The sequence below is a fragment of the Candidatus Uhrbacteria bacterium CG10_big_fil_rev_8_21_14_0_10_50_16 genome, from assembly GCA_002774875.1.
Classification (GTDB): domain Bacteria; phylum Patescibacteriota; class Patescibacteriia; order UBA9934; family UBA11717; genus UBA11717.
In genome coordinates this window covers 1-41,820 of record PCYM01000004.1, presented here as the reverse complement: position 1 = coordinate 41,820, position 41,820 = coordinate 1, and the positions used below count along the sequence as shown (strand labels likewise).

Genomic DNA, 41,820 nt, shown 5'->3' with positions numbered 1-41,820 from the left:
TAGAAATGAAGCGTAGCGCCATTTCTGCCGAACTGGTTATTATCTGAACTAACTGTGAATAAGTGTATCGAATGCGTTGGATATGCGCAATTGACAAATAAAAACGAGTACGCAACAATAGACATAGCTCTACGAGCCGCTATACCCCCTTTTAAGCTACATAAAAACAGCCCCTCAACCTCCCACCTGTGTGGGTTTTTATTTTAATAAACTTCTATGAACACTCAAACAAGCATTCAAAACGCTCTCAATCAAGCACATGACCTCCTATACCTCAAACAATACAGCTCGGCCACTCGTCGATCCTATCTGGGTTGCTTGCGCCGTTTTCTACAACAATATCCCGACACTCAAAGCCCAAATACAGAACACATAAAACAATTCCTTCTTGCGCTTCACAAAAACGCTCGTGCCGCACAAACGTGCAATTCCTATCTACATGCTATTAAATTCTACTATCAAGATGTTTTGCACATAGCTTGTCCTATTCATCTTCCTTATGCCAAGCGGCCTACACGACTACCTGTAACAATTTCACACGACAATATAGAAAAAATGCTAGCATCCCTCCAAAATAATAAGCACAAAGTAATGATCGCTTTGGCTTACGGAGCCGGTCTACGCGTATCAGAACTTACCAACCTTCGAGCAGGAAGTGTTGACTTCTCACGTGGTGTTCTCCTTGTTTTCCAAGGAAAAGGCCGCAAAGATCGCATAACCCTCCTACCAAAATCATTAATCCCGGCCCTTGCATCATTTACAGCCGGAAAAGCAGAAGATGATTACTTATTCGAGAGTCAGCGCGGCGGACGCCTTTCATCGCGCACACTACAAATTGTATTTGAACATGCCTGTCAACAAGTCAATATTACTCCATCGGCCACGTTTCACTCACTACGTCATAGTTTTGCTACACATCTTTTGGAAAATGGAACGGATATACGCCATATTCAACATCTTCTCGGACACACCAATATACGTACAACCCAACGGTACACCCACGTTGCTACAACATTTCTCCAAAGCATTGCAAGCCCACTCTAAGTTATCCCCAGGTTACCGCTTGCGTTCGGTTTTTGTTTGGGTATACTACGAACATAACACGAACGCCTATGGGAACTCCCCTCACCAAAAAACAATCAGAAGTCTTTAGCTTCATCAAGAAGTTCGTTGCCGAGGAAGGCTACGCACCTTCTTATAGAGAGATTGCCGAGTATTTTGAACTCTCTTCACCCGCAACGGCGTTTCAGCATGTGCAAGCGCTTGTGGAAAAAGGTTGTTTGGAAAGTGGTGCAGGCGGCCTAGCACGATCCATCGAAGTCGTAGAACCAGAACGCGAGATCAGCGATCGTGTGGCCATTCTCCCGTTTGCAGGTCTTATTACCGCAGGAGAGCCGATCGAGGCCGTAGAGACCAACGATACCATCGCTGTTCCCGCAGACTTCGTCGTAGATAAAATGAACTCCTACGTACTGCGTGTCAAAGGAGAATCCATGATTGACGATGGCATTTTGGACGGAGACTACGTCGTGATTGAACGCAATAATTATCCCAAAAATGGGGATGTCGTCGTTGCATTGCTCGATAACACACATGCGACGCTTAAACGGTTTTATAAAGAAGAGAAGCGTATCCGTTTGCAACCCGCCAACAAGACTATGAGCCCCATCTACGTACGTGACGTTATCATTCAGGGCGTCGTACGCGCGGTTATTAGAAGATTCCAAACGCTCTAGCCCCCACAATTTTGCTCTTCACTTCGGTGCGGAGCGGTCCTCCACCTTGCAAAAGGAATCCATGTGAGTACCGCCCTGTATCGAAACATGGACGATACAGAAGAAAAGAACTGCTACAAACACGTTCGTAGATGGCTAACCTCGTGGACGGGGGTCGCACGAGGCTGCGAGATACGAACGGAGTGGGTTATCAAACGGATAGCTCGCTACAATCAGGAAGATGAGAATCGAATACCTCATTTATTCCGTGTAGCAGTCTTTTATTCTCCCTAAATTTAATTCACCCTATCTAACCCACACAAGAAATCCAGTAATAACGTTCAAAAACAGCACAGAAAGATCTGTGTGCTTAGCGAATGAATCTAGGCTTTTAGCCGTCGTCCTCGAGAACACTCATGTTTTAACATACGAACCTATGCGTATTCTCAAAACGACTGTGTTTGAAGATTAGTAAACTCGGCGAAGAAGTCACTATGTTCACGTGTGCTCTCTACTTAATACCTATATTCCCTATGTCCAAATCTCTTGCGGTTCGTACCTGGAATGCAACCTATCAAACACGCAAACTCCGATCATTTCTTACACGTAAGCCACAGCGTCTTCACCGTCGCACCTACAAAATGATCATTGTTCGCGCTTAGTATGTCCGTTGAATGGATCAACGATCCCGTCGAGGTTCGTGTGGACTTCTGCGAAAAGCGCATCATTCCTCGAACACTCTATTGGAATCATAAGCTCTACCATATACGTGCGGTTAACATGATCCATTCCACACGAGAGGGAAGCCGCAAACTCTATTTTTTTTCCGTCTCAGACCTTACAAACTATTTCAAGTTACAACTTGATACAGAGAATCTTGAGTGGAAGTTAGTTGAAATGTATTCAGAATAATCCTCTGCGTATGTCGATCATTATGCACGTGGACTTTAATTCTTACTTCGCGAGTGTAGAACAGCAGGCGAACCCATTTTTGCGCGACAAAGCAATTGGAGTAGGTGGCAAACCAGGCACCAGAAGCGTTGTAACAACCGCGTCAACCCAAGCAAAACAGCGCGGAGTCAAGACGGCCATGAGCTCTTGGGAGGCGACAAACATTTGCCCTGAGCTGCAAATGATCAACGGTGACCCTCGCAAATATAGCGAGATAACTGATCGCTTTATGACTATTTTAAGCCGTTATTCGCCTAAAATCATGCAAACATCCGTGGACGAAGCGTTTGTAGATCTTACGGAACAAACAGATGATTGGATGGGAGCTATTGGAATTGCGCTCAATATTAAGCAAGATCTTGCTAAAGAGGTCGGCACGTTCGTTACGGTTTCTATCGGTCTAGCCAACAATACACTCATGGCAAAAATTGCCGGCGAATCAAAAAAACCAAATGGATTAACCATCGTGCAGCCGGACCAATATCTACAGTTTTTGTCAGAAAGATCTCTAGATGACATTCCTGGAATCGGTCGACATATTTTACGACACCTAGAAGAGCTGGGGATCTCTACCACGGCGCAACTACAACTCACACCACTTCCCCTCTTAATTAAAGAGTTCAAACAATACGGACTTTTTCTTTTTCAGGCATCTCGAGGAATTGGATCAACTGTATTAGACACGGACGATCACTTACCTAAATCCATTAGTCACTCCTATACCCTCCCCCAAGATCTCTCTCATCCATTCTTGGTGCGAGGAACGTTTTTACAACTCTGTGAGTGCGTAGCGTACAAACTTCGTTTCCAGCACCTTGTAGCACGATCTTTTTCCGTTATCTATAGGTCAGATGCACGTGTCTTCTCCTCTAAGCAGGCTTGTTTTGACAAACCTACACAGGACGGCATAGCTCTTTTTAGTTCTGGGTGGCCATATCTTGTACAATATCTTCAGCAAAATCGTTTACGACTTGTTGGAATCCGTGTCACGAACCTTGTCCCTGAGCATCAACAACTCTCCACAAACAAAAAAGAGCAGAAGTATGCGCTTCTCCTCCCTGCTCTAGACAAACTTACGGAAAAATTCGGACAACATGCCTGGACACGCGCCGCCGCTCTTAGCCCACATCTTCACGAGCGCACCTCCGGCTGGCATTTTGATCACAAAGCATAACCGAAACATACGGCATCCGTACTCACTCCTTACTTTGCGCCATCTATGGGACAGGGATCAAATTTTCCTTGCAATACAGCGCGTCAAACCAATTGCTGAATCCTTAAACGGTGACACTCCCTCAACATCGAGTAATTCTATAACAAACAAGCCCCTTAAAAGCCGCCGAATTTGGTCGAGAGAAAAATAACTTTTTTCTATATCTCGCTCTTGATCCAAATAAAGACCCTCCTCGATCTGTTTCATTGTATTCGTGGCCGGATCGTGTCTATTATTCATAGTAAAACAGAACTTTCCTTTTGATGCTAGTACACGGTGTATCTCATTAAAGATTCCCCGCGTCTCTTTCTCAGAGAAATAATGCAGCCCGAGGTTTGAAAATACTATCTCAAACACTTCATCTTCAAACGGCAGTACATTTCGCACGTCTACAACGAGATGTGCAATTGTTTCCTCTGCGGCCAGCATAGCTCGTTCGCGTGACAAATCGATTGCCACTTGAGATATATCTGTCGTAACGACAGTAAATCCATGTTGAGCAAAAAAAATGCTATCTTCCCCCTGACCTGCGCCAAGATTTAATAGCCGTCCCTGTGAATCGATAAAACCTAAGCATTGCTCCACAAAGAGATTAAGGGGCAAGGGTTCACTAACCTGACCGAAGGCCGTGTGTTTCTTTGACCAATAGTCCGCCGTATCCATAATTACTCAAACACTCCCTCCATTACATGATCAGCTGGCGCAATATTACCGTCATCCGGCTCTAAGGTAATCACAACTTTTTTATAATCCAAGCGGTCCTCAGGACTCTCAAATAATAAATACCATTTTAAATCATCCGCATGCTGAATAAACTTCCCCGTAGACACAAAATTAAATGGCTTAGAACGAATAAGCCATCCTTCGTAATAATAACCAACCGGTAGGTCTGGTAATGTCGCAACAATCACATGCTGAAATGCACCATCGGCAAATTGAGAAGAAGCTGCAGCTGTACCGTGGAAGCTTCCAATGGCTGCAAGATTAATCTCCACAGCGTTTGCCGCAACCGAGATATCCGTTGTGTCCTGTGCAATATTTGCTTCATTAATAACAGTTTCGTCTAAAACAATCGCATCGTCGACCGGAATGGACAGAACGTGCCCAGAAAGGATATCCGACACCGTTGTGTCGCTGCCCGTAGATCCTCCAACATCAAGCTTTGGGTTGTTGACCTCATCCGCATTTGTCAACACCTCCTCTTTATTAAAGCCGCGGCCAACAAAAAATGCAACCAGAAGGAGCGCACTAAATCCAAAAATACGTGGCCAAACAGATCCACGCCGAACTCCACGAACACGAGATGTCCGCTTCGCCGTTGATCGATTCCATTCTCTCGTGACTCGTCCTCGTCTCATACAGCTATTTTACCGCACTTGCCACCGCTTCCGCCACCTTTTCCGCGACGCCCGGATCTAATGGGCTTGGAACAATGTGTTCCGCTGTGGGATTTTGGATCATATCTGCCAATGCATGCGCGGCAGCAACCTTCATCTCCGTCGTAAATAGACGGGCTCTTACCGAGAGAGCACCTTTAAACATTCCCGGAAACACAAGCGCATTATTAATCTGATTCGCAAAATCACTGCGTCCCGTTGCAACGACCGCAGCTCCGCCAGCCCTTGCTTCCTCTGGCAGAATCTCTGGATCCGGATTAGCCATCGCAAATACAATTGCATCCTTTGCCATGGTTGCCACCATCTCTCGCGTAAGGACGTTAGGCGCCGATACACCAATAAAGACATCTTGCCCTCTAATCGCCTCGGCCAACGTGCCGGCGACATGGTCCGTATTATAGTCAACGACTTCCTGTTTGTACGTGTTGAGATTATCGCGTCCCTCCACGACTACTCCGCGGCTATCAACGACCGCAATACTTGCAACACCAACGCCGTGTAATAAATGTGCTGCCGCCAATCCCGCAGCCCCAGCTCCGTTAATCAACACGTGTAAATCCTTTATTTCTTTTCCAACAACACGCGCGGCGTTTATGAGCCCGGCCAAAATTACGGTCGCCGTTCCGTGTTGATCATCATGCATCACCGGTAAATCCAGCGCCTCAATCAAGCGTCGCTCTACCTCAAAACACGCGGGCGCCGCAATATCTTCCAAATTTATTCCCCCAAAAACAGGCGCAATGCGTATGACCGTCTCCACGATTTCATCGACGTTTTGCGTTGCCAAACAAATCGGAAACGCATCCACGTTGGCCAACTGCTTAAATAATGCCGCCTTGCCTTCCATAACCGGCAAAGCTGCTTCAGGCCCGATGTTTCCCAAACCAAGAACAGCAGATCCGTCCGTAATCACCGCGACCGTTCGACCCTTAATTGTTAAATCCCAAACAGATTCTGGATTTCTCGCAATCTCACGACATGGTTTTGCCACACCAGGTGTGTATGCGGCGGCGAGCATCTCTGGTGAATCAATCAAAAACGGAACACCTGTGGAAATTTTCCCATGGTATTTTGCATGCAATTCCATCGATGCCTTGTTGTAGTCCATATTAATACATTCCTAAATAACCTGAAGACGTTTTGGGACGAGATTCAACCTCGTCAAGCACAATCATGGGCTCCTGAGGGTTAAAATCACCTTGGTCGTACTGATCGTATCGCGATGGAGCCCTTCCTGCAACCGACCGGCTCATTGGGCCTGGCGATAACTCAGTTACTAATCCTGGCGATAATTCTTGTAAAAACATAGAAGGAAGGAAACTTTGATACGCGTCACCAATTCCCGTGGTCGCATAGGTGAGAAAGAGATGTTTACGCGCACGCGTGACGGCCACATAAAAGAGTCGACGTTCCTCCTGAATATCCGCCTCATTGTCCAGCGATTTTCTACTCGGAAATGATCCATCGGATAACGAGATAACAAAAACTGTATCCCATTCAAGCCCCTTTGCTTGATGAATGGTTGTGAGGATAATGCGAGGTTCATTAAACGACCGGTTACGATCCATAGAAGATCCAAACTCATCGCTCAATGTCACATCTTCTAAGAACACCGAGCGATCTGTGTATTGTTCCGCAAACATAGCAAGCTGTTCCAAGTCCGTAATGCGATCAGCCGAGTTTGTATACTGATGCTCCAAATACTCCACGTAGGGCGTCGACAACACCGCGCGTATTTGACTCGAGATAGATGTTGCCTCCAGAACTGTTTTGAGCATTTCGCGCGCCTGCTTCCATCCCTCGCCAGCTTTTTTTGGCAAAAAACCAAAAATCTCATCCCCCATCCATTCCTCGGGCTTACGTTCTTGTACAACGGAAATAATTTTTTGCGCCGTTACAGGTCCCACTCCTACCTGCATCGCTAAAATACGGAACCAAGAAGCCGCATCTCTTGGGTTTTCGATAATCCGTTGGAACGCGATTGCATCCTTAATGTGTGCACGCTCAAAAAATCGCATCCCTCCTCTGTAGTCGTAGGGAATGCGACGTTTCATGAGTTCAAATTCCAATGACTGCGACTGATACGCGGCACGAAACAACACAGCAATCTCTGCCGCCTCTCCATCATGATGTAACTTCGCTGTAATATGGTCCGCAATAAAGCTCGCTTCTTGTCTTGGGGATCTGTGCGGTGCCGTACTCGGTTTTTCACCAGATGTGTGAAATGGCTTCAGCTCTTTCTCGAATTGATCCGTATTATAGGCAATCGAATCATTGGCCAGCGCCAAAATCTCTGGTGTGGATCGATAGTTCGTTTCCAATCGAAATGTCTGTGAACTCTCAAACATAGACGGAAACTTGAGAATGTTTTGAATATCTGCCGCACGGAATGAATAAATACTTTGTGCGTCATCCCCCACCACCAAAATATTCCTATGGACCTTGGATAAGCGTGCCACAATATTTGCCTGCAAGACGTTTGTGTCTTGATACTCATCCACCAAAATATAACGAAATTGTGAGGCGAGTTGATCCTCAATTTCTGGCCACTCTACGAGCAAGCGATGCATATTCAGCAAAAGGTCATCAAAATCCATGGCGTTTGATGAAAACTTTTTTTGCTCATACAACTCTCCAATGCGCTCAATATCAAACATATGCTCGGAAAACTGCGGATAACGCTTCTCGATCACGCTTGGGATTGAAAGTGAGGCATTACGTGTATAACTCAAAACACTTTGCAGGTTTGGCGGCGAAGGAAAACGTCGACCTTTTGTGCTGACTTTCGCCTCTTTTACACACATTTTTATTAAACTCTTGCTGTCATCCTGATCCAAAATTGTATAGTTAGAAGCGTACCCAAGTTGCCCACTATGGCGACGTAACAGGCGGTTGGCAATCGAATGGAACGTTCCCGACCAAAGACTCCCAGGGTGCCGCGCAAGCAGACTTTCGAGCCGCGTCGTCATCTCCTTTGCCGCCTTATTGGTGAATGTTACGAGTAAAATCTCACTCGGCTTTACCCCATGCTCCAATAACCACGCTACGCGATAAATAATCGTGCGTGTTTTACCAGACCCGGCACCAGCAAGCACAAGTGTAGGTCCGTCCCCTTCTTGGACGACTCGTAGCTGTTCCTCGTTTAATTCCGATGCGTAATCAATAGACATGGGGAGATTATAGCAGATTGATGTTGAATACAGACCCCATCTTCCCGAATCATTGACATAGCCCTCTTTTTCCACTAATCTCACGGCGGAAGGAGGTGGCAATGAACAAACCACCCGGTAGAGGTTCCAAGGCAAGCGGTTCGCAAATCGAGCGGCGCAAGGTCCCCGTACGCAAAGGTGGCTGGGTGACCGGTCCCATGGTGCGCATCGGGTCCTGCCAGGCGTTCGTGCTTGCGGATCCCTGCGTGGAAGAAGGCAACAGCACATCGTTCCAAGAAGGGATGCACAAGGGCGGCACCGTGTTGGTGTCCAACAGGCGATTGGGCGGCTACATGATCTTTCCCGATCTCGACCGGGCGATCAGTGGTCTCTCGAGTGCCCGTGCGTTCTACGAGGGAGTTCCGTTCTGTGACGGCGAGTGTGCACGTCTCCGTACGTTCGAACAGTACGGGAAAGCCCTGAAGAACGGACTCCGCACGGGAGCACAGGCGGCGCACATCGTGGCGTTGTTGGACGACATGCTAGATCAAGTAGAAGGATCGGTGGACGACCGCAAGGCCCTCGCCGAAAACCTCCTCAACGTGCTGAGCCGCATGATCGAACGGGGTGCCGGAGATTCCGCGCAGGCACAACACTACCTGGAGGCAGCACGTCTGCAGGTGCACAACCGCGCACTCATCGTGGACAAGGGGATCCTCCCGGGGCTCTACGAGCGCACACTCCAGATGAGTCGCTACCGAACCTGGTGCGATCTAGTGGTCTTCTCGCTCCTCGAGCAAATCCGCGTACTCATGGCACACCCTCTTCTGACCACCTCCCCCAACGGGGAACGTCCGTCGAACTGGAGCGTGTACATGGAGCTACGACGATCAGTGCAGCACCTGCGCGAATGGCTGGAGGGTCTCGTTCTCCCGCGTCCCTACTTCAAGCACATCCGTCGTGTTGCAGCGGAGCTCAAGATGGTGGGTGCGCATCTGCAGAATCTGGCGTTTGAGTCCGCGCGTGATGCGCTCTCGGCCTCGTCCTCTGGACTGCAACTCCTCCGGCTTCGTCGGAACATGGAGTCCATGCGCGACATCCTGCGCGCAGAGGTGAATCAACCCACCATGCGTCAGATCCTGACTCGTCTGATCACAGAAGTCGTCGCCATCCCAGGACCCACGAGAGAACTCCTGAACGTCAACTCGTGCGTCCTCGCCCTACTAGAAGGACAAGAGCATGGGCTCGGGACTACTTCTCGATCCGCAACGCTGAGGGACGCCCTGCGCGACTTGCAGTCCTACCTCTGAACAACAAGACCCCCGCGCCATCACTGGTGCGGGGGAACATTTTTATAAATACCGGACACGATTTCTTAAATGCTCGTCATGTGTGCGTGCATAGACCACCTCCCCCTCAGGCGTCGTCAAGAAATACAAATAGTCGTTTGGCGTGGGGCTAAGCACCGCATCAATCGCCTCCTCACTCGGGTTGCTAATGGGTCCCACCGGCAAACCAGGATTTAAATACGTGTTGTAAGGTGATGGCGTGTCGCGATCTACGAACGTAACACCAGGATCACTCTTACCCGTTGCATAATTAACCGTGGAATCCATTTGTAATGGCATTCCCAGCGCCAATCGACGTTCGATCAAATCCGCTACCAGTCGCATATCCTCTGGCCGTCGCACTTCTCGTTCTAAAATTGAAGCAATCGTCACGATCTCAAAAAGGGATCGTGTATTTTTTTGTATGGAGCCTGCCTTTGCGTCCACAATGCGCTCCTGGAACGTGTCGAGTGCCTTTCGCAAGACGTCCTCTGCGTTGGCATTGGCAAACACGCGATAGGTTTCCGGGAATACATATCCTTCCAAATCCAATCCACGCGGGATTTGATTCAAAAATGGATAATCCGCTCGTATTGTAGCGTCTTTCGCTAACTGCATTACTTCATCTTCTTGCGCAATCCCTCGCTCCACTAACATGGCATCCAAATCCCTTAACGTCCACCCTTCCAAAATGGTCACCTTACGCTCGGCCACATGTGCGTCTACGAGAATCTCATATAGTTCTCGAATATTTGTTCCGGGATAAATTTCAAAATTCCCCGCTTGTAACGACTGTGCTTTCCCTGCAAGTCGACCATAAACTTTGAACCAAAACGGTGTATTGAGCAGTCCCTCGCTTACAAGTTGATCGATAATCGTGTTCACAGATGAGCCAGGAGTCACATCAATGATCACTGCCGTTGCGTTCTCATCCGGCGTACCAAAATAGATCGACCCCACACCTTGAATCGTTATTACCCCCAACCATAACATCCCAAGCACAACAATGAGTGCAACGACCCGTCCAAAGTTAGATTTTTTCCTATAGTCGTCCCTCATACCCTTCCGTTTTCATACGATTCAATAGATCTTTAATTTGCGGCACGGCGTCCCGGTGACATACAAGGATACTATCCTCCGTATTCACGATCATAATTCCATCCAATCCAACAGTCGTGACGAGTTGACCGTCCACCTGATTATACACAAAACAGTCGCGTGAATCCTGCGTGAGCACCGCACCCTCCGTAACGTTCATCTCCTCGCGCTCCGCCAGCGCTTCCTTCATGGCATACAACGTTCCCGGATCGCTCCACCCCATGTCGACCGACAGTACAATCGCCTGCGTCGGGTCCACATGTTCGGCAATCGCATTGTCAAAATGAATCGCCGGCAACAACGGATACATGGTTGCGATTTTCTCCTCATCCCCTACCATCTCTTGGAGTGCCTCAATCATTTCTAGTTGCTGCTCCTTGTAGATATTGAGAATGGCATCCATGTCATACACAAAATATCCAGGATTCCACAGCCACTCCCCCGAGGTGAGCATGGTCTGACATACCTCTAGCTCGGGACGATACTTCCATCCCAAAAAGGCGCGTGCACCCGGCGTTTGCTCTGGCCCCACATGAATCCATCCCAGGTTGTGATTGGCAAACCTCGGTCGCTCCCCGATAAAAACCAGCCGTTCTGGTGATTCTTGCACGAGTGCATCTGCCGTTTTGAGTGCTTCTCTAAACACCTCCGGGCGATCAATGAGGTGATCCGCCCAGAGCATTCCAATAATACCGCTCACGCCCTGCTTTTTTAATCGAACTAGGGCTAATCCAATCGCCGCCGTTAAATCTCGCTTTGCCGGCTCAGAGAAAATGTGTGACAAGTCTAATTCTGGGACCTGTTGTTGCACAAGCTCCACATATGCCGCATTTGTAGAAATATAAATGTGATCAAACCCAAACGTTCGCACGCGATCAATCGCCAGCTGTAATGTTGATTTTCCTTCAAAAAATGGCGCAAATTGCTTAGGCGTGGCGGTACGACTCAATGGCCACAGACGCGTTCCGGCCCCTCCCGCAAAAATAATGATATTCATGTAACATTTTGTGTTCACATACAGAGTATACACGATTTTAATAATGAGGGGGCGCCGTTAGACGCCCTCATACGTAAGCACCAGGTACTGTGTTCGCGACCCAGAGATCGCTCCATGCGCCGTCAGTTCCTGCACTGCATCTCCTGTGACCCAGCACACATAGGTTTTGGAGCGCGTATTCATAGGCGGACTCACAAGAGTATGTTGGTGATCTGCTCGCAAATCAGTGACTTCCGCCTCTGTCTGTACAAGCGTCACCTTCCACGGTCCGGCAGCATTCCATCCGCAAAGGAGGATATCGATCGCCGATTGTAGCCACTCGGTTTGTCCGGCAAGCTCTGCACGCATCCGCTGTTCCATCGTCGTACACGACAAGAACCGTACGTCCAACTCCGTAACCAGACCCTGAGCATGCCCGGCACTCAGAAGGAGCTCTGCCACGAGGTTCCCCGCACGGCTGGGAACGTTGTTGTATAGCGTGTCAAAAAGCCTATGTCGCAGGTTGAGCACATCCTGCATTGGCTCGATCCGCTTCACCGTAAACCCACTGTCGCACACCGCCACGAGATTCATGAGCACATCCACACCAAACCGCAGATTTCGCGGTCGTACGAGCCCCATGATCCTTCCGTCCAACTGCACGTAGGCCAACGTGTCCACGAGTGACAAGATACGTCCCAGCGTCCCTTGCTCGCGAATCACTGAGGCAACATCTTCCGGACGAACATCCAGTTGACGCAACGCAGATCTAATTTCCACGTCCGTGCACACCGTCTGGCACGCACGTTCCTCGTGATCCGCAAGTCGCAGCTCACGCATCAACCACCGATCTCCCGTGTGGGAAAATACCGGGTGGTCCACGTCGTGAAGCAACGCTGCGCACACGAGCGTCTTGAGATCCCTATCACACAAGGACAACCAGAGACCAGCAGGGAGTACGTGCGCAGCCACCTGCTGCACATGCGTCAGGCGTGTATGAGGGAACGGTCGCGCCAATAGGCTCGCACCCGAATCCTCTACGCGATACCGACGCTCTCCAAACTGCCGCCGCCCACTAAGACGCTGCATCCGCGGCGTGTCAATAAGCGCTTCAAACGCCTGACCGTTGGAATCAAAAAACTGCGACACACGCGCAGTCAGATCCGCACCAGCGATCTTGAACTCACATGCTAAGCGCATCGCCCATTCCTGAAACGATACCTCTTCCCATTGCGGGTCGTAGTCCATCATTCCACCTCCAAGGCGACATGCCTGTGTAGAGCTTACGTGAGAGCTACAAGAAGATCAAGAAATACGCTCCAAACACACTCAAACATCCAATAATTGATCCAGTAATGACATCACTTGGATAATGAACCCCTGCCATCACGCGACCAATCATCACGCCACCAATCAGCAGCGGCGCCATCCATAACCACCATCCTCCCAACAAAAATAAGATCGATCCAAAAATAGCCGCCATCATGGCATGATCCGACGGAAACGATCCACCCAACAACCATGTATGAATTAGTGCCTTGTACCCGTGCGTTGTATAGGGACGCTTGCGTGTATAGAATTTCCCTAACAAACTATTGACGATCCATCCAAACGCAAGCGCCAACGCAAGAAGAGCCACGCGACGCACGTCTAAAAATGTAAGTAGGACGACGAGAGCACCCATGATTATAATTAACCAACGAGCTAAAAAGATCGTAACAGCTCTCCTGCTCGAAGATTGCTTAGCACCAAAAAACAACGCGCGACTCAACCGGTGATCCAACTCTTGAATCATACAATCAGCGATTCCCCGGTCATACTTTGCGGTTTTGGAATGCCTAAAATATGGAGCATCGTTGGTGCCACATCGGCAATCATTCCCACGGGCGACACAAGGCTCAAATCATTATTTGGTACATCCCCAACCACAGACGGCTGACCTGCATACGCGTTCCCAATAATAATCAATGGAATTGGATTTGTACTGTGTTCCTTGTCCATTTGCGCCGTTGTGAGGTTGGACATCTCCTCGGCGTTTCCATGGTCTGCCGTAATTACCACGACACCATTTTTTGCTAATACCGCTTCTACAACTCTCCCCACAGCCACATCCACCGATTCAACCGCTAGCTTTGTCGCCTCAAAATTTCCCGTATGTCCCACCATATCCACGTTCGCAAAGTTGGCAATAATCACATCAAACGTCCCCGCTTTTATCTCTTTTACGATCCGATCCGTTACCCCCACTACACTCATTGCCGGCGTCTCGTCGTAGGAGGCTACGCGCGGAGACGGAATGACAACACGCTCTTCACCTGGAAACGGATTCTCACGCGTTCCGTTAAAGAAAAACGTGACGTGAGCGTATTTTTCTGTTTCTGCAATATGAAGCTGTTTCAATCCCGTGTTGGACAAAATTTCCGAGAGTCCCTTTGCAATCACTTCTGGCGGATAAGCAACCTCCACAGGCAATCCTTTTTCATATTCCATCATTGTTGTCACAAGAACGCCATTATTATAATCCCGTGAGAATCCATCAAACGTCGGTAAGACAAATGCGCGCGTGAGTTGACGCGCCCTGTCTGGTCGATAATTGTAAAAAAAGATTACATCGCCTTCCTGCACGGTTGCAACAGGTTTCCCTTTATTAACAATGACCGTTGGAACGAACTCTTCATCATAAACCTCACGTGCGTAACTTTCTTTGATCGCCAATAGCGGGTCTGTCGCCTCAACACCCACGCCTTCCGCCATGGCACGATACCCCTTCTCCGTACGGTCCCATTTATTATCACGATCCATGGAATAGAAACGCCCGCTAACACTCGCAATCTCCCCAACGCCAATCTCTTGTATTTTTTCCTGCAACAACTCAACCGCATGATAACCGGCGTTGTAAAGAGTGTCGCGCCCATCTAATATAACGTGCACGGCAACCTTCGTGAGTCCTAATTTTTTTGCTAGTTCCAAAATCGCATAACAATGTCGACTATGCGCGTGTACACCTCCCTCCGACAACAACCCAACCACATGAAGTGTTCCTCCGGACAATTTTACCGTTTCGATCATCTTGAGCAATGTCGGATTTGTAAAAAAATCACCCGTCTCAATGGCAAGATCGATCCGCGGAAGCGACTGATAGTACACGCGTCCTGCACCCATCGTAAGGTGACCGACCTCGGAGTTTCCCATCGAACCCCATTGCAATCCAACCGCCTCACCAGAAGCCCGGATTGGCATCGCCGGATAGGTCGCCACGAGACTATCCATAACAGGTGTATGTGCTTGAGAAATCGCGTTTCCTTGATCGTCTGGCGCAATTCCAAACCCATCCAGAATCAACAGGACGACCGGTTTTGGACGCGTTGTAGCTTCTTCTGGCATGTTTTATTTCTTGTGCAAGAGTTCCTCTTCAATCTCCATGAGTCGGTTGTATTTTACCAATCGCTCGGATCGAGAAGGCGCACCCGTTTTCACAAAATCCGCGTTCACCGCAACTGCCAAATCCGCAAGTGTAGTGTCCGTTGTCTCACCAGATCGATGAGAAATAATCACTTTGTATTTATTGGCTTGCGCGAGCTGAATCGTTTGAATGGTTTCCGATAACGTGCCAATTTGATTAAACTTAATAAGAATCGCGTTGGCGACCTGGCGATCAATTCCCGTCTGCAGCCTATCGGCATTTGTTACAAACAAGTCATCGCCAATCAGATAGACTTTTTTGCCAAGACGACGCGTCAATTCTTCCCATGCTTCCCATTTATCCTCTTGTAATCCATCCTCGATAGAGACAAACGGATATTTATCTACCCATTCCTCAATGAGATCAATCATCTGCTCATCCGTCATTTTCCGTTTATCGGTACGCATCACGTATCGATCTTTTTTCTCATTGTAAAACTCGTTTGCCGCCACATCCAATCCAAGGCGAATCTGTTTACCTGGAACATAGCCCGCCTTTTTAATGGCCTTCATGATGTAAATAAGCGCATCCTCAGTCTTGCCAAGGTTTGGCGCATAGCCACCTTCATTTCCCACATCCGTGTCCAATCCGGCTGCATGCAAAATATCTCCTAGTGCATGAAAAATTTCCGATCCTGCACGCACACGTTCTCGAAACGACCGAATCCCCGTTGGCGCTACGATAAATTCCTGAATATCCAAATTCGTATCTGCGTGCGACCCGCCGTTCAAGATATTCATAAGCGGCACGGGCATCTTCCATTTTTCCTCTAATATATCGAACGTCCAACGCAAGTACGCATACAAAGGCATATGCTTCGTTTTTGCCGCCGCATGTGCCACGGCCAACGACACGCCCAAAATGGCATTGGCCCCCAACCGTTTTTTGTTTACGGTTCCATCCAATTGAATCATGAGATCATCAATTCCTCGTTGATCCGTAACGCGCATCCCGCGTAGCTTAGGAGCAATACGCATGTTTACATTACGACACGCTTTCTTAACCCCTTTTCCTCCGTAACGTTTTGGATCTCCATCACGTAATTCCCAAGCTTCATGAGAACCGGTCGACGCACCCGATGGCACACTCGCGGTTCCAAGCACCCCGTTACGCGTCAAAACGGAAACCGCCACCGTGGGGTTCCCTCGTGAATCAAGAATTTCGTGAGCGTGAATTTGATCAATTTTGTCTGACATAGGTTTCCTCCTTAAGTACTTCAAGCGCAGGCAATGTTTGCCCTCCCACATATTCTAACATAGCTCCGCCGCCTGTTGAGACATGATCGATAAAATCCGTAAGCCGTAACTCCTCCAGTAACCCAACGGTGTTCCCTCCACCAACCACGCCATATACAGCGCCGCGTGCAAATTCTGCGACAAGGTGCGCAATCGCATCGGATCCAACGCGTGACGCTGGCTCCTCAATAATACCCACAGGACCGTTCCATAAAATCATCTTGGCTTTTTCTAATTCCGTACGCATGCGCAAAACAGATTCGGATCCTAGATCCACAATCACATCTGTAGGTTCGATCGCCTCCAATAAAATCCCCGCATACGTTCCGTCCGGCTTTTTTACGACAACGTCCACCGGCAACCGTAAAGACGTGTGCTGCAACAGTAACTCCGCCAATGCAACGTCTTCCGGTACATATAACGACGCACCGACATTCAATCCTTGTGCCACAAAAAACGTCGTCGCAATTGATCCACCTACAAATACAACGTCCGCCTCTTTCAGCAATGCGGTGAGCGCATGCAGCTTTGATGCTATTTTCTTTCCACCAACAATCGCCACGTACGGATGCGTTTTTACAGATCGAACAGGCTCTAATGCCTCCAATTCACGTACGATCGTTGGCCCCGCAAAGCTCTCCAAAAACTGCGTAATACCTGTCATACTCGCATGATCTCTGTGACAATTCCCAAATGCATCATCCATATACACGTCCCCAAGTGCGGCGAGTTGCTTTGCAAAGGTAGGATCATTTTTCTGCTCACCTGGATGAAACCGGAGATTCTCTAAAATTAAGACATCCCCTTTGGCCATCACCTGTGTTGCAGCCACAAGATCTTTTTGATCTCCCATAGCCACAAATCGCGCAGATTCTTTTGGTAGCTTCACCATGAGCGCCTGCGCAATCGGCAAAATGCTCATCTCCAGATCCACACCCTCTGGTCGCCCACGATGTCCCATGACAATCACGCGAGCACCTGCCGCTTGAAGTTGCTGAATCGTCGCAAGAGCCGAATCAAATCGAACAAGCCCTGGTGGCACAACTCCTTGCTCTACAGGCAAATCCAAATCAACACGCAACAAAACACGTTTTCCAGACAGAGACGCAAAATTAACTGTACGTACAGACATTATCCAATAAGGTAGGCGAGCCAAGGCGTTTTCTTAAACCATTTTTGCCTCATGACCCATGCATCGACTCCCCAAACAGCTCCAACAGAATGTGCCGCCATCACAAAAAACGCAACGAAATACATCACGTGTTCGTCGATCAGACCATGCGCGGTATTTGCCTCAAACTGGGCAAAGTAATAGAGCACCATCAACAGAGCTGCAAAAAACAGCGCGATTCGTGTTCCAAACCCAATGATCAATGCAACCCCAATGAGCAACATCCCCCAGGAATTTAATGCGTCCACCACGGGGCTACCCGCCATGGATTGAAAGAATCCTGCAAATGGACCGCTAGCCGCATTCAAATAACCAGTCGCCGACCAATCCGTGAGAATTTTTCCAAGGCCTGAAGCAAAAAACAATAAACCAGAAACAACACGAAGCACGAAGAAACTGATACGTTGTACGTTTGGTAAACGCATATCGCTATAAATGAAGAGTAAGTATATCAATCGTTGGAGGATTAAACAGCCGCGCCCGCGGTCCTGTCTCTCCAACACCCGGCGTAATCCAGAGCTGGCCTCCGTCATACGAGTACAGACCACAATCCCAGCCACGGCCCAGCACCGTCGGTAACGGCGGCACAGGTCCCAACCATGGTAAACGAATCTGTCCACAATGTGTATGACCCGAGATCACCAAATCTGCCTGATCCGACGTTGGGTCCAAAATGTAATCGGGGTTGTGTGCCAACATGATCGTCGGTTGATCCGGTTGAGCTTCTCCAAGTGCTTTGATCGGATCCGGCGTAAACCACACATCATCAATCCCCACAAAATTCACCACAGCACCACTCTCAAACACAAACGGTTCCGAAGCGTTACGCAACATGTGAATCCCGTATGATCCCATCGCCGCTGCAACCTGATTTGCGTCGGCAAACTCCTGGTCGTGGTTCCCCAACACCGCATACACGGGCTTGTTGATTTGACTGTAGGGCGCCAGCATCTCCACCTGCTCCGTCGCATTAAACACATAGTCACCAATAATCAAAACGACTTCTGCGTCAATCGCATTGATCTGATCCACTACTTTCTGTGCCCATGCCTCGTGTTTGTATGGGCCGGCATGCGGATCGGCAAATACGATCACGCGAACATCTCGATCCGCGTTTCCTTTTGCAATATCAATATACTGTTCGTGCGTACGCAAAATGTGTGGCTCAATGAACGATCCGTAAAAGACCGTCAGCCAAGACATGAGCAACAACACAACAACCGAAATACGCCACCAATGCCAACCCCGAAACCGAGCACGCGCCGTAAGTTCTGCAACAAGCACACCCGTCCCAACAAGAAACCCAAAGATGATCAGGTCAAAGACCTCCCAACCAATACCACCCATGAGCGGGACCGATTCCATGTTAACGTGTCTTACCGTATAAGACCGCCATCTCCGCAAGACGTGTTGAGTATCCCCATTCGTTGTCGTACCACGCCACAACCTTCACCATGTCTCCATCTACCACCATCGTCAAATCTGAGTTCACAATTGACGACGCGGGGTTTCCAATAATATCAGAGCTTACCAGCGGCTCGTCGGTGACTTCCAAAACACCCTTCCAACGTGGAAGTTTTGACGCACGTTTTAATGCCGCATTCACTTGTGCCGCCGTGACGTTTTTCTTCAAAATAACCGTAAAATCCGTTACTGATCCATCAATCACTGGTACACGGAACGCCATGCCATCAAATCGATCTTTAAGCTCTGGGATTGCCTCTGTGACCGCAATCGCCGCGCCTGTGGATGTTGGCACAATGTTAGCCGCCGCCGCGCGCGCACGTCGAGGATCCTTGGAGGGTCCGTCCTGCAAAACTTGCGTTGATGTGTACGCGTGAATTGTAGACATCATCGCTTTCTCCACACCAAATGCTTCTTCTAAAATCGCCATCACCGGTGCGGTGCAATTAGTGGTACAAGATGCATTGTCAATCACGGTTGCCGTCTCTCCTTTTAACCCCTCGTGATTAACACCTTTTACATACGTTGGGACATCTCCGCCCTTTGATGGTGCGCTAATAATCACGCCTTTGGCGCCTGCTTTTACATGTGCGCCTGCCGATTCTTGTGTGGTAAAAAATCCCGTACATTCCAATACAACATCCACCTTCATCTTCTTCCAAGGGAGTTTTGAGGGATCACGTTCACTCAACACGGGTATTTTTTTTCCGTTAATAGCGATCCAATTCTCACCATGCGTTACACGTTTTTGGTAGCGTCCGTGCACGGTATCGTTTTGTAAAAGCGCCGCAAGAATCGCGGGGCTCGTGAGATCGTTAATCGCCACAACCGTAAACCCAGGTTTTCCCAGGCCCACCTTAAGTGTGTTGCGACCGATGCGACCGAATCCATTAATAGCAATGTTTGGCATAAAAAATGTTTGCGAATGTGTGTAGTATAACAAAATGGGACGATTGGCGACATAGATAGCAGTTGATAGTTACTACTAATACTTATCCACAGTCCGCATATCACTTTTGTCGTACCTACGACATTTTTGATACAAAATTTCTTACTCTCATCTTTTATGTTCGGGTACATAATGCTTCTAACCGCCCCAAGAACTGCACGTTACGCATATCAGATTTGTCGCAGGTATGGCACTCTTGATACACAGTCTTAAATCATCGACGTAATACGTAGAAACAATGACCCATCCATTGAAAAACAAAACTCCCAGCCGTTTGACTGGGAGCTATATCAACTTGGTCAAATATTCAATTATTCCTCTTCTGGTTCTGGCGTAAACGGTGCGGCCTCGCACGCATTCATTCCTCCCTCGATGTTAAACCGAGCAAATCGGCTCACGCGAATGTTCTCACCAATCTTGGCGATTGCATCCGTAATCACCTGCTGAATCGTCTTCTCCTCGTCCATTACAAACTCTTGATTCAACAGCACCTGCTCTCCCAACCATTTTGCAATCTTTCCTTCCACAATCTTCGCCACCACTTCTGCCGGCTTTCCATCGGCTTCCTTGGCAAAATCCGCTTTCGCTTTTTCCATCACCTCAACGGGCACAGACTCGACATCCAAATACTGAGGATCAGACGCCGCAATATGCATCGCCAATTGACGTGCCAATTCGGCGAATTGTTCGTTTAATGCCACAAAGTCCGTCTCACACTGTAGTTCCAACATCACACCCAACTTTCCGTTTCCGTGGATGTAGCTGTAAATGAGTCCCTCGCTCGTAGAACGACCTGCACGTTTTGCTGCCTTGGCCGCACCTTTTTCTTTAAGGATCTCGATCGCTTTATCGGTATCTCCGTTTGCTTCCTCAAGTGCTTTCTTTACAACCATCATCCCTGCACCCGTACGCTCGCGTAACTCTGCAACGGTTTTTGCATCAATTGCCATACATGCGTTTTCTTTAATGAATTTTATTTTGCAACACGACTGCCTTATTTGATCGCCGCCTTTGCAATAACAGGAGCGGCCTTTTGAGGAACTATACGGTTCTTCTTTCCCTCCAACACGGCAGCAGCAATAAGGTCTGTCATCATCTCGATCGACTTAATTGCATCGTCATTTGCAGGGATCACGTGCTGCACAACCAATGGATTCACGTTCGTGTCACAAATAGCAACCACAGGGATACCCTTTCGGTTTGCTTCTTTAATCGCCGTCATCTCTGATCGCACGTCAAACACGGCAATGGCGTCTGGTTCCTTGTCGAGCGTCTTAAGCCCTCCAATGCGGATCTCCAAATCTGCAATCTCTCGCTCAAACGTCAATTGCTCACGCTTGCTGTACTTCTTCTGCATCTCACCCGTCTCAAACATCCGCTTGAGCATATGGTAACGCTTGATCAACTTTGAAATTTCAACAAAGTTTGTGAGTGTTCCTCCCAACCATCGCTCCGTAACGTAGGGCATCCCGCAACGGTCTGCCGCTTCTCGCACATACCCTTTTGTCTGCGCCTTGGTACCAAGAAACAAAATATTTCCGTTATTGGCAACCAATTGCTCTACGTATCCTGTAACCTTCTCAAGCTGCTCAAGCGTTTTCTCCAAATCAATGATATGGACGCCCTGACGCTTACCAAAAATAAACTCACCCATTTTAGGGTGCCATCGGGAGGCGAGGTGGCCAAAGTGCGCACCTGCCTGTAATAACTCCTCCATTGTAGGAAGTTTTGTGGACATAGGTTGATCCTTGTTCGTTGGGTTGTGCCAGATCTGGGACCCAGGTTTCTGGGCAGGACCACATCTGTTACGCACAAGCCTGTGTGATTAAGCTAGCGCAAGTATAGGAAATGGGGAGGTTTTTGTCAATAGAGATGCATCTTTTGGCGATAATTACGACACGACCGTCGTATTTCTGAGTTGCGACTTGACGCAAATGCGCTCTCCTGCTACTATCCCGTCACACTTAATGAACCGTATACAAGCGGTTTTACCTTATGAAATCCGACATCCACCCAAACTACACAGTCGCCGCGACGGTCAAATGTACCTCGTGCGAGAATACGTTCGAGACAGGATCCACCAAGAGTGAGATTACAACGGAATTGTGCAACAAGTGCCATCCGTTCTATACAGGAACCATGCGTATCCTCGACTCTGCTCACCGTGTGGAACGATTCGAAACACGAACCGCGCAGCAATCAGGCGACCCTCTTCGAAAGAAGAGTGAGAAAACTGCCGCACGACGTGCAAAACGTGCAGATAAGCAAAAGGAAGAAACCAAAATTTCCTAAAGACCAAATCCGGCCTGAACCCCAACCTCTGGTTATGGGTACGGGTCGGATCTTTGGTTCTTTGATAGAATCACGTTATGGCTATTCATGATTACAAAAAAGAAAAGCAGGAATTAGAAGATCAGCTCTCTGATCCCAAGCTTTTGTCTGACAAAAAAAATTACGCAGATGTCTCACGCGCTTACAAGCGTGTTTGCACTATTGTTGAACTCGCAGAAACAATCAACTTCACGCGAGCGAACATAGAAGAAGCTCGCGAACTTCAAGAGGACACAGATCCAGAGATGCAGACCATGGCCCAGGGAATCCTGGAGAGTCTTGAGCCGTCCCTTATTGCGCTCGAGGAACGACTCGAATTATTACTTATTCCACCAGACCCGATCGATAAAAACGATGCGATTTTGGAATTCCGTGCCGGAACCGGAGGAGACGAAGCAGCATTGTTTGCCGGTGAGTTGATGCGTATGTACATGCGCTACGCAGAAATGCAGGGATGGAAAACGTCTGTGATTACCGTGAGCGAGACAGAACTCGGAGGACTCAAAGAAGCCATCATCGAAATGACCGGCGAAGACGTCTACGGAAACCTTAAATGGGAATCTGGCGTACATCGTGTACAACGTGTTCCAGAAACAGAAAAGGCCGGGCGTATTCATACATCCACGGCGAGTGTTGTGGTTATGCCAAAAATTGAGGAAGAAGAGTTTGACATGGACATGACGGAACTCGACATCCAAGCAACCACCTCACAGGGAGCAGGAGGCCAGAGCGTCAATACCACCTACTCGGCCATTAGAATCATCCATCGACCAACAGGTATTATTGTGACCTGTCAGGACGAACGTTCTCAAACGCAAAACAAAATCAAAGCCCTCGCCGTCATGCGCGCGCGCTTGTTCCAGTTGCGTGAAGAAGAAAAGCGTAAGGAGCTAGACGAGACACGAAGGTCACAAATCGGTACCGGTGATCGATCCGAAAAAATCCGCACCTACAACTTTCCACAAGATCGCGTCACGGATCATCGCATCAAGGAAAGTTGGAATAATCTTCCCGTGATTATGGAAGGCTATATTGAACCAATTATTGTCGCTCTTAAAAAAGCGGCACGAGATGAACAGGCTGCCTAAACCCCCGGCCTGTCTTTTTTATGAATCGTTTACAGCTCATTCAGGCCATTGCCGATTGTCTGCAGGATCGTCCCTACGCACTCCAAGATGCACGACAACTTGTGTCACATGCCTGCTCCTGCTCAATCGAGGAACTCCTAGCGCACCCAGAAACCTCTGTGTCGGGCCGTGTCGTACGGCAAGCTATGCGTCTGGGTCGCAAACGTGCAAAAGATGTTCCGATGGCCTACTTACTTGGATACCGATATTTTTTTGGCCGTCGATTGATCGTCGACAAACACGTCCTCATTCCGCGACCTGAGACCGAGCACCTTGTAGAAGAAGCGGTGCGTCTTGTGAGCAAAAACTTGTCCCATCACACCCTCTTTTTAGATATTGGGACAGGGTCCGGCGCCGTTGCCATTACCCTCGCCGCAGAAACACAACAACACGTGATTGCCACAGATATCTCTCATTCTTCGCTCAGTGTGGCACGCAAGAACGCTCGATCTCTGCACGTGGATCACCTCATTGAATTTAAACAGGGATCTTTGTTGCAGCCAGTGAAATCAGCGTACTTCCACGGGTTTGACCAGGTGATCCTCTTGGCAAACCTTCCTTACCTGACGTTTGAGCTCTTAGAAGATTCGCCCAAGGAGGTGGTTGAATACGAGCCGATTCTAGCACTCGTGTCGGATGAAAACGACGGTCTCGATTTGTACCGCGAGATGCTCATGGAATGGACTGCAAAACGCACGGCTTTTCCACAAAACACACAGATTCTTTTGGAGATTGATCCGCGACAAGCGTTGGTAGTAGAGACGATGGTACAAGAGATTCTTCCTCACGCCACGATCTCCATTCTCCCCGATCTCGCCAACCTCCCGCGCGTGGTTTGCCTCTCAAACTTCTAAAAAGGTTTTGACCCGCAACAGATGTGCCGCGGGTCACGTTTTTTTCTCTTCCTACCGAGTCAACAAAGCTTGTAGTGCCAGGGATGCCTCGGCGGTCATGTCGATCAGAAACCCCACTTGTTCCCGCCTGAGCCGTGCAAACCCTGCGGCGATTCGAAGGTCTTCCAGCGGCTCTGGCAAGAATGCGCGCAGGCGAGCCGCACTACACGGCCGAGCTTCAACACGTCCTGACAGCCAAACTAACTGAGCAAGAACGTTCCCTGTTCGAATTCTAGACGAACCAAAACCCCGAGCCGGACTGGCCCGGGGGCAAAATTTTTCTCTAAGAACTGTGGTTCTAAAGCTCCTCAACCGTGTGTCCAATCGGCAGTACCTCCACCCATGTGACGCCAGGATTCCACGTAATCTCCTCTCCGTCCTTACGGTAAAATCGCAGCATCGCGTCGCGTGAGGTCTTCTCCCACGTCGCCTCAATCAACACACCATCTTGCACCACCGTCGCATCACCTTCACCAATCGTGCGAATCCGTTTACGGCCTTTTTCATCGATCGTCTCCACGTCCGTAAACATCACCGCAACGTTGTTGGCGATCAATGGTGACCCATCGCGCATCTTGCTCACCAATCCCGTTTGCCTTCGCAGGTAATCATTACTCTCGGGCTGATACTCCCAATAGACATCGTACTGCGAGTGACTAAAATCCACATGCACCGTTTGCGCCGCTACACGTTCTTCAACGGCGAGATTGTCTTTAAATAATCGATCCCCATAAACTACCACATCCGTAACAATTTTATCCCAGGCGGCGGTCAATCGCACAGATTCCGTAAACACATTATGTGGTGCACCGGTTCGTTGCGATCGCCAAAATGTGGACCCCCAGAAAAACTCATCCAAATCATGTACACCTTGCGCATGAATCAAATCCAACGCCTCAGGACTTCCACCCACGTGTGCGTACAATGCATCCCATCCAAGTGCCCATTCCACGTAGTACGGTCGTGCGCTTCGCACAGGGCCAACTTCCTTGATCTCCACATCGGCGCCAAATAGGACCATCCATCGTGTAATGTTCCCTTCAACGGGTGCCTCAAACACCATAAACGCCCTATTCACTCCCGATTGTGGACGCACATCCACCGGATTTTCCACCATCACCGCAATGACGGCTGGTCGTACATCCTCGCTCGTCGGCTCACCCGTTAATGCATTGCGAGGACCTTGGTAGCCCGCCTCCATCGGCGGCACCTCTGGTTCTGGGATCATGGGCGCCTGCGGCTTTCTGAGCGCAATCCCCAATCCAACCATCGCCAAAACGGCAATACTCAGCAAAAGGAAAAACGGAGCCTGTTTCTGAGCTCCGTCCGTTCCTGTGGTCATACGAGAGAACCAGGTCTCTCGTATATCGTGTTTTTTCTGTAATCGTTTTGACATTTTTATGCCTCCTTCTTCTCTTCTGTCGCTTCTGCCTCCGCTGGAGCCTCTACAGGTGCGCTTGCAACCTCTGCGTCTGCAGCAACATCTTCCGCTTTCTCTGCAGCAATCTGTGCACTAGATTTTGGTGGTTTTACAATCACGACGGACGCGCTTGCCTCATCCATCAACTCTACACCTTCTGGGAGGACAATATCTCGCAAATGAATAGATTTTTCAAACGTGTCCAAAAAGCTCAAATCAATTTCGATTCGTGACACGAGCTTTTCTGGTAATGCCTGAACCGCAACCTTGTTTCGGCTCGTGATTAATGTTCCTCCATACATCTTTACGGCAGGTGCTTCCCCAAGGAATGCCAACTCAATGATCGTCTTTACGGGCTGTGTAAGATCTACCTGGCGCAAATCAATATGTAAAATAGCATCTGTCACGGCGTGATATTGCACCTCTCCGATCAATGCCTGCACAACCGTTCCATCGATGTCTACATCGATCAACGTACTTGGCGTGACATTGCGATACATCTTAATAAACTCGCTGTGATTCACTGTAAGAGACTGTGCTCCTGTGCGCTCACCACCATAAATTACAACAGGAATACGCGCTTCTGCACGTACATCAGCTGGGGCGGTTGTTGCCTCACGCGCGGTCGCGTGTAATGTCATTCGGTCCATAGTTGAAGGTTATCGATACCAAGAAATAGCTTTTTGACCCAGGACGGAACCCGTGCTCCAAATCCCATGTCATCTTTCTGTGGCCGCAGTGTGCCAGAATGCCACGTTTCTGTCAAGAACAACGCGGGCGCAACACCGTATCCATAAAATGAGCCGATGTGAGGCTCTTGTGGGCCAAAAGAACGTCTTCCGTGGTTAAACTGGGCCGCTGCAAAAAGCGTTTTGTATCGCTCAGGCTCAAATCCGTCACCAAGCCCACACAGCTCACCCCGCCTGTTTGCCGCTCAAGATAAGCTAATAACGTGTGTCCACAGGTCTGACAGGTCACATGGACAAGCCCTGTTTTTGCGTCCGACTTCAAAATATGCACGTCAGTTACACCGTCCTTTTTACATCCTGGGCATACTGAAACAAGTCGGAGTCCTTCCACAAGAAAATGAGGGGTCGATGTGTTCATAGAAGCAGTATAACACGGTCTTGGCAAACTACTTTAACTCGTCAGATTACGATTGATCGGTGTACGAATGACAACGCTTGCAATCAAACCAAGAATGATTAGACTCGCCATAAGTGACGTTCCTCCATAACTCACAAATGGAAGTGGAAGACCTGTAACCGGCATGAGCCCCAAGTTCATCGCCACATTCACCAGCATCTGCAAAAACAACAACGCTCCAAGCCCCACGATCAAAAAAGCAGAGAATTCATCGCGTGTGTTTCTGATCAAGATCCAAAGTCGCCAAAAAAGCACAGCAAAGGCCGACAAGATGAGAACAATCCCCACAAACCCGAGTTCTTCTGCAATTGCAGCAAAAATAAAATCTGTCTGTGCCTCGGGCAAAAACTTGAGTTGACTCTGCGACCCCAGACCAAGTCCCCGACCAAACATGCGCCCAGCCCCAATCGCAATCTTTGCTTGCGTCACATTGTACCCCTGGCCCAACGGATCTAAATCTGGATTTAAAAACGTTAAGATACGATTCTTTTGAAACTCTTGAAAGACAACAAGCCAGGCAGCGATACCCGCCAATAATCCCCCGCCCGCCAATACAGCGATAATTTTTTTATTCAGGCCCGCAAACAACACCATAATCCCCCATACACCAATCATTAACGCCGCGGATCCAAAGTCGGGCTGTAACATCACGAGCCCGACATAGATTGTAACGGGAATTCCTGTTGCAATTAACTCGCGCCAACCCATGTACCGGCGAGAGCGTCGCGCAAAAATTGCCGCAACCGCAATAACTAAAATAATCTTTGCAAATTCCACCGGCTGTACATCCACGATTCCCAAATCGAACCAACCTGTTGTTCCACGACGTGTGACACCAAACAACACCACGCTCAACAGAAGTCCTGTGCCAATCGCAAATAACGTCCCCGCATAGCTTCGCAGTTGCTTGTAGTTCCAAAGCATCAACATCACACCCACCATAAGTCCAATACCTAACGCAATCAGCTGTTTTGTCACGTTAGTAAAATCCGGAGGCGCGGACGCAAGGCCGATTCCATATAGTGCGGAAAATCCAAGCACAAGCAGCACAAAAACTGCAACGGCAAGGACCCAATCAAATTGTGCAAGAAGACGCGTGTACTTATTCATAGAACGATCCTATCACGCTCCGCAGACGTCGTCTAAAGCTGCACAGATCCAAAAAAAGAGCCTCTCGGACTCTTTTGGTTATCGCTTCAATGTATCGCGTCTATCGGTAGCTGGCGTCGTATCGCTGGACAAATAAACCGAATCATCAAACAAATTTACGATTGGATAGACTTCGATCGTTTGTGCCACCGGTGAACCTCCGAACCAATCCAGCTGAAAAGGACGTTCTTCGCGTGGAAGCAGATTGGACATAACGGTTCTATTCACACCTATTACCGAACCACCGCGCTTCAACAAAACAAAAACATCGATTGAATAATACCCAAACCCTGTCTTATTGGTAATATCGGCAAGCGTACGACTCACAACCTGATCCCCAATCTGTAACCCCGTATCTTGTTGAAGATTATCGAACGCAATATTTAAACGTGCCTGTTTCCACGCAATTGGATCCGGTACTGCATGAGCATCGATACGCCACCATTCCACTTGATCAATTAATACACGCGGATTACGCGGCCTTGGTTGATCCACATTAAACGCCACAAGTGGCATAGTTGTTTCTTGTAAGAGAATCGCCGTACGTTCTTCTGTCTCTCGATCGTCATATACGATCCGATACCGAACCTGTGCCACATGATCCGCATTTGGATTCGTGATCATGGCCAGTACGTCAAATTTTCCTTGTGTAGGCAAAATCTGTACGTTTCCCAAATCCAATGCCTGAGGTACCTGTGTCTGCACGACCGCGTGCAAATTTTCTGCACCTGCAAAAAATGATTCTACAAGCCGCCCCTCCTCTACATAGTTAATGAGAAAATAATCGGCAAACGCCCAAAGTCCAATTAATCCCAATAAACCTTCAACGGCAAACAGAAAGACAACCCCTGCTGTGCGCAGCTGTGTTTTATGCTCAATCCACCAAACGTCCCGTTTATAGCGCTTATCAAATTCTTTTCCGACGGTTGTAAGCGTAGGACCCTCGTTTGGATCGATGGCGCCTTGCGGCTGCACAGGCTCTTTTGAGCCTCCTCCTAGTGGCCAGATTCCCATAGTGACTCCAGTATAACACGGACGCATCCACTTTGCTCTGTGGGCAAAACAGTGCTAAGATAGCCGCATCAAAGACACTATTCTCTATGCCCGCCGCGAAAAAACCAGAAACAAAGAAACCCGTTGCCGCAAAAGCTGCGACAAAAAAGCCCGCAGCCAAGGGTGACTACGGTGCTGCACAAATTCAGGTTCTTGAAGGATTGGATCCTGTTCGCAAGCGTCCTGGAATGTACATTGGTTCCACAGGAGAGACAGGATTGCATCATTTGGTTTGGGAGATTGTGGACAACTCCATCGACGAGGCCATGGCCGGTCACGCCGACACCATTACCGTCAGGTTGCAGCCAGACGGATGGGTAAGTGAAGAAGACAATGGTCGCGGAATCCCTGTCGACAAGCATCCGCAATACAACGTGTCCGCGCTTGAGCTCGTGCTCACCAAGCTCCACGCGGGAGGAAAATTTGGTGGTGAAGCATCTGGCTACAAGGTATCGGGAGGATTGCACGGTGTAGGAGTTTCCGTGGTCAACGCCCTCTCTTCTGAGTTGGAGGCGATCGTTCGACGTGATGGCCAGGTTTGGGAGCAACACTATGCCGTTGGAAAACCAATCGACAAGATTAAGGCTGTCGGAAAAACAAAAGAGACCGGCACGCAGATTCGGTTCAAGGCAGACGCAAGTATTTTTGAAACAACCGTCTACAAGTTTGGAACCATCCTAGACCGCATGCGACAACATGCATATCTTACGCGCGGCGTAAAACTTATTGCCATCGACGAACGTGACCCAGAAAACGTACGTGAATATGCCTTCTATTTTGAAGGAGGTGTTGCAAGCTATGTCCGTCATCTCAACTACGGGAAAAAGGCAAAGCACGAGACCGTGATGCACGCGCGCAAACAAATCGACGACATAGAAGTAGAGGTTGCATTGCAATACACAGAAGAGTATTACGAGAACGTCCACTGTTTTACCAACAACATTCTCAACCCAGAAGGCGGAACACATCTCGCCGGGTTCCGTGCAGCGCTCACACGTGTCCTTAACAGCTATGGGCGCGACAAGGGCATCCTCAAAGAGAAGGACAACAACCTCTCGGGAGACGATGTCCGAGAAGGTCTTACCGCCATATTGTCGCTACGCATTCCAGAACCACAATTTGAAGGTCAAACAAAGGCCAAGTTAGGAAATCCGGAGGCACGTGGCGCCACAGAGTCCATGTTCGCCGAGGCGCTGGCCACGTTTTTGGAAGAGCATCCTCGCGATGCGATGTCGATTTTGGAGAAGTCCGTCCTTGCCGCCCGTGCACGCATGGCCGCACGCGCCGCTCGAGACACCGTGTTACGTAAAGGTGCGTTGGAGGGTCTCACACTCCCAGGAAAGCTCTCGGATTGCTCTAGCAAAAACTCGGCACAATCAGAACTCTACATTGTGGAGGGAGATTCGGCTGGCGGCTCTGCAAAGCAAGGACGCGACCGCGAGTTTCAGGCGATTCTTCCACTACGAGGCAAGATTCTCAACGTAGAACGCGCACGGTTAGACAAAATGCTCGTCAACAATGAACTCAAATCACTTGTTATTGCCTTGGGCACTGGCATTGGTGACGACTTTGATATTGCACGATTGCGCTACGGTCGTATCGTGATCATGACGGATGCCGACGTGGACGGTGCGCACATTCGTACGCTGCTCCTCACGCTCTTCTTCCGCTACTTCCCTGAAATCATTCACCAGGGACACCTATTTATTGCACAGCCTCCCCTATACCGCATTGCCGTTGGGAAGGCGGTTGAATACGCCTTCGACGAGGATGAGCGAGATTTGATTATCGCAAAACTGACCGCACCCGTGGCCGGAGCTGCACCCAAAAAGGTCAAGGTGGTGATTGATGAAGAAACCGGTGAGGAAGTGGTAGAAAGCGGTGGACGTAAAGTCAACATCCAACGCTACAAGGGACTTGGAGAAATGAACGCGGATCAGCTTTGGGAGACAACCATGAACCCAACAAACCGTATTATGAAACGTGTCGTCATTGAAGACGCAACACGCGCGGACGAGATCTTCGATACGCTGATGGGTAGTGACGTCGGACCACGCAAACGCTTTATCTCAAGTAATGCCAAGACCGTGGAAAACTTAGACATCTAGTCAAAAGAAAAACAGGGAGTTACCTCTCTGTTTTTTTGTTGAAAAAAAGTGTTCGGCCGCACGGGAGGTTCCCGCCGACCGAATCGTTGTACACCTAGAACCCGAGCAAAACAATTGTCTTGAACTGAACCGCGGTGGAGAGTTTGCCAAACTGTAAGGACCACTCCTCACCCTCCATACGATGCCAGATCAATTCCAGTTTATCTCCACCCTCCCCCACAGTGCACTTGAAGCCACAGTACCCGCTTCTGTATTTCAAAAGCGTCATGCGACTCAGCGTCACTTCTCGCCTGTTGCACAAGGCGCGCAACAGAGCAAACGCACCCCTGTACGGATCCTTGTCTCCTCGCAGCTCCGCTTCTTCAAACTGCCGCAGGTGCCTTGCCATCGCCTCACATAGCCCTGTGAGACTCTCGTCCTGTACCGGTCTTAACGCCGGAAAGGAATCGCACGTCTGCACGCGATGTCTACCGTTTCCACTTCCGCCTCGACGTCTTCCACAACCCATGCACCCTCCTGTGTTTGGGACCCAATTCTAGATTGCCCTATCTTGCGACCTGCGTCAACTGCGAGTTGACAAAAACGTCCCCATGACCTAGTATTGCTGCATATCCCCCTTGCGGGGGTTTTAAGATACAAAAATGGCCTATTGGCCAATGGCATCTCTATGACCCAAACCAAGAACCTCGTTGCTCGCCTCCGCGACTACGTGCGCGACTCTATTGAAGAGTCCAAAAAAATTACCTGGCCAACACGTAAGGAAACCATGCGTTACAGTGCCCTCGTGATTGGTATCACCTTATTAGTTGCTGCGTTCTTTGGCGTTCTTGATTATATCTTCACGCTTTTGTTGCAAGTTCTTATCTAAGGAGGAAACACGTACTGTATGGCAAAACAAACCGGAAATCTTGGGCGACGCTGGTATGCAATTCACACCTACTCGGGATATGAGGAAAATGTGGTGCAGAACCTCAAACAGCGCATCGACTCCATGGACATGGGAGATAAAATTTTCAATATCCTCATTCCAAAAGAAAAGAAAATTAAGATCAAGAACGGAAAGCGCAAAGTTGTTGAAGAAAAGATCTTTCCAGGCTACGTCCTAATTGAAATGTTTGTGAACGATGATTCATGGTATGTAGTTCGCAACACGCCGAGCGTTACTGGATTTATTGGATCCGGAGTCACCCCAACACCACTGTCCGAAGAAGAGATCACATCTCTACAGAAGCGTATGGGAATCAACGAACCTGAATTTACGATCGATGTGCGTGTAAACGACCTCGTAAAAATCATCGATGGACCGTTTAAAAACTTTGAAGGAAAGGTGAGTGAGATTGATGAGCAACGCGGAAAGATCAAGGTGTTGGTCAATATGTTTGGCCGCGAAACACCCGTGGAGCTGGACTTCTTACAAGTGACCCCCGTTTAAGAATCGCCCTTAGGGGCGGTTTTTTATTGGTCGTCATTGCGCGGAGTTCTACGACAAAGCAACCTTAATTGATTTTGCAGAATTTTGCTGAATAAATAAGATTGCTTCGTGAAACTCGCAATGACGGATGGTTGCTCACGATCTGATCTGACTTGATCTATCCAGCCCTTCGCCCCCGAGAACACGTGTGTTTTGAAAGCTGAAGCCTATGCGAAAGATTCTCAAAACGCATGTGTTTGAAGATGAGTGTACTCGGCGAAGGAATCCAGCCCTTCGCCCCCGAGAACACGTGTGTTTTAAAGTATGAGCCTGCGAGTACTCTTAAAACGCATGTGTTTGAAGATAAGGATCCTCGGCGAAGGAATCTAGGTCTTCGTCCCCAAGAACACGTGTGTTTTTAAAGCTGAAGCCTATGCGAAAGATTCTCAAAACGCATGTGTTTGAAGATAAGGATCCTCGGCGAAGGAATCAAGGTCTTCGCCCCCGAGAACACGTGTGTTTTGAAAGCTGAAGCCTATGCGAAAGATTCTCAAAACGCATGTGTTTGAAGATGAGTGTACTCGGCGAAGGAATCCAGCCCTTCGCCCCCGAGAACACGTGTGTTTTAAAGTATGAGCCTGCGAGTACTCTTAAAACGCATGTGTTTGAAGATAAGGATCCTCGGCGAAGGAATCTAGGTCTTCGTCCCCAAGAACACGTGTGTTTTTAAAGCTGAAGCCTATGCGAAAGATTCTCAAAACGCATGTGTTTGAAGATAAGGATCCTCGGCGAAGGAATCAAGGTCTTCGCCCCCGAGAACACATGTGTTTTGAAAGCTGAAGCCTATGCGAAAGATTCTCAAAACGCATGTGTTTGAAGATAAGGGTGCTTGGCGAAGGATTCTGGCAATGTAGGAGCGAGGTACGTTGCTTCTAAATAATCCGTGTTGGGCGTCGACCCAATCTTTAGCAGACGCAGGCAAAAAACCAGTACGGCGACGACTCCTTGCGGATTATTTAAAGCCATGTACCGAGCGACCCCTTGACGAAAAACGCCCCAATTGCTATATTCTGCCCACTAATTAACGCCGAGTTGCTCAGGTTCAATAAATCCTGGGAATCTCGATAAGCACTAACGCGTATGGCAGAAAAAAAGGCCGTAAAGCAGATCAAGTTGCAAATCCCTGCGGGACAAGCAACACCTGCGCCTCCTGTGGGACCAGCTCTTGGTCAGCACGGATTGAACATTCAGGATTTTTGTACACAGTTTAACAACGAGAGTAAGGATCGCATGGGCGACATTGTTCCGGTGATTATCAGTGTTTACGAAGATCGCACATTCAGTTTTGTAATGAAGACGCCTCCAACGTCCTCACTTGTTCTCAAAACCCTCAAGCTCAAGAAAGGTTCTAGCAACCCTCTTTTGCAAAAGGTTGGAAAGCTCTCCCGTGCACAGCTCGAGGAGATTGCCACCATCAAAATGCCTGACCTCAACACCAACAACCTCGACGAGGCGGTGAAGATCGTTGCAGGAACCGCACGTCAGATGGGAATCGAGAGTGAACTCTAATAATTCAGTGGGAGGTCTCTGACCGCCCGAACCACAGAACTATGCCAACTGTTTCAAAACGCATGAAAGAAGCAACCAGTGCTATAAATGCATCAACCACGTACCCCATGGAGGAAGCGGTAACGCTTGCCCTCGCTGCCTCAAAAGTTAAATTTGACGCGTCCGTCGAGGTACACTTCCGCCTTGGAATCGATCCAAAGAAAGGTGACCAACAGGTCCGATCCACCATCACCCTTCCCCACGGTTCCGGAAAGTCTAAGCGCGTTGCGGTATTTGTAAGCGCAGACAAAGTGGAAGAAGCACGCGCAGCCGGTGCAGACGTCGTGATGGATGATCAAGACATTGAGAAGATCTCTCAATCAAAAGTCATCGACTTTGACGTAGCCATTGCAACCCCAGACATGATGCCAAAGCTCGCCAAGATCGCACAGATTTTGGGACCAAAGGGCCTCATGCCAAACCCTAAGACCGACACCGTTGGAACCAACGTGGGAAAGATGGTCGAGGATCAAAAGGGTGGAAAAATCGCCTTCAAGAACGACAACACGTCCAACGTGCATGTGATTATTGGAAAGGTCAGTTTTGGACCCGAGAAGGTCAAAGAGAACCTTGTGGCCATTATCGACTCGGTAAAAAAGGCCAAGCCTGCCTCGTCTAAGGGTATCTACATCAAGAGTGCCACGATTACAACGAGCATGGGACCGGGAGTACGATTCTCCGTGGAAGCGTAATTGCGTATTCATTCCGCCACCCCGTTTGGGGTGGTTTTGGTTTGTACACGTAGAGGATCTTTTGTATCTATGCTAAAATCCATCCAACAAATATTATGATTTTATCTGACCGAGACATTCAAAAAGCCATGGAGGCAGGCGATATCTCCGTTGAGCCTTACCATGAAAAAATGATGCAACCTGCATCCATCGATTTGCGTTTAGACAAGCATTTTCTGATCTTCGACACCAACGCCAACTTTGTGATCGATCCTAAAAAACCGATCGACCCCATGATGAAGGAAATTGTGATCGATGAAGACACCCCATTTGTATTGCACCCAGGTGAGTTCGCGCTCGCCATGATCCATGAGACCACAGGCGTCTCAGATAAGTATGTAGGGCGTTTGGAGGGAAAGAGCTCCATTGGCCGCATGGGATTATTGATTCACGTGACCGCGGGATTTTTGGATCCCGGCAACTGTCTCAAAATGACGTTAGAGCTACACAACGTGGCCAATCTTCCTATTTTACTTTATTACAAGATGCCAATTGCCCAAATTGCGTTTGAAAAAATCTCGTCGCCGAGTATTCGCTCCTACAGCAAAGACAATGCGCACGCTCTCAACAGTAAATACGTGGGCGATATGAAGCCAAAAGCCAGCCAAATGTGGAAAAACTTTCTCACCGAGGAAGAATTGGAAAAATTGAGAGATACCTAGGGTGGAACCCGCTCTTTTGCGGGTTTTCCTATCCACAGGCGTTATTGGCAAAACCACGCTATAATCAAGGATGAAATGGACCTCTCAAGCAGGAAAACAGGCGCCTTCTTTGTTATAGATGGCACAGACGGTTCTGGCAAGGCAACACAGACCAAACGCCTTGTTGAGCGTTTGCGTTTGGAAGGATATAACGTAGAGACAATTTCGTTTCCGCAATACGGCGCAAAAAGTTGCGGGTCTGTAGAACGCTATCTCGCTGGTGATTACGGTCGTTCCACGGAGGTCAATGCACGTGCGGCAAGTATCTTTTATGCGGTTGATCGATTCGACGCGTCCTTCCAGATTCGCGCGTGGTTAGATGCCGGAAAGATCGTCGTGTCTGATCGGTACGTCGGTTCCAACATGGCACATCAAGGACAAAAAATTCATGACACCACCGAACGCCACGCCTACCTTGCTTGGAACGACGACTTAGAACACAACATCTTTGGCATCCCGCGACCCACACTCAACCTGGTCCTTAGTGTTCCGCTCGATGTCGCTATACAGCTCGCGGCACAGGGCGCAACAGAAAAAACAAAGGTCGCCGGTGATATTCACGAAGCAGACAGAAATCACATCAGATCCTCAATCAACACCTACAAAGAAATCACGCGATTGTTCCCAAGTTTTCACCATGTCAATTGTGCCCCTCACGGTACACTCCGAAGTATCGACGACATCCACGAGGAGCTTTGGCAAGCCGTTTTGCCGCACATCGGAACACCCGTTACCTCCTTCACTCAACATCAAGAAACCATCTCCGTATGAATCAACTCATTGGTATCGGCGCCCTTATTGACAACGCATGGGAACATTACCGGACACACTACAAATCGCTACTAAAGATTAGCGTCTGGCTACTTGTTATCTCCGTAATAAACGTCGTTGCTATCTTGTTGTATCCCATCGATATAACAGCAGCAACCGCAACAACGTTTTCGGAAAAGATTGGCATTATTCTTTTGCTCATCAACAACTTGGTTTTTGCCGTTATTGTTGGTACCTGGATGCTCAATGCCTTAATCAAAGCAATTCATACACAAAGTACCGGCACAAAACTGAGCTACAAAAAACTTAATGCGGGGTCCTGGAAGCTTTTTCTCCCACAGCTCTTTGTTCGTTTCCTCTGCCTCCTATTCATTGTCGTTTCTCTCTTACTTCCAGTGCTACTTTTCTGGTTCCTCACCAATGTCGGTGTGACGTTTTTGCCATCGCTTGTCTTGTTCCCTCTTTTGTTTGCAGCTCTCTTACTTCTTCTTCCGCCCGTTGCACTCGTCATCTACCTTGCATTTTCTGTGTTTGCTGTTGTTGAGGATGGGGCGCACGGCCTTGCAGCATTACGCGCTAGCATTGTGGTGGTTAAAAAACGTTTTTGGCCCGTGGCATTGCGCATGCTCATTCCAAAGCTACTGTACTTTGGCGTGTTCTTCCTATTGCAGTACTTTCTCATGATCATCATTCGCGTGATCGGCTATAGCGTCTTGCAAGGAACAGACGTGCTCTCAGCGGCCCGTGTAGAATGGATCGCCCTCACCCTGAGCTACTCTGTGCTCTTTGTCTTCCTTAATCCGATACTCCTTATTACGGATCACCTCTTATTCTCGCATCTAAAAAAATCGTAATCCCATTCTATGACTACCACTCAACCGACCTCCGCGGTTCCCGTTGGAAAACTTCCAAAAATTGGCGATATTCTCACCGTAAGTATTGAGGCGGCAAAAAAGCATTTTGCTGTGTATGCAAAAATTTTGCTTCCCTATTTCGGTCTCATCCTTGTTATTGAAATCCTCAGTGTCTTTGACAACGCCATTATTGTGTTCATGACGTTCATCATAATGCTTGCATCGATCGCCTACGCCGTTTGGATGGGAATCATGCTGACCCGTATTTCCTATCAAGCTGTTTCTACGGGATCTGTAAGCGTTGAGAAGGCAAAAGTGGATCTCAACAACGTTATTTGGCCCATGATTGCCGTTGGACTTGTCTCCGGAATCGCTGTGGCAGCAGGAACGATTTTTTTCATCATTCCAGGCATAGTGTTGTACCTCATGTTCTTCTCTGCGCAATATTTGGCGGTGATCGACAAGAAAGGCGTTGGTGATTCTTTGAGCCTCAGTATTGCCATGTCCAAGGGGCGCAAATGGGAGTTGTTTATAAAGCTCTTTGTCAGTAGTCTCGTGGTTGGCATTATTGTTTACGTGGCCGTGCTTATTGCTGGTGGGGTTTTCCTCGTCATTGGAAACTTTGTGTCCGAGGACGTCGGAACAATCCTCTCGTTTGTGGGCGTTGCAGCTGTCACGATTCCAACCATGCCCGTTATCATCAATATTCCAATCATGATCTTTGCTCATCTCAAGAAACTCAACGGAATGAGCTAAGCATTAGTAGAAGCCGGGCAGACGCTCGGTTTTTTCTTTTCTCAGAAAATGATAGGATAGCTACACATATGACGTACCACCATTTAGAACCGGTCATTGGGTTAGAGATTCACGTACAGCTTAAGACCGCGACCAAATTGTTTAGTTCCATTGATAATCACGCCGAAGGAGCAGCCGCGAACACACTGATCTCGGCGATTGATCTTGGTCACCCAGGAACGCTCCCATCGCTTAATCGTGAAGCACTGCGTTTTGCGGTACGCATTGGCTTGGCACTTGGGTGTAAAATCAATACGCCTACCTATTTTGATCGCAAGCATTATATCTACCCCGACCTTCCAAAAGGCTATCAAATCTCTCAATTTGATGTACCAGTGGCCGCAGACGGAGTTATAACGATCGATATCCCAGAAGGTCCACGCTCCAAAGCCGTTATCCACATTGAGCGTGCGCACTTAGAGGAAGACGCAGCAAAAAATATTCATCGCGACGGCAAGACACTTGTAGACTTTAATCGTGCCGGCACACCGCTTGTGGAGATCGTTACGTGCCCAGACTTTAAAACACCAAATGAGGCCAAGATCTTCTTGCTCGAGCTGCGACGTATCTTGCGTTATCTTGCCGTGTCAGATGCTGATATGGAAAAGGGTCACATGCGCTGTGACGCGAACGTGTCTCTGCGACCCGTCAATGCACAAGGATTACCTGTGGCGGACGACTATTATCCAAAGACCGAGGTCAAAAACATGAACTCGTTTAAGTCGGTAGAACGCGCACTTGTGTTTGAAATCGATCGGCAAACAACGCTTTGGGAAGCCGGGACTCCTCCTATGGTCACAACGACACGTGGATGGGATAACGACCATAGCAAGACCGTTTTACAACGCACAAAAGAGGAAGCGGCCGATTATCGCTTTATGCGAGAACCAGACATTCCTCCTACAGATTTATCCCTGTACATCCAAGAGGAAATGGATACGCGTCCAGAACTCCCCGCACAACGTCGCCAACGATTCCAATCCGAGTACGCGCTCTCTGAGCAAGCCGCCGCCACACTTACAGACGATCCCGCACTTGCCGATTTTACCGAACGTGTCATAAGTGAGCTTTTTGCCTGGCTTGCGGCAAATCCAGACATAGACGCCACAGATGAGAATGTGGTTGAGCGCTACAATCAGCCCGTTGGGAAACTCGTCGGCACATGGATTGGGACAAAACTTTTAGGAGCTCTCGCGGAGCGGTCCTCGGACATCCGTATTACACAGATCGAGCCCGAGAACATGGCGGAACTCCTAAACCTCATCTACCAGAAAATCGTCACGGCGCACCAGGCCACGCAGGTCCTAGAAAAAATGCTCAACGATGGAGATTCACCCACGCATATTATCGAGGCGCTTGGTCTTACAACGATTAGCGACACGGACGCCCTGAGCGCGATTATTGATCAAGTACTCGCTGAAAACCCCCACCAAGTGGAGGCATATAAAGCCGGTAAGGTCGTGCTTCTGCAATTCTTTATTGGAATGGTGCAAAAAATAACTCAAGGGAGTGCGAACGTTCCAAAAACAAAGGAATTATTAGAAAGTAAGCTGTGCGATTAGCAAAAACTGAGACAAACGTCTCAGTTTTTTATCCATAGAGGAAGTGCCTCACGTGTACCAAAGCTTCTTCTTGTGTTTTTACCCAAATAATCGTCGGATCACGTCTAAACCAACTCAATTGTCGCTTTGCTAAGCGTCGCGTATTTTGTTGAATCTCTGCAATCATTTCTTCCTCATTGGTATACCCCTGCAAAAAACTCACCACCTCTCGATAGCCGATCCCTGACAGAGCACTTTTACGTGGGTCTACACCTGCGTCCAACAATCCACGAACCTCGTCCACAAGACCCATGCGAACCATCTCATTCACGCGTCGATCCAGACGTGCGTAAAGTTGCTCTCGCGAAACATCAAACGCCAACTGGAGTAACTGATAGTTAGAAGGGCCTTTAGTTTGCAGCTCAGAAAAGGGTCTTCGCGTGGTCCAACAGACCTCAATCCCTCGGACAAGCCTCCGTCGATTATTATTATCGATTGACATGGCGCCAACTGGATCGCAGGCCTCATATGTTGCAACAAGATCCTCCAAGGATTTTTTTGCGAGGCGCTCGCGTAGTACCGGATTTGGTGCGACGTCTGGAAATTGTAAATTATCTACAACCGCTTGAATATACAATCCCGTTCCTCCAACAAGGATTGGCTGCTTCTTTCTTGAAAGTGTGTCATTAATCGCATCAAATGCGCGTTGTTTGTAAACACCAACACTAAACTCCTCATTCGGATCAATCATATCCGCAAGGTGTTCTGGGATACCGTCGACCATAAACCGTTCGTAGCCATCGACTCGTTTCCATTTTCCGGGGTCTTTTGCGCTTCCAATGGTAAGACCTTTGTAAACCTGTCGTGAATCGGCGCAAATAAGCTCTCCGTCTGTTTGTCGAGCAATCTCTAGCGCGAGTGCGCTTTTACCGGAACCTGTAGGTCCTACGACGGCAATCAGTTTTGGTAGGGTATTTATGTCCATGCAACACAGTATAGCAAAAATTTTCGACCCCAGGCAGCGAGGCCGGAGGTCGAAGGGAGGGTACCAATGTTGGTAGGCGGCGTGGGATCCCACGCGCAGAGGCAGAGCAGCCGATCGGCCGCCGCAGCAACCACGGCGATCTGCAGCACATCGTTCTGGACACCCATCTGCCTGGCCCAGGCAACGGTGTAGTACCGCCGCCAGAGATCCGGGGACAGCCCCGAATACAGGAGGATCGTCGCCCAGATCTGGTCCGGCCGGTCGCCTTCACAGATCTCCTCCACTCTCTGGAGGGTGGTGCGCGGAATAGACAGTTGTTTCCACTCCGCTAGAATCGCGCGCACGGCGCGATCAAAGGTGTTGTCCACAAGCGTAAGTCGCATGTGTCACCTCCTTTCCACTTCCACGTATACCAGAAACTCTATCCCCTGTCAAGATTTACAGCCCTTCTTGATTCCTGTAGCATAAAGTCATAATTACTACCTATTCACGCAACCATTCCCCTATGGCACCACGAGGAGAAGGCGTTCCAGAAATGCCAGACGCGGCCGATATTGCCGCCGCACGAAAGAAAGCCCAAGATTTAACAACGCTAGAACAGCCTTCCGTCGCCCCTTTTGAACACAGTGGGACCAATGTTCCAGAAGCAGTAGGTGTTGAATTAGAGATCAATGAACGTCTATCTGCGCTCGAGGCCGCCTATGCAAAAGCAAAGGACAATCCAGACGCCATGAACGTGTTCATTGATAATCTAGAGGAAATGATTGCGTCTAAGAGCCGAGCAAAAGAAGCAAAACTCCTACAACTCGCCGCAGAACGCTTCCAAGAAGGCGAGCATGGCATTAACTATGTTGATACCAGAGATTTAGAGAAGGCTCCAGATACGGCAGCGCAAACCGAGGCTCTTGAGGACGCGAAACGTCTAGCCGTGGAAGTAGAATCTGCAAACGACCTTGCACGATCGAATAGGCCAAAAGGTCACGAGACTGCACAGCCTCGTGGAATGGAAACCGCACAACAACGCGCTGCACGTCAACGCGTGAGCGAGATGCCAGCCGAGGGATTTGGATCCACCTCACCAGAACAG

General features: G+C 48.8%; 43 protein-coding genes. 19 read left to right on the top strand and 24 right to left on the bottom strand.

The features are described from left to right. The first annotated feature begins 216 nt into the window (after nt 1-216). The 4 genes from COV06_02500 to COV06_02485 all read left to right on the top strand — a co-directional run bounded on the left by COV06_02500 (nt 217) and on the right by COV06_02485 (nt 3,840). Entirely contained in the window at nt 217-1,044 is an 828-nt protein-coding gene (locus COV06_02500; protein PIR47662.1) for an integrase, read from the top strand. 68 nt (nt 1,045-1,112) lie between these two features. Beyond that, nucleotides 1,113-1,736 (top strand): repressor LexA, encoded by a 624-nt coding sequence (locus COV06_02495; protein PIR47661.1) that lies wholly within the window; start codon nt 1,113-1,115, stop codon nt 1,734-1,736. A gap of 642 nt (nt 1,737-2,378) precedes the next feature. After that, nucleotides 2,379-2,627: a hypothetical protein gene (locus COV06_02490; GenBank protein PIR47660.1), complete on the top strand. Its 249-nt coding sequence runs from the start codon at nt 2,379-2,381 to the stop codon at nt 2,625-2,627. Between the two features lie 10 nt (nt 2,628-2,637). After that, nucleotides 2,638-3,840 (top strand): hypothetical protein, encoded by a 1,203-nt coding sequence (locus COV06_02485; GenBank protein ID PIR47659.1) that lies wholly within the window; start codon nt 2,638-2,640, stop codon nt 3,838-3,840. 57 nt (nt 3,841-3,897) lie between these two features. Here COV06_02485 and COV06_02480 read toward each other — a convergent pair whose 3' ends face one another. The 4 genes from COV06_02480 to COV06_02465 are packed head-to-tail and all read right to left on the bottom strand — an operon-like array spanning nt 3,898 to nt 8,713. Continuing rightward, on the bottom strand, nt 3,898-4,542 hold the full coding sequence (locus tag COV06_02480) for a hypothetical protein (protein PIR47658.1): 645 nt from the start codon (nt 4,540-4,542) through the stop codon (nt 3,898-3,900). 2 nt (nt 4,543-4,544) lie between these two features. After that, a complete protein-coding gene (locus COV06_02475) occupies nt 4,545-5,237 on the bottom strand; it encodes a hypothetical protein (protein PIR47657.1) in 693 nt (230 codons plus the stop codon). Nucleotides 5,238-5,241: 4 nt separating this feature from the next. After that, nucleotides 5,242-6,384 (bottom strand): NAD-dependent malic enzyme, encoded by a 1,143-nt coding sequence (locus COV06_02470; protein ID PIR47656.1) that lies wholly within the window; start codon nt 6,382-6,384, stop codon nt 5,242-5,244. A 1-nt stretch (nt 6,385) separates the two neighbouring features. Further along, on the bottom strand, nt 6,386-8,713 hold the full coding sequence (locus COV06_02465) for an ATP-dependent DNA helicase (GenBank protein PIR47655.1): 2,328 nt from the start codon (nt 8,711-8,713) through the stop codon (nt 6,386-6,388). Between the two features lie 14 nt (nt 8,714-8,727). Between COV06_02465 and COV06_02460 the strand changes: the two genes are divergently transcribed. Beyond that, entirely contained in the window at nt 8,728-9,735 is a 1,008-nt protein-coding gene (locus COV06_02460; GenBank protein ID PIR47654.1) for a hypothetical protein, read from the top strand. 42 nt (nt 9,736-9,777) lie between these two features. Here the strand turns inward: COV06_02460 and COV06_02455 are convergent, their stop codons facing one another. The 12 genes from COV06_02455 to rpsB all read right to left on the bottom strand — a co-directional run bounded on the left by COV06_02455 (nt 9,778) and on the right by rpsB (nt 21,847). Next, on the bottom strand, nt 9,778-10,812 hold the full coding sequence (locus COV06_02455; protein PIR47653.1) for a hypothetical protein: 1,035 nt from the start codon (nt 10,810-10,812) through the stop codon (nt 9,778-9,780). After that, nucleotides 10,796-11,848, bottom strand: a complete 1,053-nt coding sequence (locus COV06_02450; protein PIR47652.1) for a hypothetical protein — start codon at nt 11,846-11,848, stop codon at nt 10,796-10,798. Before COV06_02450 ends, COV06_02455 begins: the two co-directional genes overlap by 17 nt. Nucleotides 11,849-11,905: 57 nt before the next feature. After that, a complete protein-coding gene (locus COV06_02445) occupies nt 11,906-13,078 on the bottom strand; it encodes a hypothetical protein (protein ID PIR47651.1) in 1,173 nt (390 codons plus the stop codon). Nucleotides 13,079-13,121: 43 nt separating this feature from the next. Next, entirely contained in the window at nt 13,122-13,622 is a 501-nt protein-coding gene (locus COV06_02440) for a hypothetical protein (GenBank protein PIR47650.1), read from the bottom strand. Further along, entirely contained in the window at nt 13,619-15,211 is a 1,593-nt protein-coding gene (locus COV06_02435) for a phosphoglycerate mutase (2,3-diphosphoglycerate-independent) (GenBank protein ID PIR47649.1), read from the bottom strand. Before COV06_02435 ends, COV06_02440 begins: the two co-directional genes overlap by 4 nt. Nucleotides 15,212-15,214: 3 nt before the next feature. After that, nucleotides 15,215-16,486, bottom strand: a complete 1,272-nt coding sequence (locus tag COV06_02430; GenBank protein ID PIR47648.1) for a phosphopyruvate hydratase — start codon at nt 16,484-16,486, stop codon at nt 15,215-15,217. After that, nucleotides 16,470-17,657, bottom strand: coding sequence for a phosphoglycerate kinase (gene pgk / locus COV06_02425; GenBank protein PIR47647.1), 1,188 nt, complete (start codon nt 17,655-17,657; stop codon nt 16,470-16,472). Before pgk ends, COV06_02430 begins: the two co-directional genes overlap by 17 nt. Then, a complete protein-coding gene (locus COV06_02420) occupies nt 17,657-18,229 on the bottom strand; it encodes a hypothetical protein (GenBank protein ID PIR47646.1) in 573 nt (190 codons plus the stop codon). The genes pgk and COV06_02420 overlap by 1 nt, the downstream gene beginning before the upstream one ends. After that, the gene (locus tag COV06_02415; GenBank protein PIR47645.1) at nt 18,126-19,061 is read right to left on the bottom strand and encodes a hypothetical protein; all 936 of its coding nucleotides are present in this window, start codon (nt 19,059-19,061) and stop codon (nt 18,126-18,128) included. The genes COV06_02420 and COV06_02415 overlap by 104 nt, the downstream gene beginning before the upstream one ends. Nucleotide 19,062: 1 nt before the next feature. Continuing rightward, on the bottom strand, nt 19,063-20,070 hold the full coding sequence (gene gap / locus COV06_02410) for a type I glyceraldehyde-3-phosphate dehydrogenase (GenBank protein ID PIR47644.1): 1,008 nt from the start codon (nt 20,068-20,070) through the stop codon (nt 19,063-19,065). Between the two features lie 350 nt (nt 20,071-20,420). Next, the gene (gene tsf, locus COV06_02405) at nt 20,421-21,059 is read right to left on the bottom strand and encodes a translation elongation factor Ts (protein PIR47643.1); all 639 of its coding nucleotides are present in this window, start codon (nt 21,057-21,059) and stop codon (nt 20,421-20,423) included. A 44-nt stretch (nt 21,060-21,103) separates the two neighbouring features. Then, complete coding sequence (gene rpsB / locus COV06_02400; GenBank protein ID PIR47642.1) at nt 21,104-21,847, bottom strand: 30S ribosomal protein S2; 744 nt, start codon at nt 21,845-21,847, stop codon at nt 21,104-21,106. A gap of 257 nt (nt 21,848-22,104) precedes the next feature. Between rpsB and COV06_02395 the strand changes: the two genes are divergently transcribed. From COV06_02395 to prmC, 3 genes are all read left to right on the top strand, one after another. Then, on the top strand, nt 22,105-22,401 hold the full coding sequence (locus COV06_02395) for a 50S ribosomal protein L31 (GenBank protein PIR47641.1): 297 nt from the start codon (nt 22,105-22,107) through the stop codon (nt 22,399-22,401). 77 nt (nt 22,402-22,478) lie between these two features. Beyond that, nucleotides 22,479-23,528, top strand: a complete 1,050-nt coding sequence (locus COV06_02390) for a peptide chain release factor 1 (GenBank protein ID PIR47640.1) — start codon at nt 22,479-22,481, stop codon at nt 23,526-23,528. A 20-nt stretch (nt 23,529-23,548) separates the two neighbouring features. Next, nucleotides 23,549-24,421 carry a protein-(glutamine-N5) methyltransferase, release factor-specific gene (gene prmC, locus COV06_02385; protein ID PIR47639.1) on the top strand — a complete coding sequence of 291 codons (873 nt, stop codon included), beginning with the start codon at nt 23,549-23,551 and terminating at the stop codon, nt 24,419-24,421. A 337-nt stretch (nt 24,422-24,758) separates the two neighbouring features. On the opposite strand, the gene COV06_02380 is transcribed toward prmC, so the two are convergent. The 5 genes from COV06_02380 to COV06_02360 form a co-directional block, all read right to left on the bottom strand. After that, nucleotides 24,759-25,856 (bottom strand): hypothetical protein, encoded by a 1,098-nt coding sequence (locus COV06_02380; GenBank protein ID PIR47638.1) that lies wholly within the window; start codon nt 25,854-25,856, stop codon nt 24,759-24,761. Between the two features lie 2 nt (nt 25,857-25,858). Beyond that, a complete protein-coding gene (locus tag COV06_02375; GenBank protein ID PIR47637.1) occupies nt 25,859-26,530 on the bottom strand; it encodes a 50S ribosomal protein L25 in 672 nt (223 codons plus the stop codon). Nucleotides 26,531-26,642: 112 nt separating this feature from the next. Continuing rightward, nucleotides 26,643-26,987, bottom strand: a complete 345-nt coding sequence (locus COV06_02370; GenBank protein PIR47636.1) for a hypothetical protein — start codon at nt 26,985-26,987, stop codon at nt 26,643-26,645. A gap of 33 nt (nt 26,988-27,020) precedes the next feature. Beyond that, on the bottom strand, nt 27,021-28,136 hold the full coding sequence (locus COV06_02365; GenBank protein ID PIR47635.1) for a rod shape-determining protein RodA: 1,116 nt from the start codon (nt 28,134-28,136) through the stop codon (nt 27,021-27,023). 78 nt (nt 28,137-28,214) lie between these two features. Then, the gene (locus tag COV06_02360) at nt 28,215-29,189 is read right to left on the bottom strand and encodes a hypothetical protein (GenBank protein PIR47634.1); all 975 of its coding nucleotides are present in this window, start codon (nt 29,187-29,189) and stop codon (nt 28,215-28,217) included. Nucleotides 29,190-29,275: 86 nt separating this feature from the next. Here COV06_02360 and gyrB point away from each other — a divergent pair, with 86 nt between their 5' ends. Further along, the gene (gene gyrB / locus COV06_02355) at nt 29,276-31,336 is read left to right on the top strand and encodes a DNA topoisomerase (ATP-hydrolyzing) subunit B (protein PIR47633.1); all 2,061 of its coding nucleotides are present in this window, start codon (nt 29,276-29,278) and stop codon (nt 31,334-31,336) included. 94 nt (nt 31,337-31,430) lie between these two features. Here the strand turns inward: gyrB and COV06_02350 are convergent, their stop codons facing one another. Further along, entirely contained in the window at nt 31,431-31,724 is a 294-nt protein-coding gene (locus COV06_02350; protein ID PIR47632.1) for a hypothetical protein, read from the bottom strand. Nucleotides 31,725-32,003: 279 nt separating this feature from the next. Between COV06_02350 and secE the strand changes: the two genes are divergently transcribed. The 9 genes from secE (at nt 32,004) to COV06_02305 (ending at nt 39,769) form a co-directional block, all read left to right on the top strand. After that, nucleotides 32,004-32,204, top strand: a complete 201-nt coding sequence (gene secE, locus COV06_02345; protein ID PIR47631.1) for a preprotein translocase subunit SecE — start codon at nt 32,004-32,006, stop codon at nt 32,202-32,204. A gap of 18 nt (nt 32,205-32,222) precedes the next feature. Further along, entirely contained in the window at nt 32,223-32,768 is a 546-nt protein-coding gene (locus tag COV06_02340) for a transcription termination/antitermination protein NusG (protein PIR47630.1), read from the top strand. Nucleotides 32,769-33,887: 1,119 nt separating this feature from the next. Then, nucleotides 33,888-34,316, top strand: coding sequence for a 50S ribosomal protein L11 (gene rplK / locus COV06_02335; GenBank protein PIR47629.1), 429 nt, complete (start codon nt 33,888-33,890; stop codon nt 34,314-34,316). A 41-nt stretch (nt 34,317-34,357) separates the two neighbouring features. Further along, on the top strand, nt 34,358-35,047 hold the full coding sequence (locus tag COV06_02330; GenBank protein PIR47628.1) for a 50S ribosomal protein L1: 690 nt from the start codon (nt 34,358-34,360) through the stop codon (nt 35,045-35,047). Between the two features lie 95 nt (nt 35,048-35,142). After that, nucleotides 35,143-35,748 (top strand): dCTP deaminase, encoded by a 606-nt coding sequence (locus COV06_02325; GenBank protein ID PIR47627.1) that lies wholly within the window; start codon nt 35,143-35,145, stop codon nt 35,746-35,748. Between the two features lie 75 nt (nt 35,749-35,823). Next, nucleotides 35,824-36,558, top strand: coding sequence for a thymidylate kinase (locus COV06_02320; GenBank protein ID PIR47626.1), 735 nt, complete (start codon nt 35,824-35,826; stop codon nt 36,556-36,558). Further along, entirely contained in the window at nt 36,555-37,412 is an 858-nt protein-coding gene (locus COV06_02315) for a hypothetical protein (GenBank protein ID PIR47625.1), read from the top strand. Before COV06_02320 ends, COV06_02315 begins: the two co-directional genes overlap by 4 nt. Before the next feature lie 9 nt (nt 37,413-37,421). Beyond that, nucleotides 37,422-38,168, top strand: coding sequence for a hypothetical protein (locus COV06_02310; GenBank protein ID PIR47624.1), 747 nt, complete (start codon nt 37,422-37,424; stop codon nt 38,166-38,168). A gap of 68 nt (nt 38,169-38,236) precedes the next feature. Beyond that, complete coding sequence (locus COV06_02305) at nt 38,237-39,769, top strand: Asp-tRNA(Asn)/Glu-tRNA(Gln) amidotransferase GatCAB subunit B (protein PIR47623.1); 1,533 nt, start codon at nt 38,237-38,239, stop codon at nt 39,767-39,769. A gap of 28 nt (nt 39,770-39,797) precedes the next feature. Here the strand turns inward: COV06_02305 and COV06_02300 are convergent, their stop codons facing one another. Both COV06_02300 and COV06_02295 read right to left on the bottom strand, forming a co-directional pair. Then, nucleotides 39,798-40,733 (bottom strand): tRNA (adenosine(37)-N6)-dimethylallyltransferase MiaA, encoded by a 936-nt coding sequence (locus COV06_02300; GenBank protein PIR47622.1) that lies wholly within the window; start codon nt 40,731-40,733, stop codon nt 39,798-39,800. Then, entirely contained in the window at nt 40,724-41,116 is a 393-nt protein-coding gene (locus tag COV06_02295; GenBank protein ID PIR47621.1) for a hypothetical protein, read from the bottom strand. The genes COV06_02300 and COV06_02295 overlap by 10 nt, the downstream gene beginning before the upstream one ends. Nucleotides 41,117-41,238: 122 nt before the next feature. Between COV06_02295 and COV06_02290 the strand changes: the two genes are divergently transcribed. Next, nucleotides 41,239-41,820 (top strand): hypothetical protein (locus COV06_02290; protein ID PIR47620.1); only part of this gene is annotated, 582 nt, incomplete at its 3' end.

Excerpts from the sequence above, each read along its gene's own strand:
- COV06_02500 (PIR47662.1), top strand. The coding sequence starts at position 217 with ATGAACACTCAAACAAGCATTCAAAACGCTCTCAATCAAGCACATGAC.
- COV06_02495 (PIR47661.1), top strand. The coding sequence starts at position 1,113 with ATGGGAACTCCCCTCACCAAAAAACAATCAGAAGTCTTTAGCTTCATC.
- COV06_02490 (PIR47660.1), top strand. The coding sequence starts at position 2,379 with ATGTCCGTTGAATGGATCAACGATCCCGTCGAGGTTCGTGTGGACTTC.
- COV06_02485 (PIR47659.1), top strand. The coding sequence starts at position 2,638 with ATGTCGATCATTATGCACGTGGACTTTAATTCTTACTTCGCGAGTGTA.
- COV06_02480 (PIR47658.1), bottom strand. The coding sequence starts at position 4,542 with ATGGATACGGCGGACTATTGGTCAAAGAAACACACGGCCTTCGGTCAG.
- COV06_02475 (PIR47657.1), bottom strand. The coding sequence starts at position 5,237 with ATGAGACGAGGACGAGTCACGAGAGAATGGAATCGATCAACGGCGAAG.
- COV06_02470 (PIR47656.1), bottom strand. The coding sequence starts at position 6,384 with ATGGACTACAACAAGGCATCGATGGAATTGCATGCAAAATACCATGGG.
- COV06_02465 (PIR47655.1), bottom strand. The coding sequence starts at position 8,713 with ATGTGCTGTTGCCTTCTTCCACGCAGGGATCCGCAAGCACGAACGCCT.
- COV06_02460 (PIR47654.1), top strand. The coding sequence starts at position 8,728 with ATGCACAAGGGCGGCACCGTGTTGGTGTCCAACAGGCGATTGGGCGGC.
- COV06_02455 (PIR47653.1), bottom strand. The coding sequence starts at position 10,812 with ATGAGGGACGACTATAGGAAAAAATCTAACTTTGGACGGGTCGTTGCA.
- COV06_02450 (PIR47652.1), bottom strand. The coding sequence starts at position 11,848 with ATGAATATCATTATTTTTGCGGGAGGGGCCGGAACGCGTCTGTGGCCA.
- COV06_02445 (PIR47651.1), bottom strand. The coding sequence starts at position 13,078 with ATGATGGACTACGACCCGCAATGGGAAGAGGTATCGTTTCAGGAATGG.
- COV06_02440 (PIR47650.1), bottom strand. The coding sequence starts at position 13,622 with ATGATTCAAGAGTTGGATCACCGGTTGAGTCGCGCGTTGTTTTTTGGT.
- COV06_02435 (PIR47649.1), bottom strand. The coding sequence starts at position 15,211 with ATGCCAGAAGAAGCTACAACGCGTCCAAAACCGGTCGTCCTGTTGATT.
- COV06_02430 (PIR47648.1), bottom strand. The coding sequence starts at position 16,486 with ATGTCAGACAAAATTGATCAAATTCACGCTCACGAAATTCTTGATTCA.
- pgk (PIR47647.1), bottom strand. The coding sequence starts at position 17,657 with ATGTCTGTACGTACAGTTAATTTTGCGTCTCTGTCTGGAAAACGTGTT.
- COV06_02420 (PIR47646.1), bottom strand. The coding sequence starts at position 18,229 with ATGACGGAGGCCAGCTCTGGATTACGCCGGGTGTTGGAGAGACAGGAC.
- COV06_02415 (PIR47645.1), bottom strand. The coding sequence starts at position 19,061 with ATGGAATCGGTCCCGCTCATGGGTGGTATTGGTTGGGAGGTCTTTGAC.
- gap (PIR47644.1), bottom strand. The coding sequence starts at position 20,070 with ATGCCAAACATTGCTATTAATGGATTCGGTCGCATCGGTCGCAACACA.
- tsf (PIR47643.1), bottom strand. The coding sequence starts at position 21,059 with ATGGCAATTGATGCAAAAACCGTTGCAGAGTTACGCGAGCGTACGGGT.
- rpsB (PIR47642.1), bottom strand. The coding sequence starts at position 21,847 with ATGTCCACAAAACTTCCTACAATGGAGGAGTTATTACAGGCAGGTGCG.
- COV06_02395 (PIR47641.1), top strand. The coding sequence starts at position 22,105 with ATGAAATCCGACATCCACCCAAACTACACAGTCGCCGCGACGGTCAAA.
- COV06_02390 (PIR47640.1), top strand. The coding sequence starts at position 22,479 with ATGGCTATTCATGATTACAAAAAAGAAAAGCAGGAATTAGAAGATCAG.
- prmC (PIR47639.1), top strand. The coding sequence starts at position 23,549 with ATGAATCGTTTACAGCTCATTCAGGCCATTGCCGATTGTCTGCAGGAT.
- COV06_02380 (PIR47638.1), bottom strand. The coding sequence starts at position 25,856 with ATGTCAAAACGATTACAGAAAAAACACGATATACGAGAGACCTGGTTC.
- COV06_02375 (PIR47637.1), bottom strand. The coding sequence starts at position 26,530 with ATGGACCGAATGACATTACACGCGACCGCGCGTGAGGCAACAACCGCC.
- COV06_02370 (PIR47636.1), bottom strand. The coding sequence starts at position 26,987 with ATGAACACATCGACCCCTCATTTTCTTGTGGAAGGACTCCGACTTGTT.
- COV06_02365 (PIR47635.1), bottom strand. The coding sequence starts at position 28,136 with ATGAATAAGTACACGCGTCTTCTTGCACAATTTGATTGGGTCCTTGCC.
- COV06_02360 (PIR47634.1), bottom strand. The coding sequence starts at position 29,189 with ATGGGAATCTGGCCACTAGGAGGAGGCTCAAAAGAGCCTGTGCAGCCG.
- gyrB (PIR47633.1), top strand. The coding sequence starts at position 29,276 with ATGCCCGCCGCGAAAAAACCAGAAACAAAGAAACCCGTTGCCGCAAAA.
- COV06_02350 (PIR47632.1), bottom strand. The coding sequence starts at position 31,724 with ATGGCAAGGCACCTGCGGCAGTTTGAAGAAGCGGAGCTGCGAGGAGAC.
- secE (PIR47631.1), top strand. The coding sequence starts at position 32,004 with ATGACCCAAACCAAGAACCTCGTTGCTCGCCTCCGCGACTACGTGCGC.
- COV06_02340 (PIR47630.1), top strand. The coding sequence starts at position 32,223 with ATGGCAAAACAAACCGGAAATCTTGGGCGACGCTGGTATGCAATTCAC.
- rplK (PIR47629.1), top strand. The coding sequence starts at position 33,888 with ATGGCAGAAAAAAAGGCCGTAAAGCAGATCAAGTTGCAAATCCCTGCG.
- COV06_02330 (PIR47628.1), top strand. The coding sequence starts at position 34,358 with ATGCCAACTGTTTCAAAACGCATGAAAGAAGCAACCAGTGCTATAAAT.
- COV06_02325 (PIR47627.1), top strand. The coding sequence starts at position 35,143 with ATGATTTTATCTGACCGAGACATTCAAAAAGCCATGGAGGCAGGCGAT.
- COV06_02320 (PIR47626.1), top strand. The coding sequence starts at position 35,824 with ATGGACCTCTCAAGCAGGAAAACAGGCGCCTTCTTTGTTATAGATGGC.
- COV06_02315 (PIR47625.1), top strand. The coding sequence starts at position 36,555 with ATGAATCAACTCATTGGTATCGGCGCCCTTATTGACAACGCATGGGAA.
- COV06_02310 (PIR47624.1), top strand. The coding sequence starts at position 37,422 with ATGACTACCACTCAACCGACCTCCGCGGTTCCCGTTGGAAAACTTCCA.
- COV06_02305 (PIR47623.1), top strand. The coding sequence starts at position 38,237 with ATGACGTACCACCATTTAGAACCGGTCATTGGGTTAGAGATTCACGTA.
- COV06_02300 (PIR47622.1), bottom strand. The coding sequence starts at position 40,733 with ATGGACATAAATACCCTACCAAAACTGATTGCCGTCGTAGGACCTACA.
- COV06_02295 (PIR47621.1), bottom strand. The coding sequence starts at position 41,116 with ATGCGACTTACGCTTGTGGACAACACCTTTGATCGCGCCGTGCGCGCG.